This window comes from bacterium, from assembly GCA_040755755.1.
In the GTDB taxonomy this organism is placed as follows: domain Bacteria; phylum SZUA-182; class SZUA-182; order DTGQ01; family DTGQ01; genus DTGQ01.
Window position 1 is genome coordinate 1 of record JBFLZW010000078.1, and the last position, 57671, is coordinate 57671.

A 57671-nucleotide genomic window follows, 5' to 3' on the forward strand; every position below is an offset into this window, starting at 1 on the left:
CTGGAAGCAAGCAAAAAGTAAAAAGGCACAAGGAGGAACTTATTTTACTTTTACTTTTCAATGATATCCTCTGCGTCTCAGCGTCTCTGCGGGAGAATTACTAATTCTTATGTAAGTGCCATTCTCCCTATCCCCCCTCCAGGGGAGAATGCCGGGGTGAGGGGGATAACGTGAGAAATGCCGATACAATAGCCACCCGGCAAAATTCACATCTCAAATCTCGAACATGGGGACAATAATATGAAAAGACACATCTTGGCTGTAGTGATTATCATCGTGATGCTGGCAGGCGTTCTGGCAGGTTCCGGTAACCTGCACGCTGTTTTTTTCCCTTCCGCTTCCCGTATCCTGGGAATAGCCAGGCTGCATTCTGCCGTTACAACTGACCAGTCGGTTTATCCACACGGGCAGCCGGTCGAGATAACCTTCGAGGTGACTAATCCGGGGAACCGGCCGGTTACGCTCGATTTCACCGGCGGCCGGGGATTTGAGGTAGTAATCAGAAATTCTTCGGGTATCAGGGTCTGGAGGCTTTCTTCGGATCCTGATGATCTCAGAGACCTGACCACCATAGAATTGGGTCCGAACGAGACCCAAAAATTCCAGATACCATGGGACCAGAAGGATTATCATGGCCTGCCTGTCCCCCCCGGCATCTACTGGATCAGGGCTGTTTTAATCCCTGCCAACAATGTGGGTTGTGCTTCGTCCACTCAAGTCAGGATTATGCCGGCAGGGGCTTCGGATGCCTCTATCCGGGATTACCAGAACAGCGGCTGTAAAGAAGACTCAGGCCGGGGAGCTGAAGAAGAGAGGGAGGAATTTGCCGCTGATTACCGGGACCGTCTGCTGTATCTCGTGCACCGAAATGCCGTATATAATTGCTGTCTTGAAGAGATTACCGTTACCCTGAATATGGCGGATGGAATCATCTGGATTTTCGAGGAGGAGAAACTGGATGGTGACGGATGCCGCTGCCTGTGCAGGTATGATATTACAGCCACCATTGCCGGTTTATCTCCCGGAGCTTATACCATAAGATTTTATAACCGGAAGACCGGCCGGTTCCTCGGTGAAATCCCGGCGGTGGTAATCCCCTGGATGTCACCCCTCTCCCTGCCTGCCTTCGATCTCATGTCGGAATGACACCAGGTATAAATCTTCGTGTATCAAATTAATTGACTTATTTAATAGAATCCAATAGAATTTATTTCGATTTATTCTATTGGAGAAAAGATGAAGACATTAGTTGAATATGCAAAGGAAAACAGGATTCATTATCGCACCGCCTGGAACCATTTCAAGGAAGGGAAGATTCCTGGCGCATTCAAAAACGAATACGGAAAAATCCTGATTCCAGATGAAAACATTAAACCTGAATATGTTGTCTGTTATGCTCGTGTTTCTTCGTCCGAGAATAAGAAGAATCTTGATTCTCAAGCAGACAGATTAGTGGCTTACTGCAATGCGAAAGGATACAAGGTTAAACGGATCGTAAAAGAACGTGCTTCCGGCTTAAATGATAAACGTCCAAAGTGAGTAAAACTCCTGGAAGATCAGGAAGTAAGTAAAATTATTGTTGAACATCAGGATCGTCTTACCCGTTTTGGGTTTAACTATATCAATTTGTTCATGAAGTCGAAGAATTGCCAGATTGAAGTGATAAATGAAGCAGCTAATGACAAGGAAGACCTGATGCAGGATTTTGTAAGCTTGGTTACCTGCTTTACAGCAAAGTTATATGGCCTGAGGCGAAGCAAACGAAAAACTGAGAAGTTAATCAAGGCGCTGGAAGATGAAAATAACACGGTCAAGTAAGACAAGTTTGAAGTTTTTAACTCAAAAGAAACGGGATATCCTGTATGGCATCATGGATGAATATTCTCGTTTGGTCAATATATTCATCGTGATGTTTTGGGATAAGGATTTCAAAATCAGCGGCCTCACCAAAGAGATCACCAATCTTGCCGCATCCTGGCTGTCTGCCCGAATGCGCCAATGCGCTGCCCGTGAAGCTCTCGGCATGGTCAATGGAGCCAGAAAGAAAGCGATAGCCAGAGGGGAAGATCCAATTAGGCCGGTTCATAGCGGCAGGAAAATGACACTTTCAGCTCAAATTGTGGCCATTGAGAAGGGGCGCAATTCTTTTGATCTATGGTTGGTTCTCTCCTCTGTTGGAAACAGCATCAAACTCCATATCCCACTTAAGCGCCACCGCCATTTTAATTGGTTTCGTGAATGGAAAATATCAAACACCGTGATAATTCATCGGGACTATGTTCAATTCTCTTTTGAAAAGGAAACCGGGCCTAAGAAGACGGAAGGCAAATCCATTGGAGTGGATGTGGGGATTAATCACCTTCTGGCTACTTCAGACAAGGAATTGATTGGTTCCGAGGTCAAGCCACTCATAGACAGTATCAAACGTAAGAAGCAAAATTCCAGGGCCTATATTCGAGCCAAGAAAACCCTTTCTTACTATCTTCACAAGATCGTCAAGGATAGTTTACCCTGGAAAAGTTTGAAGCTGGTAGTGGTAGAAAAATTACAAGACCTCAAAAAAGGCAAACAACCCAAGAGAGGGAAAGCATTCCGAAAGACGCTCAGTAACTGGAATTATCGGGAGTTGCTGAATATATTGCAGATGCGCTGTGAGGAAAACCGTGTTTTCTTCCGGTCGGTCAATCCCTGTAAAACCAGTCGGACATGCCCCGCATGTTCCCATACTGAGCGGGGTAATCGAGTCGGAGAAAATTTCAAGTGTCTGAGGTGTGGGTACTCAGAACAGGCCGACATTGTAGGCTCACTGAATATTTTGACTCGTTTTACCACCGGACGATATGGTGCCGGTTTCCAAACTTGATTGATGGATTTTCTATGAGATTCTATCAATTAGGTAACTATACATCTGCTTTCCACCTGTGATATAGTAATACACAAGGATGAAGGCGGCTGCTGTGCAGGCCGAGCAGTGGAAACAGATAAAGCTGAGGGAGGATACATGAGAATATTAGTTACCGGTGGAGCAGGCTATATCGGCAGTCACACCTGCTGGGAGCTGTTGCAGGCTGGATACGAGATTATTGTAGTGGATAATCTTTCGAACAGCCAGGAGGAATCTTTAAAGAGGGTCCAGCAGCTGAGCGGCAAGGCACTTCAGTTCCATAAGGTCGATCTGCTCGACAGGGAGCCCCTGGCCGCTGTTTTCGACCATTCCCGGATCGATGCGGTCGTTCATTTTGCCGGTCTCAAGGCGGTCGGAGAGTCGGTAGCCATGCCTTTGCGCTACTATCATAACAATGTCACCGGAACGCTGGTGCTGCTTGAGGTTATGACAGAGCACAAGGTTAAAAACCTGGTTTTCAGCTCATCCGCCACGGTCTATGGAGATCCGGCCAGGGTCCCGATTACCGAGGATTTCCCTCTTTCGGCAACCAATCCGTACGGACGGTCAAAGCTGATGATCGAGGACATCCTGAGAGATGTCCATCGTGCGGACAGGAGCTGGAATATTGCCCTCCTGCGCTACTTCAATCCGGTAGGGGCGCATCCGAGCGGGAGGATTGGAGAGTCCCCGAACGGTATCCCCAATAATCTCCTGCCCTATATTTCCCAGGTGGCAGTCGGCAAGCTCTCCGAGTTGTCCGTATTCGGAAACGATTACCCGACCCGTGACGGCACGGGCATCCGGGACTATATCCATGTGGTCGATCTGGCTGCCGGTCACCTCAAGGCACTGGAGAAACTGACTGAAAAGCCCGGTGTGGTCACCTACAATCTTGGCACTGGCCGGGGATACAGCGTTCTTGAAGTGATCGAAGCCTTCGAGCGGGCTTCGGGAAGAAAGATCCCTTACCGGATAGCTGACCGCAGACCGGGGGATATTGCCACCTGCTACGCCGATCCATCAAAAGCCGAACGTGAGCTGGGCTGGTTCGCAGTCCGAGGAATCGATGAAATGTGCGCCGATACCTGGCGATGGCAGTCTTCAAACCCCAATGGGTATGAATGAACGTATCTTAAAATCTTCGTAACTATTCAGGCACAGAGGCACAAGGTTACCTTTGCCCCTTTGTGCCTGAGCAGTTACAAATCTTCTAACCATTGAGTGCCTCTTCGTCCCTCATTCCATTCTTCATAATTAAATCTTCAAAAACTAAATATTATATTAAAATTCCGTAATATAAAGTTTAAGCATATCGTCTGATAATCACAAATATTCTTATATTTTAGTATTGGGCAGCAAACAAGATGGAAATATTCCGGAAATAAAGCAGTCTCATCCCCCGATACTATGGGCTCCTCCCTTTATTGGCCAGGCTGCTCACTATTACGCGTATGCTTGTCTTAAGAGACTACCATGAGTTTCTCACCAGGTTTTCAAGGAAAGGGGGTGAAAACCATGAGCTTATTCTCTCCGTAGGAAAACCATCCAGGGTAAGTCAACACAGCTCCATCCGTAATTAATGATCGGTTTGTTTGTATCTATGAAAAAAGGAGGACGGTTATGAAACTCATGAATAAAAAAGCACCAGGTATAATTTTTATGGTACTTATCGCAATTATCGGTGCATTCCAATGGCGGGCCTATCACAGCCGTAAGCCAGCAACGGAAAATGACCGGTATGAGGCTGTCGGCATTGGGAATGCCCAAAAGCTTCTGGCCACTTACAATCACTGGAAGGTATTGTGGACACGGGCTGGAGGGGAGCAAAATCTGGCCCTGTCACTTGGCTATTCCAAGGGCCGGTCAGTCATGTTTACCAGGGCAAGGGGACAGGCAGTAATCAATCTGATTGACGGCTCGGTCTGCGTCAATATATCCGGCCTGCCTGAAAAGGAAACATTTGATGTCTGGATGATTGGCCGTCGTCCTGACCCGGCATACAGCCAGAAACCCTGCACCGGCCAGGATAGAGCGCAGGATACGATAAACCTTGGCACCTTGAAAGGCGAGGGCGGCAAGGCCCGGCTTCAGGTTCAAGCCGGCTTCAAGGTTCCGGCAGGACTTGAAATAGAGCATATAGTCGTGGCCAGAACCGGCCAGTCCCCAGACCGAAACGGTTTGCTCTTTGGTTCACCCAGCCTTTTCCAAAAGCTCTATTACAGCGAAATCTCCGGTCGGCTGGCTATGCTCGGCAAAGCCGAAGGGTTGCCGGATGCAACCTCGACGGGCAGCGCTCTCTCCTGTGCTGCCTGCCGGTTTTTCGTTCCCTCCCCGGCCTATGCGGATTTTGGAGAAGATGGAGGAACAGCAGTATTGAACTGTCTTAAACCACTCATCGACCGGGGTGAACAACTTTTCTTTACCGAGACATTCGAAGGAAATGGCCGAACCTGCGGAACATGCCATCCGGCCACCAATAATTTTACTCTTGATCCGGCCTATATCGCAACATTGCCGCCGAGAGATCCGCTTTTTATTGCCGAGCATAACCCAAACCTGGCCGAGCTTGAAAAACCGGAATTGCTGCGGAAGTTTGCCCTGATCCTCGAAAATGTGGACGGATTCAGTGATCCAACCAATATATTCGTCATGCGCGGCGTTCCCCATTTACTTGGCCTGTCAAATACCATCCTGTCAAACCCCGCTCAACCTGGAGAATTTCCGGTGCAGAGGACTGGCTGGGGAGGTGACGGCGCCCCGGGGACAGGTTCTTTGAGGGAATTTGCAATCGGTGCAGTACGGCAGCATTTCACGAAAACCCTGGATCGGGTTGAGGGAAGAGATTTCAGACTGCCAACCAATAGTGAGCTGGATGCCCTGGAAGCCTTTCAGCTCTCCCTGGGCCGCCAGGAGGAACTCGACCTGGAAGCGCTCCATTTAAAATCAGAGATAGCAGAGCTTGGTAAAGAGACCTTTCTGGATAGAACCTTTGATGATCCCCGGGCTGGCAAGTGTCAGCGTTGTCATGGGAATGCCGGAGCGAACAGCACCTCAACTTTCTTTAACGATAATCGCAACACCGGCGTTGAGGTTATGGAAGACCAGCCAGCCAGGCTCATCGATCCCACTATCCCCGTGGATGGCGGATTCGGCCAGGAGGATCCCGGTCCTCATGGGGGCTTTGGCGATGGTACCTTCAATATCACCTCGCTGATCGAGGCGGCAGACACTCCGCCCTTTTTCCATAATAATTCGATCAATACGATTGAAGGTGCGGTCGGCTTCTTCAACGATGATGCCTTTAATAACTCGCCCAGTGGAAGCACACACCAGGGGCTGGTCAAGCTGGAATCCACCCAGGTCCAGGCAGTTGCTGCCTTCCTTCGGGTAATCAATGTCCTGGATAATATCCGCTCCTCTGACAGTTACGATACCCGTGCCAAAGGTGCGAATCTTTGCAGAGGGATGAAACTCCTGAAAATCGCGATTTCCGAGACCGAGGATGCCATCGAGGTCCTCAGAGGCGGAGCCTTTTTACACCCGGATGCCGTATTGCTTCTGGAGAAAGCCGGACAGTTTGAGAAACTGGCCTTAGCAGCGGGCAATATCAACTCTAGGAATTCCTTGATCGATAAAGCTATCCATCAGAAGAGTGCTGCACGGGAGCTTATGGTTTGGTAACTCAAAGGGGCAGAGGGGCAAAGGCACAGAGGCACAAAGTTGTCTTGCCTTTGTGCCTCTGTGCCCTTTAAGGATGTTGACTATCGGATATGAGCGAAATGGATGGACAGATTGACAGAAGTTGTGTTAATCTCACCTATATAAATAATAGTGGTTCTCAAGGGAAATCTCAGAATTATCCGAAGGGGTGCAAAAGCACGAATATAGTCCGATCAGAGAGAGAGTGATGTCTGACCAGGATAAACAGCAGCAGGATGGCAAGTTAATCTCCCGCAGGGATTTCCTCTGGAAATCCTCGGCGGCTCTCATGGCTGCCGGCGGGCTCACAGCCGGATGCAACAGCCGTCCGGGCAGCCCCGGCTATCATCAGCCGCACAGCGGCCAGGCACCTTCGGCAGATCCCGGCTCATGGTGGCATAAGGAGGGGTTTATCGTCCATGAGGCGGTAGATACCAGTCGGCTGGCCGAGGGGATCATCCGTGCCCGTGTTGATGGCTCGTGGCGGGAGTTCGCGGTGGTCGAGCTGCCTGAACGGTTTGTGGACTGGAGTCTCAGAGCGCGGCTGGCGCGCCTTTCAAGGATGCTCGACTTTGGCGGGATAGATCCGCGGGATCTGGCCGGATCGCACAACGCCTGCGTGGCCACCTACGGCGGCCCCTGCCGTGATTCGGCCATATCGCTCAATACAGCCTATAAGGGAATGGGATTTTCGGTGCATGCTGCAAAGCTGGCTGAAACGGTCCACAAGATCACCGGGGAGCGATTGAGGATCGAGCAGGATACAGCCGGTGATCCAGCCAGGGAAATTCAGGCCAAGGTGAGATTTCTCGCTGAATTCTACCATAATAATGCTTCGAACTTTGACCGCACCAAACAGGTCTCGCTGGAGATTTTCACCTCACCCGATTTCCAGACCCACACCTTTCTCAATATGATGGTCAATCCGATTGTCTCGGCCTCATTCCTTGCCTTTCCCACCTTTGAAATCCGGGCCGTGCCCCAGCTCCTGCACCCGAAAAATCCAGGACTGTCCGGGCCGGAAAAGGACATGATCGCCTATGTCAATGCCATTCATGACTTCATCCACAGCGGGCCGGGAGAGCGGATAGTCTGCGTGTATCATGTAATCGAGGTGTTTGACGATACACCGAACGATATGAGCCGGGGAAAGCGCATCGCCTGACGAGCGGGAGAAGAATACTGACCCCTTCCTTCACGCCCCTCCACCCTTAATCACTTTTTCTCATAATGGTATCTCAACTGAGGGACAGATCATATTGGTCAGTTCGCGGCATTTATGCTTGAGGTGATACCAATCCAGGATAAACTCCTGGCGTGTCCAACCGCTAGCGATCCGGCTACGGTCAAAAGCCTTCACTATTTCTATCTGCTTCACATTTCCGCTCAGTTAGTAGTTTGGGGTTATAGTCCAGACGGCTCCTTCGAATCGACCCAGGCCCCAATTCAGGCTCTCTTGCATAGAGGTATTATCCGGGCACCCACTTCCGCCTCCGCCGGTGATCATGTAACGAACGGTGGAGCCAAGATCATAGACCTTATAACCGCCTATGCTTACCGTCGCATTTAAGGAATTTCCATAATAATAGGGATCATTAAAGCCTTCACCATGAATGGTGTAGCTTACAGGGGCCGGATCGGTCAATTTATCAAACTCTACATACACACGCCAGCCCCAGCCTTCGCCGGATGGAATACATTCAGCTTCACCTACGGTGCTTCCCGGGTATCCCTCGGTTTTTAAATCCCGTATGGTGACCACGATTGAGTTGGTTGCCAGTTGAATCCAATCAAGACCTCCAGACACGGAGGTAAGGCGGTATACATATATCTCAATGGTTTCCATGTCCCCGTCGTTACTGGTGGGCGATGAACGGTAAATCACCTTCGGCGTGGTAGTTTCGATGATTTTTCCCTCGGTTGTGCCCGATTTCAAAAACCCATATATGCCCTCCGTTTTCCAGTAATATTTAAGATCTTTGGAGTGAGAACCGGTAAAAACCGCATTGAGTAGGATTTCATCATCAATCTGAACAAAGGCCGGGTCAGGTTCAACGTGCACCTGAGGGCTTTTGGCCACGATTTGAAAGTGAGCATATTGATCCGCTGCTTTTTGATCTTTAATGACGGCAGACAAATCTATACCGTAGAAAAGAAGATCAACCGCCTTTAAGGTCACATTGAGTTTGGCCACCATTTTCCCAATATTTTCGGTTGCTTTGACTGATGCGTATTTCTTTAAAAACTTGGCTGTAATATAAGCACCCAGTTTTTTCTGCAACGATTGATTGGTAGCAATACTGGTTATGGTTCCGGTCAGCGCACCGTAATAGTCGCCCCCGCTAATGGCCGTGGTGACGTCAAAGCCGGTTGAAACGATCATACCCATAATATCGAAGGATGCTTCCGCCAACTGCCTGCCGGTCATGTAATTCACCGCATCCACAGGTATGAAAGCAAAAACCGTAGGTATGAGGAAATCCTTAAAAAAGGTCAGAGCGCCCATCATCCCGTTGGCATTTATCCACGATTTTAAATCCGCATGGCCAGCGATTTCCGGTGGAATAATATCCGAGGCCCAACCCGGACCCACAACGACTGCAGAATAATATGTCTCCAAGGCATCGGAGGGATCGGTTATCAGATCAATCGGATCGGAATTAACCGGCGCGTAGGGTATGCTGCCCCAGAGGGTGCTGATGGCCGAGCCCAGTGAACCGGTCAGGCCTGTGGTGGAAGAAAGATATCCATCCGTCACTGTCACCCAATCGCGAATGAAATAGGGGTGCTCTATGCCGCTCTTATCTTTGTAGCCGGTACGATAGATATAAAACCAGACATGGCGACGGAATTCATTGGTGATGACAAGACCGTCACCATCCGGATTCTGCCCCATGCGGATGCCTGACTGGGGATTTGCGCTGATCACGCCGATGGCCGGTGGAATTGCAAAATATCTGATGCTGGAGTACTTATCCGCCAAACCAGTTTCAGTAACCTTCGATCTCTTCGATACATCTCCACTGTTGGTTTGTTTGGACCGCTGGTTGGCCAGGGGGACAAGGGATTCCCGAGCTTCTTTAAGAGCAGCCACGATGACGCTGTCCCCATTCTCCAGGGCATGCGTGTCCAAACTCAATCGCTCATCAATGACCGATGCCAATCCCTGGGCTTCGGAGGTAGCTTCGATTAGATTCAGGATATGTCCCCACTCTTCCTGAGGAAGGGTAAACGCTCCTGTTTCCATGAAAAGGAGAGCCGATGCCGTGGAAAGCGCGTTGAGGTCATTGGATACTTCATCTCCTGCTGTGTTCACATATCCAAAATAGAGGAGTTCATCATCAGGACCAAAGGCCATGGCCATGGTCGGTGTTTCGCCGGGCTGGCGAACGGAGAACCCCCCATCTTCAGAAACAACATGGTCGTCGATGCTCGTGAGGATGCGCACATCCTCCGGGGATAAGGGGAAATTTTCCGGCAGAATGAGCTTTCCTGTCACTTGGGATTCAGCCAAATCCTGATCCTCTGTTTTCGTTGGTTCCTGACCTTTTCCTCCTCTGCTGTCTCCACACGCAGTGAACATCATGCCTAAATAGAGTAAAAGAGTTATTATCATACCTGCTGCCGGTGGTTTTTTAAGTGACATTGCTTTCTCCCTGATTTGTTAGATGGGATGATAAGACATCGCTTTCTCAACTACTTAAAAGTTTAGTGTAAGATCCGGAAAAATACAAATAATTTTTGGGAAAAAGCTCTTCGAGCAGTCATGAATTGATATCCCGGAGGTGTGCCTGCTGTATCAGAGATTCCACCAGGGTTGCACATCAAGGGTACGCTCATGTCTCGCATCGGTGAAAAGATAAGCAGAGCTATTGTTTTGTCATTCCCGCGAAGACGGGAATCCAGAAGTAAAGGCACTGGATTCCCGCCTTCGCGGGAATGACGAGAGATATTAATGCTTGCGAAATTTGTGCGCTCACCGATGCGAGACATGAGCATTATTCATAAAGTGATTTTTTCTTCCACTTTGAGTTGACAAATGAACTCAGGTATTAGTAATATTATTATGAACACTCCGATTAGAGTGTTATGAGAGTGTTAAGAATAAACCTTAACCGTAACCGTCAGGAGGAACATTATGAACAGGAAATCAGGAAATTCAGGGAAATCGGCACAGAAAGTATTCGGCAGCATACTGGCTGCGGCTTGTATTTTTGGCCTTATCATTGCTTTGGCGAGCGGGGCCAGGTCAGGAGAGCCGGTTATTGATCCCAAAGAAGGGGAGTTGAAGGGCACCATCGCTGTCTCAGGGGCCTGGGCGCTGTATCCTATGGCCGTCAAATGGGCTGAGGAATTTCAGAAGATCCATCCCAAGGTGAAGATTGATATCGCCGCTGGCGGTGCGGGTAAGGGGATGGCCGATGCTCTGGCCGGAATCGTGGATATCGGCATGGTTTCACGGGATATTCATCCGGCGGAGATTCAGAAAGGTGCTTTTTGGATCTCGGTGGTCAAGGATGCGGTTGTTCCGACGATCAACGAACGGAATCCGCTCCTGAAAGATATCCTGGCCAAGGGCGTCAGGAAGGAAGCCCTTGCCGGTATCTGGGTAAGCGGAACGATTAAGACCTGGAGCGAGGTTATTGGCGGCAGGATGGCCGGTGATAGCAGCAAGGATGCCATTCATGTCTATACCCGGTCCGATTCCTGCGGAGCAGCGGAAACCTGGGCCCAGTATCTGGGAAAAAATCAGGAAGACCTTCTGGGTATCGGAGTTTACGGCGATCCTGGACTGGTTGAAGCGGTCAGCAACGATGCTCTGGGCATCGGTTATAATAATATCAATTATGCCTATCAGGCCAAGAATAAAGCGCAGGTCAAAGGGATCCGCGTACTGCCGATCGATATCAACGGCAATGGCCGTCTGGATGAGGATGAAAATTTTTACCAGGACCGGGATGCCATAGCCAAAGGCATAGCCACCGGAAAATACCCTTCCCCGCCTGCCAGGAACCTGCATTTCGTTTCTCAGGGCAAACCGAAGACGCACCTGGTCACTGCCTTTATGACCTGGGTCATGACTGACGGGCAAAAATTTGTTCCCGAAGCAGGCTACATCAACCTGTCCCCGGAGAAAATCCGGGAAGAGCTCCAAAAGCTTGAAAGGTAAGGTAAACGATCATGGATACATCCTACACCTTTTCTCAACCGATACCTGATCAGCAGGCAGAGCTGGTGGGCCTGCATGGCAAAAGGCTGATCAAAGATAAGCTGGCCGCCGCCTCGATGCTGCTTCTGACCATCTGTTCGAGTCTGGTGGTGTTTTTCATAGCCCTTCAGCTCTACCAGAGATCACGGCCGATCCTGGCCATGAAGAGGCTGACCGAATTGCTCTTATCGACCTCCTGGCACCCTTTGCGGGGAGAGTTCGGCTTTCTCCCGTTCATCATGGGCACCCTCTGGGTAACGGGGGTGGCCGTGACGATCGCCGTACCCTTGTGCCTTCTGACCTCGATCTACCTGTCCGAGTACGCTCCCAGGGCAGTGCGGGATTGGACCAGGCCGCTCATCGACCTTTTGGCCGGAATTCCATCCGTGGTCTTCGGGCTCTGGGGTATCCTGGTTATCGTGCCGCTGATTAAAAATCACCTTGCTCCGGCATTCGGGACCTTCTCGACCGGCTACAGCGTACTGGCCGCCGGTATGGTTCTGGCCATCATGATCTTTCCGGTGATCATTCACGTTTCAGTCGAGGTATTCAGATCAATACCCCACGAGATGAGAGAAGCTTCCCTGACTCTGGGAGCGACCAGGTGGCAGACCATAAAGCATGTTGTCCTGCGCAAGGCCCTGCCGGGAGTGATCGCAGCCATTGTTCTTGGCCTGTCCAGGGCTTTTGGCGAGACTATGGCCGTTCTGATGGTGGCAGGCAATGTGGCCAGAGTTCCATCATCCTTCCTTGGCCCTGCCTACCCCCTGCCGGCACTGATCGCCAACAGCTATGGCGAAATGATGTCCATCCCCCTCTACGATTCAGCGCTTCTTCTGGCATCGCTCATCCTGCTGCTGATCGTTTTGCTGTTCAATGTCCTCTCACGGATCATTCTGATGAGAGTTGAAAGGAGTATTCAATGAGCATGGACACAGGAAAGGTTATTGACTGCAGAAGGATAGAAGAAAAGATAGTCAAGGCTCTGATGATCGCATCTACCCTGTTCATTCTGGCAATCCTGGTGCTTATCCTGGCTACGGTGATCGTCAAGGGGCTGCCCACCTTAAGCCTGGCCATGATTACCCAGGCCCCCAAAGGCGGCTATTATCTTGGCCAGGGCGGCGGAATACTGAATGCCATCCTCGGATCCCTCTCCATCGGTGGAGGAGCGGTCCTTCTGGCCATTATGATCAGCCTGCCGGTGGTACTGTATCTCAATATCTATGCCCGGGAATCATCCCGCCTGACATCCTTTACCCGCTTTTCCTTTGACGTTTTATGGGGTGTGCCCTCAATCGTCTACGGAGCGTTCGGTTTTGCCATCATGCTGTATTTCGGGCTCAGGGCTTCGCTCCTGGGCGGAATTCTGGCGGTAACTCTCCTGATTCTGCCCATTATGAGCCGGACTATGGATGAGGTGGTCAGAATGGTGCCTGAAGAGCTTCTGGAGGTATCCTACTCCCTGGGGGCAACAAAGCTTGAAGCTGCCCTGAAGGTCGTGGTCAGGCAGACCCTGCCCGGACTTTTGACCGCTGTTCTGATCGCTTTCGGAAGAGGCATCGGGGATGCCGCCTCGGTCATGTTTACCGCAGGCTTCACGGATTATGTTCCCACTTCACTGCTTCGCCCGGCAGCTACTCTCCCCCTGGCCATTTTCTTTCAGGTGGGGACCCCTATCCCTGAAGTCCAGGGCCGGGCCTATGCTTCAGCCTTTATTCTGACCATGATGATTCTGGCTATCAGCATCGTTACCAGAGTGTTGACCAGGAGATTTACCAGACATGTCTTACGTTAGGAGAATATGATAATGGAATCAAGACCCCATGTAAGTGTGCGCAGTCTCAATGTGTTCTACGGCAATGAGCATGCCTTGAAAAATATCACCGTTGATATCCCTGAAAAACAGATAACCGCCATTATCGGCCCCTCCGGCTGCGGCAAGACTACGCTCCTGCGGTCCTTCAACCGTCTGGTGGATTCCGGGGATGGGGTCAAAGTGTTCGGTCAGGTTCTGGTACATGGAGAGGATATCCTCGATCCGAAAATGGAAGTAACCGAGGTCAGGAAAAAGATGGGGCTCCTCTCTCAAAAACCCTATCCCCTGCCGATGTCAATCTACGACAATGTCGCCTTCGGCCCGCGGATACATGGGATAAAAGATAAAAAGAGGCTGGATGCAATTGTCGAGCATTATCTCAGGGAATTAAGCCTCTGGGATGAAGTCAAGGACAGGCTGCATGGACCGGCCTCAAGGCTTTCAGTTGGCCAGCAGCAGAGACTCTGCCTGGCCAGGGGACTGGCTGTCGAGCCGGAAATCATCCTCGGCGACGAACCAACCTCGGCCCTCGACCCCAAATCGAGCCAGCACATCGAGCGCAGATTTCTTGCTCTCAAGGAAAAATACACCATTGTCATCGTCACCCATATTCTGCGCCAGGCCAGAAGACTGGCTGACTATGTACTCTTTCTCTACTTCGGTGAGCTCATAGAGCATGGACCTGCCAGGGATATCTTCGAAAACCCGCGGGAGCCGATGACCAGAGAGTACATCATGGGGACTATCAGTTGAAGACAGGCGTGCTATCCAAATAGCACAGAGATTCCCGCTTTCGCGGGAATGACGTTTTGGAAGTCTCGAGTATTCAGGAGGAAGGATTGGTTTGACTTTATCAGTAAAGAAGGTATAATCTATGAATAATTTTCCATCAGCTTTTCTCATGCCTGAAATTGCAGGCAGGGAAAGGCCCTGGATATTTTCACTCTATGACTAAATTGTAAAAAAATACACGAGTTTATCATTGGCACGTACAACAACAAGGATTGGCGGGGTTTCTTCCCGTTTCGGGGTAGGAATTCTCTATGGTTCGCGAATCTCTTTTGCCACCCGGCTCAACAATGGAGAGATTGCAACCTTCTCGCAGGATACTTCAAGCCGTTCATCTATTTACCGGATACCCTTCCTTCGTTCCCTGATGGTTTTCCGGCAACTTCTGCTTGTCTTTCTGTTAGCACGGAGAAACCTGGTACGGTTGTCAAAAGAGGGGCTGGTTGACCTGCAACGGGGAAAGCGGCTGATTCACGGCCTGTTGTTTCTGGCGTTCTATTTGAGCTTTTCGTATTATGTGCTTCCCCTGCTCGATAATCTCGCTCCCGTGCTCCAGGTGGGGATATTTGTCGTGATCCTGATTCTGCTCATCAGGCTGTTTTTCTTTCTGGTGCTCGGTGATCGGAGCCTGAAATATCATGGGGCGGAACATAAGGTCATCAATACTTTTCTGGCCGGAGATAATCTGATCTTACCCGCTGCCATGCGTCATCCCCGCTTTGCCTTCCGGTGCGGGACAACCCTGGCCACTTTTTTCATTCTGCTGGAGCTGCTGATTCCGGAATCTGCCTATCGGATATTTATCAACCAGTTTGGCTCGACCATGGGCGTTGTTATCTTTTTCTTCCTGCTCCTGGGCCTGGCGTATGAGATACTCTCTGTTCTCTCCAGAAGAGGGTCAGGCAAATGGCTTTCTTTTCTTACCACCCCTGTTTCCAAAATGCAGATACTGACTACCCGTGAGCCTTCCCTGAGAGAGCTGGAAGTAGCGCTTTCAGCCATACGAGAGGCTGTCGGCTGGCGTCCCCCCTTATCAGACCCGGTTTTTTTCGACATTCCTGATAATAGCATCCAGTAATGAGTGATCGCTAATCCTTGTAACTCTCCCGGATCAATTCACTCAGGTAGTTTTCCGGGTCCTGCATTCCGGCTGCGGGAATGGGAAACTCCCGTGTTCCGGTTTTCTTGTTGATGAGTTTCAACCCGTGCTCGTAGTTCTGAAAGGCATGTCTGAGGAAATCTTCCGGATTTACCTTGATTTCATCCTTCCAGACCCTTTCCATAAGGCAGTCGATCGCTTCTTCCGTGAGGGATATTTTCACCTCATTCCGGCTGGAGAAGCCCTGCTCAAAGCTTCGGGCTGCATGACAGACAGCCAGCACCTCATCGATCACGGAATCAAGGTCCCGGCGCTCTTCCACAATCCGCCTGGTGATGAGCCTGATCCTTTGGTCAGAGAAATTGATGCCGTAATGCTCATGGAACTCCACGCACTTTTCCCTGATGGACCCCTCAAGGCTTCGCTCCTCCTCTGCCAGGAGCACTCTGAAACGGGCTTCCCGCTGCTGATCCTCCGGGTTTTGGAGTATCTTCTGAAGCTCGGCTTCCGGATCGTTCACCATAGCCGCGGTGACGACCAGGTGGCGGATGGGGGTAGAGGGAAGGACATGCTCGGATCCCAAAAGGACCCGCTCCACGGCACTCACCAGTCCCCGTGCGCCGGTCCGCTCTTTGAAAGCGTTTTCCGCGATGAGCCGCAGGGCATCATCTTCGAACTGAAGGTCGATGCCATAGGCTTTGAAGTCTTTCTTCTTGCTGGTGATGATCGGGCTCTTCGGATTGCGCAGAATATGGTACAGGTCCTCGACCTCAAGGTTCTCAAAAACCGTCACCACCGGCAGCCTGCCGATGAATTCCGATTCAAACCCGTATTGAATGAGATCTTCGGCCTTGACCAGCCGCAGATATTCGGTTTTTTCGTCTTTTGATTTCACCTCGGCACCAAATCCCATGCCCTGCCGGTTCAATCTTTTCTTGATGATCTCCTCCAGTCCTGCAAAAGCCCCACTCATGATGAACAGGATATGCCGGGTGTTGATCCTTTTTCGCTCCCGCTTTCCGGTTTTCTGAAATTCCATCATGGCTTCCATCTGGGAAACCGGATCCTGAAGGGTCCTGAGCTCCACCTCGGTTTCCTCCATCGGCTTGAGCAAAGCCCGCTGCACACCCGATCGGGAAACATCCGGGCCAATCAGATTGGTCGAGGAGGCAATCTTATCCACTTCATCCAGGTAAATGATCCCATACTGGGCAAGCTCTATATCTCCGTTGGCCTCATGGACAAGGTCCCGCACCAGGTCCTCCACATCTCCTCCGACATACCCGGTCTCGCTGAACTTGGTGGCATCTCCCTTGACAAAGGGGACACCGATCTTTTTGGCAATCAGCTTTATCAGGAAAGTCTTGCCCACGCCCGTAGGCCCGATCATAATGATGTTATTTTTGATTTCACCTACACTCTCATTCTGATTTTTCTGTTGATTCAGCTCAAACATCCTGACGCGATTGTAGTGGGTGCAGATCTTGGTCGCCAAAACCTCCTTTGCTTTATCCTGCTTGACCAGGTATTCATCAAGGTATGCCTTCAGCTCCTTTGGCTTCATATCAAAGTGGATGGGCAGCGGCTCATCCGCCTTCTCCCCGGCATCTCCCTTGTCCTTGTCCTCTGATTCCCGTTCAGGTCGGGGGCCGAACCCGACCAGCCTGATTCCGGGACCGTACTTTTTGGTCAGGTAGTTATTGATATCTTTCTCAATCTCTTTAATATCGATATCCTTAGTCATAATTTCCCCCTTGCCGAGTATTTTGGGCTCCAGGTAACTATTCAGGTTGCTGAGCCTGTAGCCTGATAGGCTGTTAGGCTGATGAGCTGTAGTCTCAAAGTTTTCTTTGAGGTTGGGACGCATTGCCTCTTCCTGACAGCCTAAATGCCTGCCTACAGCTAGCCTCTCTGCCTCAGTAGTTACAACTCCACTGATATCATTATAGCATAACTCTATAAAAACACAAGATATTGTTATATTTCAATTAGTTGTTTGCTGTCATTGCCGCATCGCGGCGGAAGTTGATTCTTAGTACACTGCGCGGGAATTAGGCGGCCAGTTGTCTGGTAGTTTAAGAGCCTGCCTCCAGCAGGCCTCTAAAACTCAATGGATGTGGATTGGATATTACGATTGCCGGTTTAGAGTTGCCAACGGCATGTATAGCCGCTTGCCTTCTCGGTGAAGGCAATTATGGGATGAAAGAAATAGATGTCGATCCTGCCTCAGTGAGGCTCATCAACTTCATTGCCAGAGAGGACTGCAAGGCTGTTTATTTATAATCATAGAGAGGACACAAAGCGCACAGGGAAAAGCCATCCGATAAGCCCTGTGGTTTGCAGCATAAAAACAAAGATCAATATCCATTTCCAGTCATCCATGCAATCACCTATGACTTACTTCCAAAGCGTAAGTATGGTAACAATTACCCCTGTGTAGGCGATCAAAAGACCGGCAAACCATTTGACAAGGCTTGATTTTGCTTTTTCCACTTCCAGCCTGACCGATTCTATTTCTCTACGGGTTAATTCTATCTCTTTGGTCAGTTTAAGCTCTACTTCACGCAGGTCTCCTTTTGTTGTCAGTTCTTTATTTTTAGTATCAACCAGTTCCTCAATATCTTTCACAATGATTTGCGCTTCTTCTTTGCTGTAAGTCTTTGAGAAGATATTGAATAACTCCATTACCTGTGTACTGGTGCTCATCTTGCAGCCGCCTTTAGATTCTCAGTGTTTACTCTTAAATCCTCTTCCAGTTCAGCCTTTTTGAAGCGGTATGCATTACCCACTTTAAAGGCCCTGATTCGTCCTTCATGAATCATTTTAAGTAATGTTCCCTTGGTTATCCTAAAAATCTGGATAACTTCTTGAGTGGTCATATATTCTGTTTCCATTTCTTTCCTTTCTAAAATGTTATATTATTATCTCTTCTAAATCATATCGATTTCAACCGAAATCGTCAAGCAAAAAATCTGGTAGCCCATATATAATCACCCAAGATATAAATGTTGAGGGAAGAGAAGGTGAGGCAACTTTTACTCTATTACTATCATGAGGAAAAATGAACCGTAACCTTGGATGGCGCGACCTCTGATGACCCTGATGATGGCATCACATCCTATGGCAACGGTATCTGGCGGGGCGAAAAGCCCCGCCCTTCTCGCTCTTCGTGACATCTTTCCGACAGGCTCCTCGGCCAGGCAGGTTTATCAAATTCCCGATAGGCGGGGTTTTCTAACCCCGCCTATTAAAGGGTGGCAGGGGCTGGAGACCCTGTGCACCTGCCTCTTGATTTCTCCAGGGTAGGCCAGTTATCATAAGCCTCACCCTGGGCTCAGTCACTCCCCCACCCGGATAAATTCTCCCATGTCTTTGAAGGAAAAATTGACAAAGATACGGCTTCCATCAAAATCAAGGACCCGCATATCTCCATCCGGATTCATGTTTTCCACTACCAGGTTAAAATGATTTCCGTACAATTCCCGGCATTTTTCCACCGAGACTTCAGACAGGATGTACTTTTTCATCCCTTTAGCATGCAGCCTGGCGGTTATATTTTCATCCAGAAGGTTGTTGTAGGTAGTGATAATGAGGATTGGACCTGTACCGGTAAAAATGATAGCTGCCTTCATAGGGGTAATCACTCCTCTCCTTAAGTTAAGCCTGAAAAACAACTTAAACTCAGGGGTACTTATATACCCTTTCCATTTATAATTATAGCATATCCGGGGTAAGAAGGCGGGACCAAGATTTAGGGAAAAATTACCAATGGCTGCGCTATTCCAGGAGGAGGTCGTGCAGCTCCTCATCGGAGATGTTCGAGATGTCAAATCCAATCTCCTGGCGGAACCTGGCTGTATCAAAGGCTGGCTTCCCGGATTTTCCGGCTGGGGTTTTATCAGGCGGATAGAGCGGTGATCTGTCAGGCTGGCTGGTCTGGAGACTGTCGTCAGACGGACATTTCCGGGGGCTGTTGTCTGACTGGCTGGTCCGTAACCATTTTTCCAACTGGTTTCTGAGGGATGGGATTTCGGGGAGGGAAGTATCATCAGGAAGAGCGGCTATTTTTTCCAAAAAGACTTTTATGCTCTCCCCATCCTGGAAACAGGTATACTTCAGGAGGGTAATATGATACTCTTTCAGGTTTAAGAGCACCTTCCGGATGATGTCAGAGTAAGCGGGAGAGATAAAATAAATTGATGGAGGAAGGGCAATATCGATTACACCGGAATACAGTTTTTGGAGTATGGGCCGGTTTTCCCGATACCAGCACAGGCACTTGAACGGGCGAAGGAAATCGGTCTCCAGACTGGAGGTAGTAATGAAAAAGAGTATCCCTCGCTTGTTTCTGTCGGCGGCAATCAGGTCGATGCAGCCATACTCCTCGTTTCCGAGGGATGTATCGACAATAGTTGCTCCGCTTTGAATTTCATCAACCGCTTCGGTGATGATCTCAATGAGTGTCTGCGGATCGGAAATTTGCAGGGACCTGAGTAAACGGCTCATGGTATTCCCAGAAGATTTTCACTCAGCTCGGAGAGGGCCTGACTGGAAACCGAGGATGATCCCAAAAGAACCAGAGGGCTTCTCGATTTTATCGAGCTCCGGGCTTCCTGGTCAAAGGGGATTTCCGGCATGAGGATCTGCGGATCAATGGGGAGATACTTCGAAATTACCCTTTCCAGGTTATCGGCTGTCCGCCGCGACAGACCGGCTTTCTCATCCGGTCGGGAGACAGCGCCGATAAGGCATTTTGTGCGGAAAGAGAGGGATTTTTTGATCCAGGAATAGGTCCTCAGCAGGGAATCAGGCCGGGAATCGAGAAAGAAGATCGCCCGGTGAAAGTCCGTGAAGGGATCGGTCCGGGGCAAATCGTCAGGACCGTTTGGCAGGTTGATCAGGATAATGTCCGATTCTCCTACTCTCTGATCAGCGAAAATCCGCCTGATAATCTGCCGCGGGCCTGCCTGCTCTCCAGGTATGGCCAGAGTAACAATGGTAACTCGTGAAAACCCGAAGAGCTTGACACTTTCAATTGTGAGATCCGGGCGATAAATCTTCTCCTGGCGGGGGAAGTCATTGTTCAGATCAACCAGATTGCCCATGAGATACCGTACATTGGACTGCTCCAGGCAAAAATCGATTACTGACACACTCCGATTGCGCCGGGCGATTTCCAGCGATAGATTGCAGACGAGATATGATCCGGCTTCCGCTGACAGACAGCAGAAAACCGGAAGAAGCCAAAAGGATTTCGAAGGGGAACCTGAACCCTGGTCTGCTTCGGCAGCAGAAAAAAATGAGGGTAAAATATTCTCCATTCCTGCCTCTTTTTCAGCTTATTAAGATCATTATATGGGAAAAGTTCTATGAATAAACGTGAGATATAATAACATAACTATAATTTTTGGTCAAAGGTTATTTATACTGTTTACCGAATAGATACATTTTCCCGTTCAATCTCTTTGTTCTTTTTCGGTAATTGACAAATGAAGTGGGATCATTTACAATAAAAATGTGTCGATATATTAATGCCTTACCCAATATCCTGACTTTTATGTATCAGCCGCAAAGGAGAAGGAATAACAGTAAGTACATTCTGTGCGGAAGGGGAACCCGTAGATGCATCTTTTAGTTCTCGTATTAAATAAAGAGGAGCTTTTGGATGAAGTGCTGGAAGCCTTTGTCGAGGCCGGCATCACCGGTGCCACGATCGTTGACAGCGTGGGCATGGGCCGGACCCTGGCTTACCGGATTCCGCTTTTTGCCGGATTGCGAAAATCGATCAAGACATCCGACTACAATAAAATGATTTTTTCGGTAATTCATAATGACGAGATCCTGAAGGATGCAGTAAACATCCTTGATAAAATTATCGATTTTGACAAGCCCGGAACCGGCCTGTTATTTGTGGTTCCCATCACTTTAGTTAAGGGAATCCGCTTTGAGGAATTATCCTGGTAGAGTCTCGGAAGAGACAAGGCTGATAGAAAAGATGGGTGAATCGCAATTGTCCTTACTTGCTCAGGAGATTATTCGAAATAATCAGCAAAGGGAGGAGAAAACCCTTTCTCCTTATGCCTGTAAAAGCCACTCAGGAAGCCGACAGGAGCCGGAACGGGAAAAAATTGCCGATCACCTGAATATCAGGCCGATATTCTTTCACGACACCGACAAGATCATCCATTCGCTGGCATACTCACGGTACATTGATAAGGCCCAGGTTTTCTTTCTGTTTGAAAATGACCATATCACCCATCGGGTTCTTCACGTGCAGTTTGTTTCCAAAATCGCCCGGGTCATCGGACGATGCCTCAGGCTGAACGAGGATCTGATCGAAGCGATTGCTCTCGGTCATGATATCGGACATGCACCCTATGGCCATGATGGAGAAGCCTACCTCGATCAACTGTGCATCCGGCATGGGATCGGCCACTTTTTTCATAACCTTCAAAGTGTCCGGCTGCTGCGGGAGATCGAAAACCGGGGTCATGGCCTCAATATTTCTCTTCAGGTTCTTGACGGCATCATGTCCCATAACGGAGAGATGGAGAATCAGGTTCTGCTGCCGGATTACCGGAAAACCTGGACATCCTTCCTGGAAGATTATCAGCGGGGATACCATGAGGAGGCTTATGGCAGGAAATTTCGTCCCATGACCCTGGAAGGCATGGCAGTCCGTATTTCCGACATCATCGCCTACATCGGGCGGGATATCGAGGATGCCATTACCGTGAAGCTCATCAGAAGAGAAGACCTCCCGGCCCGGGTCGTCAAGGTTCTGGGCGACCGGAACGATACGATCATCAATGCCCTGGTTCTCGACCTGATTGAAAACAGCTTCGATAAGGATTATCTCTGCCTGAGCCCTCAGATATTTGAAGCCCTCAGGGAATTAAAGGAATTCAACTACCGGGCCATCTATCTCAATCCCCGGATAAAGGCCCAGAATACCAAGATTAAAAGAATGTTCGAGCTGCTGTTCGAGCGGTATCTCAATGACCTGAAGGAAGGGCAGAAAAACTCCCCGATCTACAGGTTTTTTCTCGATAACCTGGATCAGGTTTATTTCTGCAATACTTCTCCTGAGAGAATGGTGGTCGATTTTATCAGCGGTATGACCGATGATTTTTTTAATCGCCAGTTCCGGGAATCTTTCTTGCCCGCCTCCTTTGGCCTGGAAATAGGGTAAAAAAGCAGGAGTCAGGAGCCAGAAGGCAGAAGGCAGAATAAAGCCAGCAGGCAGAAGTCAGGAGAGAAGTTATCACGTATCAGTTTTCTGTTTTTTACTGATCACTGACCACTCTCTCCTGGTCTTCTCAATTTTCATCCTAACTATTACTTACGACCTCCAGAATGCAGTTTTCAGTACCAAACTGATTCGGTTCGAATTTCGTGCATTGAGGGTCATTCCGCCATTCACCATCCACGAGATAGCGATATTGGTATCTGCCCGGTTCCAGATCCAGTCTCGCTTTCCAATTACCATCCTTGTCTTTCTTCATGCTCTGGGTGTAGTCCCAATTATTGAAATCACCCACCAAAGAAACATTGTGGGCTTCCGGTGAGTGAAAGGTAAAATATACCCTCTTTCTTTTTGGACGGTTATCTGCGGTTTTTGTTGTTGATGACGACTTGTTCGTTGCCATTGGTCCTCCCTTGAAAGACAACAGGTTGAGAGTTTTTCAATGAATTCCGAAAAAATGTTTAGCAAATTTAACCAGTAAAGTCAAGAGAGAAAATGATTATCTTTGAATATTGAGCGCCCATCTCCTGACCATCTGTACCCTCCCAGCTTATGCGGGCACTTACGTAATTGACTATCTCATTGAACTTGGCTATTATTAATTATTTTAACCGCGACGATCCAACGCCCAAATTCACAAAATCGAGGGATTATTTCTCTACCAATCATGACCAGGCTGAAAAAAGTCATTGTTATCTCTGCGACCCTTATTCTCTTTATTATTATCGGTAGTCTCCCTCTGGGTATTCGGTTTGGTACAAATTGCCTGGAAAAAAAATTACTGTCTGCAATTAATGCCAGAATTTTAGAAAATCTTTCCGGACAGGTCAAATGGGAAAAGGTCAGGCTCGATCTCCTTCGGAACATGCTTGTTTTTGAAGGGGTATCGTTTTTCCCCAATAAACAGGCACAGCCAGTATCCTTATCGGTAAAAAAAATCCAGGCCCGCTACAGCTTCAAGAATATTTTCAACACCGGCAGGCTCCTGTTCTCACGGGTAAAAATTGAAGGCCTGCAGGGATCATGGATCGCACCGGATGCTTTCGATAAGAAGTATCCTTATGACAAGATTCCCCTGGAAGGTGAGCTTGTGCTGGGCACTCTCATGAAGGCAAATGCTTATGTGAGAAAGGTCCGGATAGTGGACAGCCATTTTCAGATGGATTTTCCGAAAGCAGGCAGGGAGGTAATTTTCCGGCAGATCGAGCTTTCCGCAGAGTTCCCCCCCAAGGGTCCGATCGCACTGCAGGTTCATGTTCCCGGCATAAGAATCACCGGGCAAAAGCGGGATGAATGCTTCACCCTGCCCCGAGCCAGTGTGCATCTTGGGAAAGATGCTCTGAGCCTCGATTCCTTCACCCTGGCTGCGGAGAAAGGAGAGGAAAACATCTCCCTGGAGGGTGAATTGTCGTACTCCGGTGGCCAAACTCCTGGTCTTGCCGTATTTTATCAGGGGCAGATCAACGGCAAGAGGATCCAGTCTTTATGGCCCAGTCTTCCCTTCAGCAGCTCTCCCCTCATTGTCAAGGGAAAGATCGAAGGACCTCTTGAAAGCCCCCTGCTCAAGGGAACGCTCCATGTGGCCAGGCTTACTCCTGAAATCCGGGGGAAGTCATCGGGCAGGACAGCGGGGCAGGCATTTCCTGCGATCGATAACCTGGAATCCCGCTACCTGATCGAGAAGGGGAAAATCACTCTGAGCCGGGTTTCCTTCTCCACTCTGTCAGGCACAGTTTCGGGGCAGGCTGAATTTTTTCTCCCCAAACGCACATTTTCTCTGGCCGCTTCTCTCGATGACCTGAAACTGGATCGCCTGGTGCCGACATCCCGTGGCCGCACATTTCCCCTTGATATCATCCGCCGCAAATTCCCTGATGTCAAAGGGAAGGTTTCCTTCCAGGGAGCACTGCTTCAGAGCTGCCGGTTGTCTGGATCAGGGGAATTCGACCTGCGGTTCAGTGACCGGAGGGCTCAGGGCAGCCCGCTTTTCTGGCAAACGAAATTTTCCCTTGCAGGGGAAAAAAGCCTCCATTTCACCAGCTCCAGCCTGAAGCTGGCTGGAAATGCTCTGGATTTTCATGGGGATTTTAATCTTTCGGCACGCGAAAACTTGAAAAATCTTCGTTTCGATCTTCACCTCAATAATGTCGCTTATCTGTCCACGCTCTGGCCGCTCATGGAAAATACGGGAGGGGAATTATCTTTTTCAGGAGATATGGCCGGTGCTTTTTCAGACCCCCGGATTTGCGGTTCACTGGTCTGGAAGGATGCGGTCTTTAAGAGATACTCCGCCCAGACGGTTGAGGGCATGATCACCTACGATAAAAAATCCGTCATTCTCTCTCACCTTAACCTGCTGCAAAATCAGACCCGTGTTTCCATCGATGGAAAAATTTCCACCCGGAACGGGCAGGGGACCCTGCACGCCGAAGCTGATCCGATCTACTATGACGATCTTGAAAAAATCCTGAGCCTGCATGCCCCGGTCCTGATCAAGGGAAGAATGGCCTGCACCTCGGATTTCCAGATTCTGCCCCACACCCCCAGGCTGTTTTTCGGACAGGGAGAGGTGACAACCGGAGAATGGTCCATTGCCGATAAACGGCATCCATTCCTCAAGCAGCAATTTGATACCGTAACCAGCAGGTTCGATGTGGATGCGCACACCTTTCACCTTGATCAGACGGTTGGCTGGAAGGGCCGGCAAAAGGTCATGGCCGAATTGATCATTCCCGTCCATCATAACGTCCCGGCTTCCTTTTTCCGGTTTACCTCGCAAGACTGGAACCTTTCCTGTCTGACTCCGATCCGGGAGCACAAGATACCCCTGGAAGGACGATCATCTTTCCAGGTCCAGGGGAGCGGAGCGATCGGCTCCGGGGACTGGAACTGGGAGCTCACGGTCCGCCAGCCCCAGTATGAAGGTTTCAGTCTGGACCAGATGATGGCCGCGATCCATATGCAGGGGAACGAGTATCAGGGAGAGGTGAGGGCAGGGGAGAATACCTTTTCGGTCCGGGGAAATCTGAACCAGGGAATTTCCTACCAGCTCGATGGCCGGATCCCTCAGTTGAAGGTCGAGCAGGACCTGGCTAACCTGTATGGCATGATTCAACGGAAAGCACTCTATCAGGACCCCAAAAACAATCATCTCCTGGCCGGGGGGGGGAAAATCTTTGTCGGGCTCTCCGGCAAGGTCAGGGCCTCCGGCTGCCTGCGCGATTTCGAGCAGAGTGAGGGAGAGTTTTTAGCCACGCAGGCAGCCATCCAGACGCCGCTGCATAACTTCACCGCCAGCCAGCCTTTTACTATCGCTTACCGGCAGGGACGGATTTTCATTTCTGACAGCTCCTTTGTCGGAGAAGGCGTTGAAGCCAGGATCCGTGGTGAAGCTGATCAGCATAAACAATTGAATATTTCCTTCTCCGGCGCTGTCCCCATGACCTATCTGGAGCAAAAGTGCAAATTGCTTTCCGGCTCTACCGGAAACCTGCAATTCGATTTTTCCCTGAAAGGCCGGATGGACGCACCCCGGCTTTCGGGCAGGCTGAAGGCCGTTGATTGCTCGTTCGATCTGCCCCTGCTCAACCGGCGGATCGAGGATATCCAGGGAGACCTGCTGATCGGCGAGCAGACGATAACCATTCCCGGTCTTACCGGCACGTGCCATGAAGGCCGGGTTTCTCTGGATGGAAAGCTTGACTGGCAGGGCCTTGCCATTACCTCGGTCGATCTCAATCTCAGGGGAGAGGATATTCTCCTGGCTTCTCCGTCGCGGTACAAATTCCTCCTGAAGGGAGATCTGCACTGGCAGGGCGGCAAAGAGTACTCCGACCTGAGTGGAGTGGTCGAGGTCCAGGAGGGAAGATATCACCGGGATGTCGGATTTTTGCAGGCCCTCCTGACCAAACGGCGAAGGATCGACATCGATGAGAAAAGCCTGAGCAGCTTCCAGACATCAGGCCTTGAATGGCTCAACAATATGTCGTACGATATCAGGGTCAGCATACCCCAGAACGTATGGGTAAAAAGCTCGTTCTTTACTGCGGAAATTGCCAGATCGGACTTCGCCGTCAAAGGAAATAATCCCAATCCCTATCCGGAAGGCCAGATCCGGACCATGAACGGGGCTATCCTCCTGGGAGGGAACAAGTTTCAGATCGTTTCCGGGCTTCTGGAACTGACCGACCCGCAGCAGCACAGTCCCACGCTGGACATTCTGGCCGTGGCAGACATCGATGCCTACCAGATTTCAGCCAACATTTTCGGCCCGATCGACGATCCCCAGATCCGCCTGTCCTCTTCGCCCTACCTTTCCCAGACGGATATCCTGAACATGATTGCCCTGGGCATCAGCTCCGACGGCGGTGGGGGAGGGGAGTCAGGCGAGCAGGTAACCGTGGGGGGGACCCCGGTGCTTTCCGATATCTTCGGAAATCGGGTGACCAGCTTTTCCGGTATTGACCTTTTCCGGGCCAAACTCCTGAACCGCGATCTTTTCCGGCTGGACCTCTTCAAGTTTAAGGTAGGAGAGGAAAGCGGGGAGGTTGAAAAGATTACCGTGGGACGGGATATCACCAAGCGGCTGCAATTGAAATACTCCATCCCGGCCAATGTGGAAGAGCGGGAAATTGCCGAGGCCGGTTATAAACTGTCCGATTATGTCAAGCTGATCGGCTCCCAGGATGATCTGGGCACCTATTCACTTGATCTGAACCTGAGCTTCGAATTTTAGGATGAATAATTTGAACCACGAAACACACGAAAAGCACAAAAAAATACTTTCGTGTATTTCGTGTGTTTCGTGGTTAATATTCTTTTTTCAGCCCAGAAAGAAGCCAGGATTTGAAATGTCAAAAGTCTGGTGTAGCTTTTTAGCCGTCGTTATTCTTACATCTCTCCTGCTGATCCTGCCCTCAGCTTCCTGGTCAGCGGAAGATGAAGCCGTATTTTCCAACCGGGCGGTAACCGACCTTCGAATCGAGGTCAATGATCCGGCTATCAAGCCTCAAATCCAATATCTTCTTGACGTGCAGGTCGGCGACATGTTCAGCCAGAAAAAAATCGATCAGGGTATCAGCCGGATCAGGATGCTGAACATATTTTCTTCTGTCCAGGTAGAAAAAGAAGCGGATACTTCCGGCGTCAGGCTGAAGGTAATCGTTCAGAAACAGCCCATCATCGAAGACATCAATATTTCCGGTAACTATCCCCTGTTCAAGAACGAAGTCAATAAAGTCATCAGCGCCCGGATAGGCGACTGCTTCAATCCTGCAAACCTTCAGCAGAGTGCCCGTGATATTGAACAGCTCTACCGCTCTGAAGGGTATTATCAGGCCAGGGTATCGATCCGGTCGAAGGAATCCAGCTTACGGCAGAAGGTCAAAGTCACCTTCCGGATCGAGAAGGGATGGCGAACCAAAGTCCAGGAAGTGGAATTTGAGGAAAATGGAAAGCCAATCAAAGATGTCTTTGCCTTTCAGAGCATTCTGGGCATGTATGCGGGAAATATCCTGCGGGAGGTCAAACTCAAAAAGAATATCCGGCAGATGGAGAGTATTCTGGTTAACCAGGGATTCCTGAAAGCGAAGGTCAGCTATCGGGTGGTTCCCCGCTCGGCGGAAAATGCACTTTTAAAGATCATCATCGACCGCGGCAGGAAGGTTCAGGTAAGCTTTCAGGGAAATCACGCCATAAAGGATGCACAGCTTCGCAGTAAAATCACGCTCTATGAAAACCGCTCCTTTGCCGAATTCGATCTTCAGGAAAGTATCGAGGATATCAAAGGGCTCTATCTGGAGAAGGGTTTTTTATTTATCGATGCTTCGTATGAAAAAAAGATTGCCGATAATGGGGAAGTCCGGATTACTTTCCATATTCAGGAGGGAGAGAGGGTCTTTCTGGACCGGATTACCTTCAGCGGCAACCAGGGCATTTCCAGCAAGAAACTGCGCGGGCAGATGCTGATCCTCCAGAAGATAACCCCGTTTCAGCGAAACGCTTTTAACCGGCTGGTCTATGAGGAGGACCTGAAAGCCATAAAGGCCCTGTATGCCTTTGAGGGGTATCCCTGGGCTGAGGTCAGTGACGGGGAAACTACCTTGAGCCCTGACCGAAGGCGTATTTCCAAAACGGTTTCCATCCGGGAGGGTCCCCGGGTGGTGGTGGAGCGGGTTTCTTTTCAGGGAAATCGCCTCTTTCAGGATTCGGTGCTGGAAGCAAACCTGACCTTGCGGCCGGGAACCTTTTTTACAGAAAAAAAGTGGCAGGAAGATAGGAAAAGACTGGCTATTTTCTATACCAACAACGGCTATGTTTTTGTCAAAATAACCCCCAGGGTCGATTTCCATAAGGAGAAGGGTTCAGTGGAAATCACCTATACGATCGACGAGGGGTCGGAGGCGTTTTTCGGCAAATCCATTATCCGGGGGAATGTCAGGACACGGTATCCCGTCATTCGGGAATCCCTCGATTTTTCGGAAGGAGAAGCCTTCAGCTATCAGAAGGTTGTCGAAAGCAATAAAAATCTCAGTGATCTTGGCATCTTCCGGGCTGTCAGGGTAAAGCCGATCGGTCTTGAAAAACAGGAGCGGAAAACTGACATTCTGGTGGAAGTGGAAGAGATGAATACCGGCCGGGCCAACCTCGGAGTTGGCTTCAATTCGAGCCAGGGATACCGGGGGTACCTGGAGCTTCGGGAAGACAACGTGGCCGGAACCTCGCTGGGTACCACCCTGAGACTCGAATATTCGGGCATCGGCAAGCAGTACAATCTTTCTGACGGCGTCCAGTATGCCCGGAAAGTTACCCTGGGTCTCCATGATCCCCTGCTGCTGCCCAGGCAGAAAGTGGATGGCAATCTCGACCTGTTCGATAATTACGATGAGAAAACCGGCTATGACCTTCGCCAGAACGGTCTGAAAATCCGTCTGGGAAGATCGCTTAACAAAACCACAAAAATTTCCCTCACCTACCGCCTTGAGAGTGCCAGGCTGCATAACGTGGATGCTGCCCTGGATGATACCGATATCCCTGAGTCTGACCGGGAGCTGACCATCAGCAGCCTCAAGCCGGCACTCTCGTTCGATACCCGTGACAGTTTCTTTGATCCCCGGCGGGGAATCTATGCTCAGGTCGGATTTGAATTTGCCGGAGGATTTCTATCGGGAGAAAGCAATTTCTCGAAGCTGACAATCTCGACTGCCGAATTTTTCTCTCTCTCCCGCAGGCTGGTACTTGCTCTTGAAACAAGCGGCGGTAACGCCTGGGTACCCCTTCACGATAAACTTCCCATTCAAGAGCGGTTTTATGCCGGAGGACTGAACAGTGTCCGGGGATACCTCGAGGATTCCCTTGGTCCGCGGACTGAGGATGAGGATGTTCCTACCGGCGGGCGGGTATCTCTGGTCAATACCCTGGAGCTGAGATATGACCTCTACCGGCAACTGGACAGCCTCATTTTCTGTGATGCCGGTAATGTCTGGGACAGCCCGAAAGAACTGGACCTGGCTACGATGCGGGCCAGTGCAGGCCTTGGGCTTCGGCTGGTTACCCCGGTCGGTCCGATCCGGCTGGACCACGCCTGGATTCTGGATCGGAGGGAGGGAGAGCCAATCGGCAAATTTTATATCAGCGTCGGACATTTGTTTTAGGAGCAGGAGCCAGGAGACAGAAGTGAGGAGTCAGGAGGTAATGGTAACTGTCAAATGGGCAAGGTCTTCTCTTTTGGCTGGACGTTTCGAGATTTCCCACCAGGTTGAGAACGATTTACTTTCCCACCAGAGGCCGGAAATAAAGGGGCTTTTAAGGATAAGAAAACCTGACAGGATAATGATGTGTCATAGTGAAATTTCGTTTGATTACCATAATATTTTTAGGTATACTAAGGATACTGATAGATATTGACGATATTATCTTAAGGAGAAGATATGGAAAATAAAGAATTTATGACCACAAAGCAGGTAGCGGAATTTCTAACCCTGAGCATCCCATACATCAAGAAGCTGCTCAGGTTAAAAGCTATCCCGGCTTACAAAATTGGTAAGCGGTGGGTATTTGAGAAGAACGAAATTTTAAACTGGGTTGAATCTCAAAAACAAAAGGTAGCCACACGATGAGCATCGAGGTAATGGAATTATTCGATATCTTTTCAGGAACCTTCGGCAAGGAAAAGGCTCAGTTAGTAGTGAAGGATATTGAAGCGCTGATAAGTGACCATAAACGGGAATTGGCAGCGAAAGATGATGTCCGGGAAGTTAGAGATGATGTCCGGGAAGTTAGAGATGATGTCCGGGAAGTTAGAAGTGATATCCAGAAAGTTGATACTAGACTATCTGAAACCGAGCTTAAACTGACCAAAGAAATAGAATCGGTCAAACTGGAAATAGAGAAAGTCAGATCGGAGATAGAGCAGGCAAAAACCAGCACAGTTAAATGGGTTGTCGGTTGGGTTGCCGGTCTTTTGATTGCCTATACAGGAGCAATTTTCACCTTGCTTATGTTATTTAAGAAATAGTCGATCCCGGAAGCTGTTAGCGGCAGCATTCCAGAACCTAGCTGTCATTGGTCCGAACCTATGGGACCATACCCTCATCCCCTGTCAGGGTAAAAAAGACCTCTGTACGTATAAGCAGCAACAAAGTTTTATAATCATAACAGCACGCGGTCAATCACCCCGCCGCCCAGGACCTTATCTCCCTGGTAGAAAACCACAGACTGCCCTCTGGCGATTGATTTTTCCGGCTCCTGGAAGCGGACCAATACCGCATCATCGTCCTGATTTTCCAGGGGTACGATGATTACCGGACGGGGCCTGTGCCGGTAGCGGATCTGTGCCCAGGCTGCCAGGGGGTCTCCGGGTGCATCGGTCAGCATCCAGTTCATCCGGGTAGCTATCAGCTCATGGCGGTACGTCTCGGTTTCAGCGCCGACGATAACGGCATTTCGTTCCGGGTCGATGGAAAGGACATATAACGGTGATGGGTTATAGAGGCCAAGCCCCCGGCGCTGGCCGATCGTGTAGGAGTAAATCCCCTTATGGCTGCCGAGCACTTCTCCCTGCCGGTTCAGAATCGGCCCGCTGCCCCTGTCCTGATACTCTTTCCGGCTCCTTAAAAATCCGGTATAATCACCCTGCGGGAGGAAGCAGATTTCCTGGCTTTCCGGCTTATCATGCACCGGCAGATCAAACTCTCTGGCCATGATTCGGATATCTTCCTTAGTATATGAACCCAGGGGAAACAGAATATGCCGAAGCTGTGCCTGCGTCAGGGTATAGAGGAAATAGGACTGGTCCTTGCGCTCATCCCTGGCCCGCTGCAAATAGAATCTTTTTGATTCCGGGTCTTGAGCCAGGGATACATAATGGCCGGTGGCCAGAAAATCAAACCCCATCGCGCGGGCTGTGTCAAGGAGAGCGCCGAATTTTATCCCCCGATTGCAGGGAATGCAGGGGTTTGGCGTCCTGCCAGCCAGATATTCCCGGCAGAAATACTCGACTACCTCCTTCTGGAATTCCTGCCGGACATCGATAGCATAAAAAGGAATGTCCAGCTTCCGGCAGACTCTTTGAGCATCCTCGGCTCCCTGGTGAGTTTCCCGGCTGGTGAGAGCAGGTCGAGATTCACCGCTGCCGGAAGAAGAAAATTTCGGCAGCATGAGGTGAGCTCCTGCTACCTCATGGCCCTGCCTGACCAGCAGGCAGGCGGCTGTCGAGGAATCCACCCCGCCGCTCATGGCTACCAGCACCCGTGAATTTTTCACCGGATTAATTCCGGCTCCTGCGTACATCATACACCTCGCTGCAAAATAATGATTGATTAACTCCGCCTTATATTTACCTTTCCCCAGAATCCTGCCCGGTCATCCTTGATAATGACTGCACCTTCCACTCCCTCGATCATTTGAGCAGCGGCCAGGGCCTGATCGATGTCTTCCGTGGTCTTGACCATGTTGCCGATCGCGGTGGCAGCGGCATCGGCCAGGGCGGCAGATGGGGAAATGATCACTACGGCGTCCGCCTGGCCAAAGCTCAGGGAGTGCCCGACGGTCCCGGAAGAGGTGCATATGCCCAGGGGGGACCATTCAGGCTCGATTTCCAGGGAAATTTTATTACTGAAGGGAGATTTCCCGGCAAATATTCTCACCCGGCGTTGTATGGAGCTGCACAGAAATATATCTCCGCCATTCTCAACAATGACCTGCTGACAATGATTAAGGAGTTCCCGGCCGACATGTTCCGCTACGGCACCGGCTACTGCCGCCATCGGCCCGACTCCGGCCTTCCGGCTGGCCAGGATCATGGAGGAGACAATCCCTGTGGCATTGCTGTCATCGGGCAGAGGCTCCAGGCTGGTCAGAAAGACAGGGTTTTGGCCGATGTACTGCTCCAGCACAGCCCGGCAGCTCAGCGTCGCTTTTCGCGCCTGCTCCTGCAAATTTTTCTCTGCCAGAATAAACAAATCCGTCTCCCTGACGACAACCGGGAAAGAAGTCAGGTCGTCAGACTGGCACCCGTGGCGGTATATTCTTGGTTCATACATATCAATGCATTATACCAGCTATGACCGTAAAAGGGTACACAAAAATTATGATGGGATATGATGGAATGCCTGAAATCCGGCAGTCTCGAAAATGCTTGCTATATTCTTATAACATGGTATTATGAGAGCCTTGAATTATCACCGAGGTTATCAGTGGGATTATCACTGAACAGGTACAGGGACAAAACCCGGGAACATATGACGGGGCAAAATCAGAGGTCAAAAGGTCATAACCCATGAAAAATGAATCGCAATCCTTATCTATTGGCATTTTCGCAGATCTTATCGGTTTACAGGATCTTCCCAGCCGCGGGCAGTTGCTGGGACGCCTGCGGATGCTGATGGACAAGATCAACACCACATTTCGCGACACCATCAAAGTTGATTTCATGATCATCACCGATACGGAATTCAAGGCCGCAGTTGACCGGAGTTTCCCCATGCAGGACTTTCTGGCTCTCTACGAAGAGGAATTCGGAAAAGATGTGGGAACCCACATCGGGATCGGGCTCGGAGCACTGGGGTCTCCCCAGGAAAAGGAGCCCGGCGGATGCTTCTATGCTGCCAGGGGGGCCATGACTCAGGCCAGAAAGACTGGACAGTATATAGTTTTTCAGGGATTCGAAGTGAATGAGGCCATTAATGCCCTGTTCTACTTTATCCATGAGATGAATGAGGCGATGACCGAGCGCCAGCGTAAAATCATTGATGTTTATCGCAAGAGCGGTGATATCGTCTCCGTAGCCAGTGAATTGTACCTTCCCAAACAGGCTGTGTTCGATTCGATCAAAGCCGCCAAGTACGATGTCTATAGCGCTGCCTGGCGCGGATTGCAGGAGCTTTTAAAGCTTGATATCCAGCTTCCCGCACCAGCAGGCGATCGACAGCGGCAGCAACAGCCTTATCAGCAACAGCAGCAATCTGCATACCGTGGCAAGGGTTATCAACGGGAATCAGCCCGCGGTCGCCGTGACCGTGAAGCTGGCCGCGGTCGCCGTGACCATGAAGGCGACCGTGAAGCCGCTGGCCGCACGTATCGGGGCCGTGAAGGCGATCGTACCTCTCGTGACCACGAAGCGGGCCGGGGCCATGAACAGGGCCGCAGCCATAAGTCAGCCTCCGGCTATCGATCGGCCCGTGGTGAAAGTCATCGACCGGGAAGGCCGGGGCCCAAAAGCCCGCGATCGAACAAACCCCGGCCAAACAAACCGGGCGGACAGAAAAAGGCCAGGCATCCACGAAACCCTCAATAATATAAAGCCAGAGGGCATTCAAACTTGTTATGCCTGTTTCTATTTTACTGCTTGATGTACTTCATTCGTATGGACATGAGGGTGTCCATCTTTCCACCTGGTAGCTTCCATGCCATCAAGTGTTCTCCACAAGCGTGAGGATTCAGCTTGCGCCTGCTTTGATCGTCCCCCCTTCAATCCATCCGAGAACCAGGTCTTTATCAGCCGATTTAGTTAATAAAAGGAGCTTTGCACCTACGTCATGATCATGCCCCGGCCCTGGGTTATCGCAGTGAGTTTACTTGTGCTCTTCCTCTCCATCAAATCCGGCACCTGGACAGCAGTATCCAGCTCCATCGACCGGGCAGCGGCATCCGTCCGAATGGCATACAATCCCGGCGACAGCACGCCATCATTCTCCCCTGGCGACCGCATAGCCCCATCCATCCTCGCACCATCCCCCTCAACAACCGCCCCCACCCCCCCCTCCGCCCGCGCACCATCCAGCCGCAGGCGTGAAGTCCCTGTCCATCAGAAAGCTGGCTTTCGCCTCAACGAGAGCCATACGAAAGTCGGCTGTACTGCCTGTCATCCCAAACGGCAGCGCACGGGGGGGAAGGAAAACGCGGGGAAGAAGAAGGAGAATTGCGGATTCTGCCACGGTTTTCAGCATGATCTCCCGGCAGGATTGACCTGCACGATGTGTCACTCCCTGGAGTCTTTTTCCCGGATTAATGATTATCGGCATCTTCTCAATGACTTCTGGCGGGTCGGGGTGCATAGGACGCTCTCCTGCCGTGAGTGTCATCCTGACCTGCGATTCAAGGGGACACCGCGAGAGTGCGTTTATTGCCACGTGGAGAGAAGGCAGGATGCTCCTCCTCCTCACGGGCTGAAGCTGGGCAATGATTGCCAGCAGTGCCATTCTCCGTATGGCTGGCAGCCGGTAAAGTTCCAGCACCCAGGATTTATCCTGGGGCCGGCCCATCGAAGCCTGAACTGTCTGGATTGCCATCCGGGCTATGAGTTTACCAATGTCCAGCCCTATTGCTATAGCTGCCATAAACGGGAGTTTCACGGCCTGGCCGGGTTTGATCATGCCGCAGCCGGGCTGCCCTACGATTGCCGCAAGTGCCATAGTCTGTACGCTTTCACCGCCCCGGTCTCCTACCGCGACCACCAGTCCGGGCTCATCACCCAGGGAAGACACAAGAGCGCAGCCTGTCTGGATTGCCATCGGCAGCGGGTCTTTTACGGGCTCAGCGGAGAGTGCCGGAACTGTCATCAAAAGGACTATAACGCTGCAAAAAACCCGAACCATGCATCCAGCGGCTTTCCCCTTGACTGTACGCTATGTCACGAGTCCACCGATTTTTCCTGGGAAAGCGGCTGGAAAGACCACCTGTGGTGGCCGCTCCAGGGTATGCACGCACTCCAGAGCTGCATCGATTGCCACCGGGACGGTGTTTATGCAGGAAAGAGCCCGCTCTGTGTGAGCTGCCATCAATCCGACTATGCGGGAGCAAAAGAGCCGGACCACCAGGCAATCGGATTGCCGACCAGTTGTGATCAGTGTCACCGGGACAGTCATACCTCCTGGAATCAGGCCACCTTCAATCATCCCTTGCCCCTGACCGCTCAGCATGCCGGTATCGGCTGCACGGAATGTCACAAGGAGCCGGGCAATTTCGCCGCTTTTGTCTGCACGGATTGCCATCTGCGTCAGAACACAAGTCCCCTTCACCGGGGGGTGAGCGGATATAGCTATGACAGTCAATCCTGCTATTATTGCCACCCTCAAGGGCAGAGCTGAAAAAGGGAAGGGGTGATATGGGGAAGAGAATAATTACCCTGTCCGGCTTCCTGATCCTCATAACCCTTGCGGGAGCTTTGCGGACACTGTGCCTGGCTGCTGAAGTTGAAGCGCAAGCGCCAGCCCAAGCCCATTCTCAAGCTCAAACTCACGGAGAGAAGATTAAATTTCGCGGCCAGATGCGGGCGGATTTTTCCCAATATTCGTATGAAGGGGCAGGGGATGGCAGGTGGCAGGCGGGTACGCGGTTCATGCTGAAGTCGGTTCGGCTTCCGGTCGAAGGGCTGGGGATGGAGACAGACTTTCGGTATCGGTATTACAACAGCGAGTGGAAGCGCAGCCTGAAGGCCCTGTATGAAATGGCGGTTTTTCACCGTCCGTCCGCTGAGGGCATCTATTGGAAAGGAGGGCGGTTCAACCTCTATGATCTTTCCGGCATCGGTGAGCTGGATGGTGTGGCCGCAGGGTGGAGCTTTTCCCGGAATTTTCTTGGCGGCCTGTACCGGGGATCGGAGCCGGACCTGACTGAAATCAAGACAGACACTGATTACCGGAAGACCGGCTTATTCCTCAATTACCACCAGCCGGGCGGGTTTCAGGCCATTGGTTCCTGGAATCAGATCACCTATGCCGGGCTGCGTGAGCGGACGTTTCTCTATGACCAGCTCTTTGTGCCGCTCTGGAAAAGGATCTACTGCTACCAGCATGCGGAGTACGAGCTTGGACCGCAGACAGAAGACCAGTTGAGCCGGTTTTTTTTCAACGGCCGCTTTGATCTGAACCGATCCATCTCCATGACCGGCTCGTATTACCAGGGGAAAGGGTATGATTATCACCGGATGCTCCTTGAGAAAACCAAGGCCGGGCTAACACCCGCCACCGAAGATCTTGAGCCGTATTACTGGTATCAGGACCTTGGCTTTCGGCTCAGCGGAAAACCAACGCAGGGACAGCGGATCAGCGGCCATATCTCAGTGGCCCAAAGGGAGAGGGGAGGGGACATTTTACCGCGCTGCGGGGTCAGCTATTTTATCGATGGGCTGCCGGGAGGGCTGCTCGGAGAAAGGGTAGGGGGGGGAGTGAACTTCAGCCGGTGCATTGAGGCTCAAACCATCGGAAGCCGCCGGGGAGCGCAAACCCGCAGGGACATGCTCTCCCTTGAAATGAATAGTGAGCTGAAGGACTGGCTCACCGTAAGCCTTGGCTATACCAATTATACCTTTCAACTGGTGGAGGAAGGGACCGAGATTATTTCTCCTCCTGATTCCAGCGAATATGAGCTTGGCTTTTCTGCCCGGGTCAGCCGGAAATTCCTGATATACGGCTCTACCCGCTATAGGGTGGATAACTATAATTCCTGGCAGAATTACCTGTCACTGATATACCGGCTGTAGCATCCATCACCCCGACCCTCCATAACAACTCGAAGGGGAGGGCGGGTTTTTAGCAAAAACAGGACCCGCCCGCCCCCTGCCCGGCAGATTATTCAGGAAGCACTAAAAACTATAGGTTTTTCAAATAGATAACATAAATCAGCCTGTCTCCGCCTTCTACCTGAGTGGCGGCAATCCGCAAACTGTAGTTGTATGGCCAGAGAGTTGAAAAACGGGAACGCTCCGGCTTTTCCGGCTCCTCCGGCATCCGGAAATAGAGGAGTCCGTGCTTTGTTTCTCCAGGATTAATAACCATACTCTTCAGCTCCACTGCATTCAGGTACTCATCGATATATTTCTCAGGCCATGCCTCCGAGGCCAGGAGGGGATAGATAATCTGGTCAGCCTTGAGTAAGAGCACCTCGCTGCTTTGGATCTGATATGTCTTGCTGCTTCTGTTTGAAATAATTACCTCAAGGACTAAAATGTTCCTTTCCGTAAAGTCTAATCCAAAGGCTTGACAGGATTTATCCTTATCGAAATAATCATCCACCGCGATAATGAGCCCCTTTTTATTTTGTCCCTGGGGGTAGAGGTCAGCTCCACGGGAAGGAAGAGGTGGAATTCTGAACTGCCGGTGTGCACATCCGGCAGCAGTGAAAATCCCAATCAGGAAAAACATTTTCAGGAATAAGTATATTTTTTTCATGACTAATTACCTCAATATATAAAGTTGCGCTTTATACCTCATTTCTATTTTGGCATATTAACTTTGGTAAAACAACATGTTTCCATTTCAGGCCGATTTTTTAAGATTAAAAAACACGGTTTATCCTTCGGATTTATCGGCCTTATAAAGGTTTCATTTCAACTGCTTCTTTAAAGTTTACATAATATCCCTTATCAGACGTTAAAGCAGGAGGAATCCAGGGAGATCATAAGGGAGATCATAACGGGATGAAAAGCTTTTCCGTCTGATTTTATTGGCACGGATCATTAACTACCGGTCACTGAAAAAAGGAGGAGATGTGTATGTCGGGAAAAATAGGAAAAGTATGCTTTGTTTTTTCTTTTGTCGCATTTTTTCTCTGTCTGGTATGTTCTCCCATCACTCATGCAGTTCCGCTAACCGCTACCACTGCCACAGCCTTCACCACCATCAGTCCTGGTGATACCTGGGTGGCTTTGCCACCCTATAATACCCTGTGGCCGTTGTGGTCGCCCCCGCTGTCACCAGTCAGCTCACTTACCGGACTTCCCACACCGATAGTCACCAGCCTTACGCCGGCTACGGTTTTACCGGTTCAGCCCGGATTAACATGGGACCCGGCACTGGGATATCCCTGGTTGCTCTATAATACTCCGTCAGGAATGGCCTATTATGATCCTCTGGCCGGAGTTAATCTCTGGCCCCCGAAAATTTTAGTCAACACTATTACCGGAATTCCCATAACTCTCACCTTACCAATTGGTTATGCTACCTTACCGCCAACTTCCTCGCTCTGGCTCTTTTCCACCGTGCCTGCCGCCAACCAGAGCTATATTGCATCCTATTACCAGTTTGTTCCAGCGGGCACGGTTGCAGCCCCACCTGCTTTGACCTCATTGCTCACTGCACTCCAATTATTACTATGATTTATTTTGACAATACTGAAAAAAATCAGGGTCATTGCCGACCCTGATTTTTTTTATTTCCTAACCGCTGAGAATGTCGTATAGTCATAGCACTTATGTCGCTTTTTTTACCATAATTGCATGATCATATTGCTATTATCGCCAGGATTTGTTATCATATCGAAATAACGGTAATGAAATCCTTTCATATTCACAGGGTTCAATAAGACATCGATGAGAAGTAGTGCTCCCGGCATCATTTACAGCAGGATAAGATTATTCCTTATCTTGCATTTTCTCCTCGCCCTCCCCTGCTCCCTGGTGTCGATCAGCCATCCTGATGCCGGGGAATGGCGTGTTCCCGAATTCAACCTGCAAGGAACAGCCCCCAATACCCCCGCCGTCCAGGTTGGAGAGCTGAAAAAATCCATTGATTCAACTGCCAATCAATTAGTCCGGAACATGACAGCATCCTCTTCCCTGCCTGCTGACCGCTGGATCACTCTTCTTCTGCGCAATTCGTCCTCTTCCGACTTTATTCTGACTGATATTGTCACCAAACTTGGCCGGAAATTGACTCACTATAACTTCTGTCTTGAAGATTCCGGCATTTTTCACCGGAATACCGTTAAAAAGTTTGCCATCTCGGATATCCCGAACGGGAGGAATGAGCTTTTCATCACTTTTTTGCTGCAGGAGCTGTCAGATAGCGGCAGCCAGGATGGAAAGATCACGGCGAAGAGAAAGGGGCCGGGGGGAACAGCTCCCCTGAAAGGCTGCTCTCTGCTTTCCGACTCCCGCTGCCTGCATAAAAAACCGCTCGTCGATACGAGAGTGGTCAAAAAATGCTCCTTCCGTTTTTCCTGGCCAGGAGAGCAGGCCCTCTCGAAAGTCATTATTTTCGATGACAGCAATGCTCCTCAGATTCAGGACATGCCGACGCAAAGCCTGGAGGTAGCCAGAGGGCTTTTTCTCAATCAGGATTACCTCGCCTGCCTGTGGAATCTGAGCAACTTTTTCAAAGAGTCTGCCAGCCTGCCGAAAAATCCTGCGGGCCGGACTTTGGATGATCGTGCAGGTCAAACCTCGACTGTCGATTTTCAAGCCCTCATGGCCGAGGCTTCCTTCCTCAGGGCAGAATGCTTTCTCCACCTTGAAATGTATGCTGAGGCAATTTCCGCCTATCAGGAAGTGCGGAAAAAGTTTCCCCGGAGCGATTATTACCACCTGTCTCTGCTCCACCTTGAAATGGCTCATTATCTGGCAGGCCACTACAGCCAGGCCGTCATTGATTTCGAGCAGTTTGACTCCCTGGCAGGAGACAGGATTCTTGATCCTGCCCGCTATATTGCCGCTAGATCCCTGTATCAGGAAAAAAAGTTTACTCAAGGGGCCAATCTTCTCCGCCGTATTTCTCCCGCTTCACCCTGCTTCCTGCCAGCACGGTATTTACAGGCGCTTTGCCATCTGGCGGTCCGGGAAAACGATGCTGTGGTGGAGGATCTGGAAGCCATCATTCATCTCCCCTCCCCTGCCGCCATTCCCGCATCCGGTATGGAGGAACTGCAGATCATTCTGGGATCTGAAAGTCTGAATGCCGGGCACCTGGTCCAATCAGCGCATCTTCTTCTTGGCAGGCTGTGGTACCAGGAGAAGGAATATGAGAAATCCCTGAAGGAGTTTGATGCAATTTCGGCCAAGAGCCCTCAGTACCTGTCGGCCCTTATCGGAAAAGGACTGATTTTTCTTCAACTGCGACAGGAAGAGAAGGTGAGGAAAATTCTCGATGAATTGACTCCCCAGGGTCTTGAAAGCAGATTCCTCTCGGATGCCCGCTTCAGTCTGGCTGACAACCGGCAAAAGACGGGCAGGTACCGGGAAGCTTATGCCCTGTATCAGGAGTCGATACACCAGTGCCGGGAAGGTCTTGCAGCCATCGGGAACCTTCAAAAGGATCAGCAGTATCTGGACAACCTGCTGCGCTTTGTCCTCGATGCCCGAAAGCCCCGATCATCTTCGCCGACTCCATCCCTGACGGCCATGGTTCCGCCGACTTCCTGGATCTATCAGGAAGTTGCCGACATACTCTCTTCACAAGGCAGCCTGTCCTGCTGGCATGATCTTGAGAGGATGGAGAAAGTCCTTCAATCCATGAGAAGTCTGCTCCTTGCGCCGGAACCCGGTTATCCGGAGAAGATCAAGGGCTTATCCCGGCTCATGGCCCGGCCCGAAGAGATAACCGAAGAGATGAAAGGGGCGCACGGGGAGGATCCCTCATCCCCGGCTGATCCCAATCAGCCGGAGCTTGAAAAAATCAGGCAGGCGGCTTTTCGGGAAATTGTCAATCGGGAAAACCGATTCGGGCTGGTCAGGGAGGCTGTCATCACCCGGTTGAAAAGCGATATTCAGGAAGCCCTGGGCATGATCAGCCATCGGCTCTCTGAAATTCATGACCGGGCATGCCTTGAAATCGAACATGCAGCCCTTCAGGAAAAATTATCAACCCCAGATGAAAAATCCCTGGCTGCCCTGAAAAAAGTCATGACTACCCATGAGTCTTTTATCAACCGGTATCCGCAAAGCCCGTATCTTGAAAAGATCCTTTTTCAACTGGCCGAGTACTCGTATCTCCATGCTTCTCTTGATTACCAGCGGATGCTCAGGGCTGTGGAAGGAAGCAAAAATCCGGCTGATTTTCTTCTGGAAACCAGACCGAACTTCGATCAGGCCATTAAGCTTTACGAGAGGATACTTTCTCAGTTTCCCCACGGTCGCTATACGGAAAAAACCCTGTATGCCCTGGCCTATACCTACCAGGAGCAGGGGGCGATCATTCTGGCCAGGAGTGTTTTCCAGCGCCTGATCCAGGATTTTCCCGATACCTCCCTGGCAACCGAAGTCCAGGTCCGTCTGGGAGAAATCTTCTTTGACGAGAACAAGTTCGCTCAGGCTGCCGAGTATTACGACCGTGCGGTAAAGTCGGGAAGACTCCCCGGACAGTATCGGAACAATGTTCTTTACAAGCTCGCCTGGTCCTTCTACAAACAGAGTCAGGACCACAAGGCCCTGGAATTATTCATCTTGCTGGCAGACGAATATGCACGGAGCAATAATAATCTTCTGCTGAAGGAAATGATCTACCAATTGGCTAAAATGGGCAGTGAGTATGATTCCCTGGAAAAAGTCACAAAGCTTTTATCGCCTGTCGAGGAGAAGAGCTACCACTTTCAGGTTGTGAAGACCATGGCCGACATTTTATTCAATGAGGAAAGATTCAGGGAGGCTATCGAGGCCTACCGCCGGGTAATAGACCGCTACCCCCTTAATGCCGAAGCTCCGGTCTTTCAGGCCAGAATCGAACAGTGCTGCCTCAAGCTGGCCGATCCCAAAGCAGCCAATGCAGCCAGGGAGCACCTGGTGCTCAACTACGGAGAAAACACTCCCTGGTGGGACAATAACCGGGATGAAGCCATCAGGAAACAGGTGTCGTTGCTCATCGATGAGTCCATCCGCAATTCCACCCTGTATCTGATGGAATCGACGGACGAAAAGGATTATCAGGAACTGATCAGATTCTACCGGCAGAATCTGAATCGCTTTCCCAGTGCGGAACAGGTTTATACGATCGGCTTTCTGCTGGCCGAATGCCTCTATAAAACCCGTCAGTATGAGCAGGCCATCGCCGAATACAGCCAGGTTGTTCAGAATAAGGCGTTCAGGAAATTTACCGAGGATGCAGCCTACAAGAAGATCATCTGTCTCGAAAAGCTGATAGAGCACAAAGCCCCTGCCGGGACTCAGCAGCAGGGACCTGCGCCGGAAGGCAAGGCAGCGGGAATAAAACCGGAGGACTGGAGCCCGGAAGAAAAGCAATTCCTGGCTGCCTGCGATCATCTGATGCAATCTTTCCCCAAAAATGTGCATCTGCCGGAAGTGCTCTACAAAAAGGGAGAATTATACCTGACCAAGGGTCAGCCGCAAAAGGCGATCGACACGTTCGACTACCTGATTCAGCATTTTCCTGAGAGCGATATTCGCCCGTCAGCCTTGAAAATGCTGGCCAAGGCCCGCTTCAACCAGGAGAAATTCGAACTGGCTGCCAGGGTATATTCCGAGATCGTGGCTGACTGTGACCAGAAATTGAAGGGCAGGGAAGATGCCGAGGTTGTATCGGCCCGCAGAAATGCCTATAAAATGATGGCCCTGTCGAGCTATAAAGAGGCCGAGCTTTTGACCAGGGAAGGAAAACCCATCGAGGCTGCACAAAAGTTCGAGGCCACGGCGGATGAGTTTCCCCGCGAGCAGATTGCTGACCTGGCCCTGTTCGAGGCAGCCAGGATTTACCAGGCTCAGGGTCAGCCCCAAAAAGCCCATCAGATTTTCGAACGGATCCTGGAACAATACCCCGGCTCGGAATATGCTCCGCAGGCACTCCTTTTGATCGCTCAGGAACAGGAGAAAAACCGGCAGCTTGCCGAAGCCGCCCGGAATTACGAAAGGCTGTACCGAGACTATCCCCGGTTTTCAGGGTCCGGCAAAGCCCTCTACAGGGCGGGAAGATTATTTGAAGAGGTTGAGGATTGGGCTAAAGTCATCACCATATTCAGCCTCTATCAATCCGATCTTCGCCCTGATCCGGCCCTGGCCCTTGAAGTCAACTTCCGCCGGGGATATGCTCTCATGAAAAGCGGCGGCAATACTCAGGCTGAAGCGGCCTTTCAGGTTGTTCTCGATACCTATGAGCGGTATAAGGCGCAGGATGATACGCTCAAACCGTACTACCCCGCCTGGGCCCGGTTCCTCATCGGTGAGATGTCCTTCGAGGCCTATGACAAGGTCAGATTGCAGGACAGCAGCGACCGGGGGATGAAACCAAAACTGGATATGCTGAAAAAAGTGCTCGAAAACTATACCAAAGCCACTGATTTTAAAATCGCCGAATGGGCTATTCAGGCTATTTTCAAAATGGGGCTGGCTATGGATAAATTCGCTGAGGAGCTTGGGGATTTTTCAGCAGGTCAATCATCGGAAGAGCTGCCAAAAGACGAAGCTTCTTACCTGCTCAATATTCAACTCCAGATGAAGATTATCGAATTCCTGGAAAAGGCCGGAATGTTTTACCGGCAAAATATCCAACTGTCAGAACACAATAATATACAAGATGATACCTGGATAGCCAAATCGAAAGAGAATTTTACTCGAGACTATTGGCTGGCAGGGCAGCGGTATGAAAAAATCTATTCGCTCATCAAAGATGCGCCGGTTCCTGACTCCCTCGATGAAGAGCAGGTCAAAAGTTACCGGCAGGCACTTCTGGAAAAGGCTCTGCCCTATCAAAGTCAGGCTGCCGAGATGTATGCTAAAAATACTCAGGCATCTGCCTTCCGGATCGAGTATAATTCCTGGATAGGGCAATCGTACCAGAGACTGGCTATTGTGAGACCTGAAAGATACCGGCGGGACGAAGAACGGCCGCTGGCCGAGAGTCGATCACGATTCAGCCTTCCTGAGCAGCTCCTGTTGAGAGAATGAGGGAGATTCCGTGACAAAGACAAAGGCAAAAACAAAGGCAAAGACAAGGAAACCACAGAGACACAGAGACACAGAGGGGAACAGGGTATTATTGTCTGTGTGCCTGTATGTCTTTGTGGCTGCCTGTATTCTTGTGAGCGGATGCGGGAAGGCTGCGCTGAAAATCCAGAGCCCGCTGGGAAAGGGCATCTACCAGGCCAATCTTCTCTATCAGGATGCCAACTATCAGGAATGCCGCCGGGTATTGGAAAGCCTGCTGCCTGCCTATCCCGACGATCCTCACCTGCATTACAATCTGGGACTGACCTATGCGCGACTGAATCTGTACAGCCAGGCCAGAGATGAATACCTGAAGGCTCTGAGGCAGAAGGGAGGGAACATTTCCCAGATTCATCAGGGGCTTGGAGACCTGTACCGGCAGCAGCGCCTCTACACCAAAGCCATTCTTGAATATCAGCGGGCGCTGACCCTGATGCCTGATTCGATAGAGGCCATGATCCACCTGGCCGGTACCTACGAAGAAACGGGCAAGATAGAACTGGCTGTTAAAGAATATAAAAGCGCTCTCCGGGTTAAAGCACTGCCTGAGATTTACCTGAATTTAGGCAATATTCACTATAAGTTACGGCAATATGAAGAGGCTATATCTGTATATCAGAAGGCCCTGCGCATGGACCCGAACCGGGTGGAGGTGTATAATAATTTAGGGCTGGCCTTGGAGAGGAAGGGAGATTCGCAGGAAGCAGCAGCATGGTATCAGAAAGCCATCAGGCTCGATAGCCGTTTCCTTCCGCCCTATATCAACCTTGGGGCATTTTACCGGTCAGCCGGAAAATACGATATGGCCAGGGAACAATACTTGCACGCTTTGAAACTTAAGCCCGATTGCCTTGATGCTGTGTTAAACCTGGGTATTTTATATGACCTCTACCTCGCTGATCCGCAGGAGGCCATAAAAAACTATCGGCAGTATTGTCAGGGGGGCGGCCCCAGGTCTTCGGAGGTAAAACGATGGATCGAAAATCTTCAGTCCGGGAAATAATTGCTCCGGGTGTGGCAGTGAGTCTTGTTATGATCATGCTCGCTTGCATCCTCCTCTGCCTGCAGGCCGATGCGGCGGCATCAGAAACACCTTCTGCCCCCTCTGCTGCCGAACTGCCTGATATCAGTTCCGAGAGGATCGACATGGAGGAGATGAAAATTCAGGGAACCATTGACAAGCCCAACATCATGTATGTTATTCCCCGTGCCAGGATCGAGATTGAAATGAAATTGAACGATGACTACTTTCTCCTCTCATCCGCCGACCCCAATATGGCGGCGATCAGGCATGATCTGGAATTTCAGCCTGTTGAGAAGAAAACAGCATCTCCTGCCGAGCCGATCCCCCCCTCCCCTCTCCCGGCATCCTTTTTTTTCATCCAAAGGCCAGAGATCAACGCCGGGAGCTGTGTTTCCTGCCACTATCCCGGAATGGACATTCCCAAAGGCAGCTCCACACCGCTCCTGCTTCAGGAGCTGAATCAGAGATGCCTCCAGTGCCATCCTGCCCGCTACTATCATATCTGCTGGAGAGAGGTTGAGAAGACGGCCTTTCAGTCTCCTGACCAGAGTGAAAACAGTTGCCAGAAATGCCACACCCCCTGGACCCAGCCACCGGGAACACGGACACAGGATGGAAAGACAAAGGGGAGCCGGATGAAATGGCAGTGGAGTCAGTGGACGCAGCCAAAGGAAGACTCCTGGCGGGGAACACGGACGTATTGGCAGTGGGCTCAACCCAGGGAATCCTGGCAGCCCAGGAAAAAGCAAGATACTACGAGTGAGGAATTATCGGAGAAAAAAAATGATATCGACACCTTCTGCATTACCTGTCACAAACACGACGAGAGATGATAAGGAGAGGTAAATGAGCATCTTACAACTTATCAAGCTGTTCTTCATCGAGGGCGGTTTTTTCATGTACGCTATCCTGGCAGCTTCGATTTTTGGCCTGGCGATTATCTTTGAACGATTCTACAAGGTTGGGTTCCGGTTTAGAATCAGCTCCGAGAGGTTTATGGCCAGAATATTTGCGCACCTTAAGGCTCAGGAAATCGAGCAGGCCATTCAACTGTGCAGCCAATCACAGGCCCCGCTTCCGATCATCATCAGGGCAGGGCTGGAAAAACATAATCAGAGTGAATCAGAGATACAGAATGCCATTGATGAAGCCACTCTGGAGCAGTTGCCCCGCGTTTCCCGAAGAACCGAATACCTCAACCTGATCGCCAATATTTCTACCCTGATGGGACTTTTGGGAACCATTCAGGGTCTTATTCAGGCCTTCCATGCCGTCAGTCACGTGGATGCGGCTCAAAAAGCCACCATGCTGGCAGGAGGAATCGCCATGGCTCTGAATACTACAGCCTTTGGTCTGATAGTCGCTATTCCCTGTATGGTCAGCTACTCCATCCTCAATTCCCTGTCAGACCGGATACTTGACGATATTGACCAATTCTCCCTGAAATTGATTAATTTCCTGAAGCAGCACTAGGTTACGGTAAACAAGAATAGGATCTGTCATGCCCCGGTTGATTGAAAAAAAGCGAAAAGTAAATAAAACCATAGAGCTTTACCTGACTCCGGTCATGAATATCTTTCTCAATATCATCCCCCTGCTCCTGGTGACGGCTGTTTTTATTCAGACTTCGGTAATCAATCTCTCCCTCCCCTCCCAAACTGCCGGTTCAGCTCCGGCCCAAAGTCAGGTAGCGGATGGGGCCAATGCCAGGAAACCGAAACAGCTCCTCATTTTGTCGATTGCTGCCAGGGGATTTTATCTTATTCTTGGTGACAAGCTCCTGAAGATTATCCCTAAAGGAGATAACTACGACTTCGATAAACTCGAAGCTATCCTTCGGAAAGTCAAGGAGGCGTTTCCTGAGCAGGAAAGCATTGTCATCGAATCGGAAGATGATATCATCTATGACCATCTTATTCATACTATGGACAGATGCCGGGCCTGCGGCCTGGTGGACATTGTCCTTTCGGCGAGTAAAAACTGAGTGAACAGTGGTCAGTGAACAGTGGTCAGTAATAAGGAGAAAACAGCTTACATGGCTAACGAGAAGAGCACAAGCAGAGCGATTGTCCGACGACGCCTGGCCAGGGCCAGACGAAAGCGGGATGCCTTTGTTCGCCTGACTTCCCTGATCGATGTCTTTACCATCCTGTTATGTTTCCTGATCAAGAGTTTTTCAGCCAGTCCGGAAGTTACTCTGATAGCTGAAAATCTCCAATTGCCGGTTTCAACCGCAACTCAATCTCCGGAAGTCGCAACTACTGTTTCCGCCACCCGCGAGGCTGTGCTCCTGAACGGTGAATTTGTCGATACCATCGAGAATTTCAGATCGCAAAAAGAAATGCTGAATTCCAGATTATACGAAAAATTAATTCAGGATAAAGAAAGGTTTCTCCTGATTGCCCGGGAAAATCCTGGTCAGCTCAAGTTTCGGGGGAAAATCATTATTCAGGCAGATAAAAAAATTCCGTATCAGGTTATCAAGAAGTTGATTTATACCAGTGGACAGGCAGAGTTTGGGAAAATTTCTCTTCATGTTCTTCAGAAAGAGACATAAATAATCATGGCGTTCCAATCGAAAAGGGTGACTGGTGCCCAGCAGCCCGATACGGCCCAGAAAGAAAAAAAGCTGGTTCTGCAGATTCATCTGCTCAGAGAGCCGGGTGATGGCGAAAAAGTGCTTCTCAATAAATCATCGGTCACTGCCGGTTCTCAACCAGCCAATGATCTGGTCATTCCCTGCCCGCTGAAGAGATTCACTTTTCTGAAAAAAAGGCGAAGTGGTGGCTATGAGCTTTTTATTCCCGGAGAAATGACCGGCATCATCGGTCATCCTGACCAGACAGATACGGTCTCTATCGACAGTCTCCGGAACCTCAATCTGCTGCCCCGGAAAAATCAGGGTCATACCCTTTTTCTGCCTGTGGGGAACAGGGCCGAGCTTTCCTATGGAGGCGTGCGCCTCGATCTGGGATACGTACCGGAGCCGCCCCCTCCACCCCGCAGCAGGGAGGAACAGGCGTCGGAGGACGTTCTGGAACATGGTTTTCTCGAAGGCGACCAGAAGGGTTTCTGGACCATGTTTCTTCTTTCCCTCTGCCTTCATGTATTATTCATCCTGTACGTGTACATGGCTCCTCTGCCTCCTCCCTCTCAGGAGCAAACTACGGCAGCGGAAATTCCGGAGCGGCTCGTCAGGCTGATACTCAAGGAGGAAGAGAAGCAGAAGGATATTCAGGCCAGCAGGCTCCTGAAAGAGGAAAAAAAGGCCGCTCCGCTCACCCAGCCCCCGGTGCAAAAGACCAGTCCGCCGGTCAAAGAAGCCAAACCCGCTCAGCAGCCAGCCCAAAAGGCTCAAATCAAGCCCAGGCAGGCTGAATCCTCTTCCGGCAAAGACAAGCCTCGACAAAAAACAGCCCAATCTGTATCCTCCTCCGGAGCCTCCGGAGAACCAAAACCCTCTCTGGTTGCCTCAACAGATGGAACCACAGCAGCCAAAGATGGAGGATCAGATGTGCTCAGGCAGGGCGAAGGGCAAACTTCCGTCTCTTCACCGGAAAAGAAAGTTGACCTCAACTCGATCGGCATTCTGGGCATGATTTCATCCCGTCAATCATCCCGCTCTCCATCCTCCCCAGGCATTGATTCCCAGCTTAACCTTCTGGCTAAAAATGCGATCAATAGTGGAAAAACCCTGGTCAGGCAAATCGAAAAATCCTCTCCGCCATTGCAGGCCTTTACCGGCGAGGGATTGAATGATGAGCTGCCCCTCGGAGACGGGGAAGGCGGTGAGGAACCTGGAAATGCCCATGATGCCGGAAAGGGAACCGAAGGGAAAAAGGCCAAAGAGGCAGAAAAATCCAGATCAAAAACTTCATCATCAGCATCATCAGCCAAAAAGGTAGATGATCTGGTGGCCATGCACCAGCAGACCGACACCGTAGAGCTTCCGGTCAAGGGTGATCTTGCCCTCCAGAAGATCGTCGATGTTAAAACTTCAGGACCGAAAAGCCAGTTTCGTACCCCGCAGGCCATTCTCGAAGTGGTGTCATCTTATAAATCCAGCATTATCCATTGTTACAACAAGGCACTCAAGGTATATCCCAGGCTGGAAGGCAGGCTGGTGGTCGAATTTACGATCACTGCACAGGGGGAGGTTGTTGACGTAAAAGTTGTCTCCTCTACCCTGCCCAGGTTCGACTCCGGCCTGGATGCATGCGTGACCAATATGATCCAAAGCTGGCGTTTTGCTTCGATTCCAGTGGGTATAACTACCGTGGTCTATCCCTTCGTGTTTTTCCCTGCCATGTAAAGGCAGTGCTGATACTTCATCCAGCCGATATTATACTGATAATATACTGAACCGGAAATTTGCCCCGGCTATCTGCCGCAGACAAAATTAACGAAAGATACTCCCGAAGATGAAAAACGCTGGATCCCAAGATACAGAAAAGCCATCGGGAATGGCCCATCTCATTACCCTGTTCTTCTGTGGTGATGTCATGACCGGCAGAGGCATTGATCAGGTGATGCCCTGCCCCAGTGACCCTATCCTCTATGAGCCATACATGACAGATGCCAGAGGATATGTGGAAATTGCCGAGGAGGCAAACGGCCCGATCCCCAAGCCTGTCAGCTTCTCCTATATCTGGGGGGATGCTCTCACTGAATGGGAACGGATGAAGCCGGACCTCAAGATAATCAATCTTGAGACCAGTATAACCGAAAGCGGCGATTACTGGGAGAGCAAGGATATTCACTATCGGATGAATCCGGCAAACATTCCCTGTCTGACAGCAGCCGGGATAGACTGCTGTGCTCTGGCCAATAATCACATTCTCGACTGGGGATATGCAGGTCTGGCTGAGACAGTGAGGACACTGAAAAGGGCCAGGGTGCACGGCACCGGAGCTGGCCGGAACCTGAAAGAGGCACAGAATCCGGCAGTGATGAAGGTCAGGGGCAAGGGAAGAGTAACGGTGTTCTCCTTCGGATCGCCAACCAGCGGAATACCGCTTGCCTGGGCTGCTTCTGAAGACAAGGCTGGTGTGAACCTGCTGAAAGACTTCTCCGGGGACACAGTCAGAGATATTCAGGAACAAATCCGGGAACTGAAGCAGCCGGGAGATATCGTTGTCGCCTCGATTCATTGGGGAGGAAACTGGGGTTATGAAGTTTCTCGTGAAGAGAGGGAATTTGCCCGCAAACTGGTCGATGAAGCGGGCGTTGACATGATTCACGGCCATTCCTCCCACCATGTGAAGGGAATAGAGGTCTATCGGGATAAACTGATAACCTACGGCTGCGGCAATTTTCTGGACGATTATGAAGGCATCGGCGGCCATGAGGCTTTTCGTGATGATCTTGGCCTGATGTTTTTCGCAAAGCTTGATCCTCTGACCGGAAAACTTGCTTCCCTGCACATGACTCCGACGCAGATTAAAAATTTCAGAGTGAACCGGGCATCCGGAGCCGATGCACGCTGGTTAAGCGAGGTCCTGAACCGAGAAGGGAAAAAATTCGGGACAGCGGTGGAATTGAGCAGGGACAAGACTCTGATCCTCAGATGGCAGAAGACTGGAGTATAATATATCCCCTCCCCCTCCCCTGCCGAATACTTGAAAATGTGAGAAGTTTGAGCTATTATCCTCCCTGATGCATACACCATCAAATCTTGCCGAAGATACGGGAGCATTACCAGATTGTTACGGCGGGGGAGTAAAAACGGTCGTTGGGGTCAGCCCTTGAAATTTGACAAATAAAGGATGTCAAATTTCAAGGGCTGACCCCCAGAACGACACTTACAGAAGCCAAGTGTGGATTGTCGAGCCCTTTGCTTTTACGAAAATCTCAACTCTCGGAGTCGAAGAGCAGCGAGTGCTGGTTATTGCGGATATCACCTCCCCCCGCCAGAGATGGGAGCGATTGGGTGATGGCTATCGGCTCGAGGCGCACTTCGTTCTCTGGGAACAGGATAATGTCCTGCAAATTCCTGCCGGTGCCGCGTTTCGGTACGGAGAAAACTGGGCAGTATTCGTGGTGAAAGATGCCAGGGCCTGCCGCCGATTGGTTGTCATCGGCCATCGCAGTGGATTAACTGCCGAGGCACTCTCAGGACTTACTGAGGGGGAAGTTGTCATTACTCACCCAAATGAATCGATTGAGGATGGCAGCCGCATTTACCCACGATGATTCAAGGTTTCATGGAGAAAGCGGTCCTTTTGGTTTTTTCCCGAAAAGCTCGCTGTACTCATCGGGAAGACCGGATAAAATATCCTCCAGCTCACCCGGCGAGACTGCTTCCTGAAGTACCTTCATCACTGCCTGTGCCTGTTCGATTGCCCGGTGAAGCCGCACATCTGCCCGTGCGCTGACCCGGCTGTAGAAATCTTCCAGCAGGAATCGCTCGGTGTTCCTCCCTTTAATGAAATACTCCTTCAATTCCTTCGGAAGCTGCGCAGCCAGCTCGTCTCGTTCCGTTCTGGAAAGCCGCTCACTCAAGGTATCAAGGGTGGCTTCGGTGGCCAGTATCGCTTCATCAAGGGATTCAAAGCCGGCGAGCTTCCTGACCCGCTCAACAAATTCATGATAGCGCATCGCTTTATCCTCTTTTGGTTACTCTCATTCTGTTGGCATGCTTATACTGTGGGGCCTGGATTCGAACCAGGATAGGCAGAGCCAAAGTCTGCTGGCCTACCATTAGCCGACCCCACATTGTGCTGAAAACCGTCCTCATGCCTGGAGGCTTCAGATTCAGGTTCTTATCGGTAATATCCTGATTTTGATTTTAATGAGAAAATCCATTTGCAGGGTTCCTCCAGAATCATCCCGAAACAGATTATTAGACATCTGAAATTTTATATAGTATAATATGATACATATAAGTGAGTATCTACTGATTTGACGATGCCAGGATTCGGAGGTCACCTATACTCCCTCGCCCGTGAGGGCGTCTCTTCTCCCTCACCCCTTTGGGGTTCAGGGGCTTTTATGGTTAGTAGCATGAAATTGGAGGTAAAATTATGAAACAGCACTTCAGGCTGAGAAAATTTTGGGGTTTCGTATCAAGTTGGGTATGCTTTGTTCTCATCACCGGGACCGCAGGCTTCCAGGCGCAGGCCCTGGCTCAGGGAATCATCATTGATCATACCTGTACGGACATAAGCCGGATTCCGGAACACTGGATCCAGAAGGCCAAGGCCAGCCTGCGGATCAGCTACGGGCATACTTCTCACGGCAGCCAGATCGTAAGCGGAATGGGAGTTATCAAAGGCGAACCTGGCTCGTTATACTGGTTTGACCGCAGCGGGACTCAAGGCGGTCTCTCTCTTCATGACTGCGAGCCAAGTGGTGATCTCGGGAACCCTGACCGTACGAGCTGGGCCAAAAGAACCCGCGATCTTCTCGACAAACCAGGCAATGACCGGAATCTCATCATCTGGTCCTGGTGCGGCCAGGTGTCCACTGCCTCGGAGCAGGACATTACAACCTATCTCGATCTGATGAGCCAGCTTGAGCAGGATTATCCCGATGTAACCTTCGTCTATATGACCGGACATCTGGACGGCGGAGGCAGGAACGGAAACCTGAACAAGCGCAATGAACAGATTCGGGAGTTTTGCCGGGCAAAAAATAAGATCCTGTTCGATTTCGCCGATATTGAAAGCTATGACCCCGACGGCAATTACTTCCTGGATAAAGCGGCTCATGACAATTGCGACTACCAGGATGGATCGGTGAGGAAGAATTGGGCCAGGGAGTGGTGTGCTGCCAATCCGGGTAAATGTTCCTCATGCACCTGCGCTCATTCGCAATCCCTGAACTGCGACCTCAAAGGACGGGCTTTCTGGTGGATGCTGGCCAGGCTTGCCGGATGGAATCCTGAGGCCGTCGAATGTAACGGTGACCTTAATCAGGATGGAGGGATTACACCGCAGGATGCCCTGATCGTTTTTCGGTGTTATTTTAATCTTGGCCCATGCTCTGTGTGCACCGATGTGAACCAGGACAGCGTAATTACCCCGGCTGATGCACTTTGCCTGTTCAAGAGGTTTTTAGGGCTGCCTTCCTGCTTCGACGGGGTGAGTTGGCAAAAAGCAGTCTACCCCCCTGGGTTTTGGGGGGACCTTTCCGGAGGGATTTGCCGGGGATAAAAGGCCAGCAGGGAGGAGATGGCCCTTACTCCCCAAACAACTCCCTTTCGGAAAGGGATTGCAGATAAGCTACACCTGCTCGCTTGAATTCTTCAAGAGGAAGAGACTGATTGAGCTCATTGATCCGGCAGCGAACCGCAGGAGATATCGTGATCCGACACCGCTGCTGCCGCACCGGGCAGTTGGCGGTCAGGGCGCACTGGCCGGTACTTTCAACCCGCACGGGAATATCTTCTCCCAGTACGGTACGGACTCCATCACGGATGCACTGCGATTTTCCTTCCAGAATGATTTCGTAAGCCGGAGAGCTGATATCCTGCATCCGCTCTTTCATGCGCAGGGCCAGCGAGACACCGTAAAATAAACTCGGACATATGTGGCCATGCACTTTCCCGGCCTGCTCAAGCTGCACCTGCAGATGAGCATTCTCCCTCATAATCATTCTTTTCTCCAGTCTCTTCCAAAGATTAACCAGAGTTTTTTCTCTGTGCACCTCTGTGTCTCTGGGCTTCTCTGGGGTGTCCTTTGTATTTGCCTTTGTCTTTTCAGTCGTTCCAGCGGGAGGAGCTTGGCTGTCTCACTTCCTTGATCTCGAACTGATCGCCGTAGTCGTAATGAAGCTGATAATTCCGGCCCTTTAAAACCGTCTCCATCACTACCGGACGGCTCCAGAGCCGGTACAGGTAGCGCATGGTATGCTGGGCATATCCCAGATCAAGCTCACGGCCATCATATTGGTGGCGCAGGAGAAGCTTCTGCTGGTGCTCGTAATTGGCATCGATGATATGGATGACCGGTACCCGGTTCATGCCCACATTCAGGATCAGGGTATCCCGGACTTTTTTCCAGTTCTCCTCATCGGAGACTTTGGTAATGACCCGGTCATTGCCCTGCTGCTCGTGCTGGAAAAGGTCAAGCTCCTGCATCAGCTCTCTGGTCAGATACTGGCGCAGGAAGGACTGATCCCGGTCCGATTCCCTGATCTGGAAGAGTTTTTTCAGCCCTTCGCCTCCGGGAAGACCCAATTCCTCCCTGTCTTCGCGTTCCGGGTTTTCCCATCGCTGGAAGATATTTTCAAACATCTTGAAACCAAGGTGATAGGGATTCAGGCCGCCCACATGGGGACAGATCACCTGGTTGTGCCGCTTCATGAATTCAAAATGCAGTCCCTGGGGAAGGTCTAGGCGGTTCAGGATCTGGTAGTGCCAGTAGCTGGCCCAGCCTTCATTCATGATTTTGGTTTCAATCTGCGGCAGAAAGTACTGGTTTTCTTCGGCTACAATGGTCAGCAGGTCTTTTTGCCAGTCTTCGAGCAGAGAATTGTAGTCCCGGATAAAGGATATCAGATCCTCCTCGGGCTCGAAGGGGATTTTATGAATATCAGGAGCCACATAGGCGGGCCTTCCTTTCAGGTAGTCAAAATCCTCATACTGCTTTTGAGCCCGTTCGAGGGCCTGATTGCGCTGCTCCTTCAATGAGAGTCTCCGGACCCGCAGGTTGCGCCGGCTCTGATATCTCAGGGCATGGGCCGCATCGATAATTTCCTCCACCGCCCGCTCACCGATGCTGGGATCTTCGATGTACTCGCGGATGCGGTCCGCATGGGACTTGAACATCTCGATCACATAGCCTGAGGGGGTATTGGCGAAGGTGATGTTGTTCTTAAAGAAGTCATTATGTCCGTAAACATGGGCAATGGTCAAAATCTGAAGCAGCAGGGTGTTGTCTTTCATCAGATACGCCAGGCAGGGATTGGAATTAATGACCATTTCATACGGCAGGCCGCTGACTCCCAGTTTGTACATTGTTTTCTGGCGCTCGAAGGCCTTGCCGAAAGACCAGTGCGGGTAATGAGAAGGCATGCCGGTATAGGCCATGTAGCCGAGCATATCGTTATGGTCGCAGATTTCAAATTCCTGCGGATAGCAGTCCAGCCCGACCTCATGCACTATTTTGAGGATTTTTTCATCCCATTCTTTTAAATCCTTGATTTGATAATTCATCCTTCATTCCTCACCTTGGCCCGGTCCCTGCTCAGGAATTTTTTCAGGGCAGGCCAGACATCTTCTTTGCTGCGGATACCAAGAATGACAAAATTTTCAGTTGCCAGGGGCTCGAAGATTTTCATCATCGATCCCCAGGAGAAGGTGTCAAAGGGTTTGATTTCGCCATAGCCAAACAGGTTGCAGATCTGCTTGAGCTCCTGGGCATATCTGAGCGCTTCCTGATTGTCCTCGGTAAAGTTATCCCCGTCCGAGCAATGAAAAGCGTAGATATTCCACAGCGACGGATGATATCGCTCCTTGATGATCTCGAGGGCCTTTTTATAGCCTGACGAGATCATGGTTCCACCCGATTCGCCCCGGTGGAAGAACTCATTTTCAGTCACTTCCTTGGCCTCGGTATGGTGAGCGATGAATACAACTTCGACGTTCTGGTACCTGCGGCGTACAAACTGGTACAGGAGGAAATAGAAACTCCTGGCCAGATATTTTTTGGTGATATCCATGGATCCCGAGGTATCCATGACACAGAAGACCACGGCATTCGAATGCTCCTTGATATCGACCACGATCCGGTTATAGCGCAGGTCATTCTCGTGGAAGGGAAAACGGTCCTCCTCCTCCACATGACTGGCGATCTTGCGGCGGATGTGCTCCTTCATGGTCCATCGGCGGTTCAGCCGGGGCCGGATGCCAAGGTGCTTGACCCCTTTGGGCTTCATGAGCCGCTCGGACTCAATGATATGGAAGCGCTTTCGCTCCATGTCCGGCAACTCGAGATCTTCGAACAGATAATTGATGGCCTCCTCCAGGGTGATTTCGGTTTCGTAGATGTCATCACCCGGCCGGTTTCCCGGTCCGGCCGGTCCGGTCCCCTCATTCTGGGGATTCCCTTTCTGCACCACGTCTCCCGGCTTGGCCTGGCCGTTTCCGGTGCCTACGTCAGGATTGTTATGGCCGAAAATAAACTGGTACTCCTTGATCCCCCGGATAGGGATCTTGATCCGCTTGTCGCCGCTCTGGCCGATAATCGACTCCTCGGAAATGATATTCTGGATATTCTGCTTGATCGCCTCTTTCACCTTTTCCTTGTGGCGTTTGCGATCTCTGGCGCTGCGGTCACTTCCGCGGGCGGCACCGCGCTGAAAGGTTCGAAATATGGTCATGGGAAAATCACTCCCTTAATCTTTCCAAAGGTTATTGGCAGCATAGCGCAAAACCACCTCACAGCAGTGGGGGCAGTAATTATTGAATTCAATCATGGTCTTGACCATAATCTCGTATTTTTCGTTCTGCTCCCTGTCCCGGGTTTTGGCTTTGGTGACAATGCGCGAAAGATCCCGGACCGAGGTCATCAGTTTTTTCTCGATGGCATCGCGAAGCGGTGCATAAGACTTGTAATTCACTTTTTCACCACGCCTGAGCAGGGCGAACATATAACTGGTGACATCCTGCCGGAAGCCTTCAGCCGCAGAGACGGTAATGCCGATCTGCTCCTCGATGGAGCGAAGAAGCTTCTGATCAGGCTCAAGCTCTTCCTTGGTATTGGGGTCCTTGACTTTGGTCCGGTTCACGTAGGCTTCGGCATGGTCCAGGTAA

At 50.6% G+C, this 57671-nt stretch carries 49 protein-coding genes, 1 tRNA gene and 1 pseudogene (1 of these 51 running past the window's edge); 34 read left to right on the forward strand and 17 right to left on the reverse strand.

What is annotated here, in order from left to right:
• Positions 1-240 precede the first annotated feature (240 nt).
• The 6 genes and pseudogenes from AB1611_20530 to AB1611_20555 all read left to right on the forward strand — a co-directional run bounded on the left by AB1611_20530 (position 241) and on the right by AB1611_20555 (position 7751).
• The gene (locus AB1611_20530; GenBank protein MEW6381970.1) at positions 241-1146 is read left to right on the forward strand and encodes a BsuPI-related putative proteinase inhibitor; all 906 of its coding nucleotides are present in this window, start codon (positions 241-243) and stop codon (positions 1144-1146) included.
• 90 nt (positions 1147-1236) lie between these two features.
• A pseudogene (locus AB1611_20535) lies at positions 1237-1818 on the forward strand (IS607 family transposase).
• Positions 1819-1825: 7 nt separating this feature from the next.
• Positions 1826-2863: a transposase gene (locus AB1611_20540; GenBank protein MEW6381971.1), complete on the forward strand. Its 1038-nt coding sequence runs from the start codon at positions 1826-1828 to the stop codon at positions 2861-2863.
• Positions 2864-3001: 138 nt separating this feature from the next.
• Complete coding sequence (galE, locus tag AB1611_20545) at positions 3002-4012, forward strand: UDP-glucose 4-epimerase GalE (protein ID MEW6381972.1); 1011 nt, start codon at positions 3002-3004, stop codon at positions 4010-4012.
• A gap of 534 nt (positions 4013-4546) precedes the next feature.
• A complete protein-coding gene (locus AB1611_20550; protein ID MEW6381973.1) occupies positions 4547-6568 on the forward strand; it encodes a hypothetical protein in 2022 nt (673 codons plus the stop codon).
• Between the two features lie 187 nt (positions 6569-6755).
• The gene (locus AB1611_20555) at positions 6756-7751 is read left to right on the forward strand and encodes a twin-arginine translocation signal domain-containing protein (protein MEW6381974.1); all 996 of its coding nucleotides are present in this window, start codon (positions 6756-6758) and stop codon (positions 7749-7751) included.
• Positions 7752-7976: 225 nt separating this feature from the next.
• Here the strand turns inward: AB1611_20555 and AB1611_20560 are convergent, their stop codons facing one another.
• Entirely contained in the window at positions 7977-10232 is a 2256-nt protein-coding gene (locus AB1611_20560) for a hypothetical protein (protein ID MEW6381975.1), read from the reverse strand.
• A 492-nt stretch (positions 10233-10724) separates the two neighbouring features.
• Between AB1611_20560 and AB1611_20565 the strand changes: the two genes are divergently transcribed.
• From AB1611_20565 to AB1611_20585, 5 genes are all read left to right on the forward strand, one after another.
• A complete protein-coding gene (locus AB1611_20565) occupies positions 10725-11756 on the forward strand; it encodes a PstS family phosphate ABC transporter substrate-binding protein (GenBank protein ID MEW6381976.1) in 1032 nt (343 codons plus the stop codon).
• Between the two features lie 11 nt (positions 11757-11767).
• Positions 11768-12721: a phosphate ABC transporter permease subunit PstC gene (pstC, locus tag AB1611_20570; protein ID MEW6381977.1), complete on the forward strand. Its 954-nt coding sequence runs from the start codon at positions 11768-11770 to the stop codon at positions 12719-12721.
• The gene (locus AB1611_20575) at positions 12718-13593 is read left to right on the forward strand and encodes an ABC transporter permease subunit (protein ID MEW6381978.1); all 876 of its coding nucleotides are present in this window, start codon (positions 12718-12720) and stop codon (positions 13591-13593) included. The genes pstC and AB1611_20575 overlap by 4 nt, the downstream gene beginning before the upstream one ends.
• 12 nt (positions 13594-13605) lie before the next feature.
• The gene (locus AB1611_20580) at positions 13606-14367 is read left to right on the forward strand and encodes a phosphate ABC transporter ATP-binding protein (protein ID MEW6381979.1); all 762 of its coding nucleotides are present in this window, start codon (positions 13606-13608) and stop codon (positions 14365-14367) included.
• Positions 14368-14596: 229 nt separating this feature from the next.
• Entirely contained in the window at positions 14597-15481 is an 885-nt protein-coding gene (locus AB1611_20585) for a DUF1385 domain-containing protein (protein MEW6381980.1), read from the forward strand.
• Positions 15482-15491: 10 nt separating this feature from the next.
• Here AB1611_20585 and AB1611_20590 read toward each other — a convergent pair whose 3' ends face one another.
• Entirely contained in the window at positions 15492-17369 is a 1878-nt protein-coding gene (locus AB1611_20590; GenBank protein ID MEW6381981.1) for an AAA family ATPase, read from the reverse strand.
• Positions 17370-17623: 254 nt separating this feature from the next.
• Here AB1611_20590 and AB1611_20595 point away from each other — a divergent pair, with 254 nt between their 5' ends.
• Entirely contained in the window at positions 17624-17785 is a 162-nt protein-coding gene (locus AB1611_20595; protein ID MEW6381982.1) for a hypothetical protein, read from the forward strand.
• Between the two features lie 114 nt (positions 17786-17899).
• Here AB1611_20595 and AB1611_20600 read toward each other — a convergent pair whose 3' ends face one another.
• The gene (locus AB1611_20600; protein ID MEW6381983.1) at positions 17900-18208 is read right to left on the reverse strand and encodes a hypothetical protein; all 309 of its coding nucleotides are present in this window, start codon (positions 18206-18208) and stop codon (positions 17900-17902) included.
• Positions 18205-18381, reverse strand: coding sequence for a helix-turn-helix domain-containing protein (locus AB1611_20605; protein ID MEW6381984.1), 177 nt, complete (start codon positions 18379-18381; stop codon positions 18205-18207). Before AB1611_20605 ends, AB1611_20600 begins: the two co-directional genes overlap by 4 nt.
• Positions 18382-18580: 199 nt before the next feature.
• Between AB1611_20605 and AB1611_20610 the strand changes: the two genes are divergently transcribed.
• The gene (locus AB1611_20610; GenBank protein ID MEW6381985.1) at positions 18581-18808 is read left to right on the forward strand and encodes a hypothetical protein; all 228 of its coding nucleotides are present in this window, start codon (positions 18581-18583) and stop codon (positions 18806-18808) included.
• Between the two features lie 32 nt (positions 18809-18840).
• On the opposite strand, the gene AB1611_20615 is transcribed toward AB1611_20610, so the two are convergent.
• From AB1611_20615 to AB1611_20625, 3 genes are all read right to left on the reverse strand, one after another.
• Positions 18841-19134, reverse strand: coding sequence for a hypothetical protein (locus AB1611_20615; GenBank protein MEW6381986.1), 294 nt, complete (start codon positions 19132-19134; stop codon positions 18841-18843).
• A 145-nt stretch (positions 19135-19279) separates the two neighbouring features.
• A complete protein-coding gene (locus tag AB1611_20620; protein MEW6381987.1) occupies positions 19280-20008 on the reverse strand; it encodes a hypothetical protein in 729 nt (242 codons plus the stop codon).
• A complete protein-coding gene (locus tag AB1611_20625) occupies positions 20005-20823 on the reverse strand; it encodes a hypothetical protein (protein MEW6381988.1) in 819 nt (272 codons plus the stop codon). Before AB1611_20625 ends, AB1611_20620 begins: the two co-directional genes overlap by 4 nt.
• Positions 20824-21124: 301 nt before the next feature.
• Here AB1611_20625 and AB1611_20630 point away from each other — a divergent pair, with 301 nt between their 5' ends.
• Positions 21125-21466 carry a P-II family nitrogen regulator gene (locus AB1611_20630; protein MEW6381989.1) on the forward strand — a complete coding sequence of 114 codons (342 nt, stop codon included), beginning with the start codon at positions 21125-21127 and terminating at the stop codon, positions 21464-21466.
• A gap of 46 nt (positions 21467-21512) precedes the next feature.
• Complete coding sequence (locus tag AB1611_20635; GenBank protein MEW6381990.1) at positions 21513-22694, forward strand: HD domain-containing protein; 1182 nt, start codon at positions 21513-21515, stop codon at positions 22692-22694.
• A 139-nt stretch (positions 22695-22833) separates the two neighbouring features.
• On the opposite strand, the gene AB1611_20640 is transcribed toward AB1611_20635, so the two are convergent.
• Positions 22834-23151, reverse strand: a complete 318-nt coding sequence (locus AB1611_20640) for an isoamylase early set domain-containing protein (GenBank protein MEW6381991.1) — start codon at positions 23149-23151, stop codon at positions 22834-22836.
• A gap of 264 nt (positions 23152-23415) precedes the next feature.
• Here AB1611_20640 and AB1611_20645 point away from each other — a divergent pair, with 264 nt between their 5' ends.
• From AB1611_20645 to AB1611_20665, 5 genes are all read left to right on the forward strand, one after another.
• Positions 23416-27483: a translocation/assembly module TamB domain-containing protein gene (locus AB1611_20645; GenBank protein MEW6381992.1), complete on the forward strand. Its 4068-nt coding sequence runs from the start codon at positions 23416-23418 to the stop codon at positions 27481-27483.
• A 115-nt stretch (positions 27484-27598) separates the two neighbouring features.
• Positions 27599-30400 carry an outer membrane protein assembly factor BamA gene (bamA, locus tag AB1611_20650; GenBank protein MEW6381993.1) on the forward strand — a complete coding sequence of 934 codons (2802 nt, stop codon included), beginning with the start codon at positions 27599-27601 and terminating at the stop codon, positions 30398-30400.
• Between the two features lie 22 nt (positions 30401-30422).
• Complete coding sequence (locus AB1611_20655) at positions 30423-30653, forward strand: hypothetical protein (GenBank protein MEW6381994.1); 231 nt, start codon at positions 30423-30425, stop codon at positions 30651-30653.
• 23 nt (positions 30654-30676) lie between these two features.
• Complete coding sequence (locus tag AB1611_20660) at positions 30677-30865, forward strand: helix-turn-helix domain-containing protein (GenBank protein MEW6381995.1); 189 nt, start codon at positions 30677-30679, stop codon at positions 30863-30865.
• Complete coding sequence (locus AB1611_20665) at positions 30862-31263, forward strand: hypothetical protein (GenBank protein MEW6381996.1); 402 nt, start codon at positions 30862-30864, stop codon at positions 31261-31263. The genes AB1611_20660 and AB1611_20665 overlap by 4 nt, the downstream gene beginning before the upstream one ends.
• A gap of 134 nt (positions 31264-31397) precedes the next feature.
• On the opposite strand, the gene mnmA is transcribed toward AB1611_20665, so the two are convergent.
• Positions 31398-32540 (reverse strand): tRNA 2-thiouridine(34) synthase MnmA, encoded by a 1143-nt coding sequence (mnmA, locus tag AB1611_20670; GenBank protein MEW6381997.1) that lies wholly within the window; start codon positions 32538-32540, stop codon positions 31398-31400.
• Between the two features lie 26 nt (positions 32541-32566).
• Positions 32567-33289 carry a UPF0280 family protein gene (locus AB1611_20675; GenBank protein ID MEW6381998.1) on the reverse strand — a complete coding sequence of 241 codons (723 nt, stop codon included), beginning with the start codon at positions 33287-33289 and terminating at the stop codon, positions 32567-32569.
• A gap of 236 nt (positions 33290-33525) precedes the next feature.
• Between AB1611_20675 and AB1611_20680 the strand changes: the two genes are divergently transcribed.
• The 3 genes from AB1611_20680 to AB1611_20690 all read left to right on the forward strand — a co-directional run bounded on the left by AB1611_20680 (position 33526) and on the right by AB1611_20690 (position 37728).
• The gene (locus tag AB1611_20680; GenBank protein MEW6381999.1) at positions 33526-34542 is read left to right on the forward strand and encodes a hypothetical protein; all 1017 of its coding nucleotides are present in this window, start codon (positions 33526-33528) and stop codon (positions 34540-34542) included.
• A gap of 241 nt (positions 34543-34783) precedes the next feature.
• Positions 34784-36334, forward strand: coding sequence for a cytochrome c3 family protein (locus AB1611_20685; protein ID MEW6382000.1), 1551 nt, complete (start codon positions 34784-34786; stop codon positions 36332-36334).
• Between the two features lie 17 nt (positions 36335-36351).
• Positions 36352-37728: a hypothetical protein gene (locus AB1611_20690; GenBank protein MEW6382001.1), complete on the forward strand. Its 1377-nt coding sequence runs from the start codon at positions 36352-36354 to the stop codon at positions 37726-37728.
• A gap of 109 nt (positions 37729-37837) precedes the next feature.
• Here AB1611_20690 and AB1611_20695 read toward each other — a convergent pair whose 3' ends face one another.
• Positions 37838-38389, reverse strand: coding sequence for a hypothetical protein (locus tag AB1611_20695; GenBank protein ID MEW6382002.1), 552 nt, complete (start codon positions 38387-38389; stop codon positions 37838-37840).
• A 350-nt stretch (positions 38390-38739) separates the two neighbouring features.
• Between AB1611_20695 and AB1611_20700 the strand changes: the two genes are divergently transcribed.
• From AB1611_20700 to AB1611_20745, 10 genes are all read left to right on the forward strand, one after another.
• Positions 38740-39342 (forward strand): hypothetical protein, encoded by a 603-nt coding sequence (locus AB1611_20700; GenBank protein MEW6382003.1) that lies wholly within the window; start codon positions 38740-38742, stop codon positions 39340-39342.
• A gap of 213 nt (positions 39343-39555) precedes the next feature.
• Entirely contained in the window at positions 39556-44853 is a 5298-nt protein-coding gene (locus AB1611_20705) for a tetratricopeptide repeat protein (GenBank protein ID MEW6382004.1), read from the forward strand.
• A 97-nt stretch (positions 44854-44950) separates the two neighbouring features.
• Positions 44951-45895 carry a tetratricopeptide repeat protein gene (locus AB1611_20710; GenBank protein MEW6382005.1) on the forward strand — a complete coding sequence of 315 codons (945 nt, stop codon included), beginning with the start codon at positions 44951-44953 and terminating at the stop codon, positions 45893-45895.
• Positions 45865-46749, forward strand: a complete 885-nt coding sequence (locus AB1611_20715; protein MEW6382006.1) for a hypothetical protein — start codon at positions 45865-45867, stop codon at positions 46747-46749. The genes AB1611_20710 and AB1611_20715 overlap by 31 nt, the downstream gene beginning before the upstream one ends.
• Before the next feature lie 13 nt (positions 46750-46762).
• Positions 46763-47389: a MotA/TolQ/ExbB proton channel family protein gene (locus AB1611_20720; protein MEW6382007.1), complete on the forward strand. Its 627-nt coding sequence runs from the start codon at positions 46763-46765 to the stop codon at positions 47387-47389.
• Positions 47390-47417: 28 nt separating this feature from the next.
• Positions 47418-47900, forward strand: a complete 483-nt coding sequence (locus AB1611_20725) for a biopolymer transporter ExbD (GenBank protein ID MEW6382008.1) — start codon at positions 47418-47420, stop codon at positions 47898-47900.
• A 51-nt stretch (positions 47901-47951) separates the two neighbouring features.
• Positions 47952-48473, forward strand: a complete 522-nt coding sequence (locus AB1611_20730; protein ID MEW6382009.1) for a biopolymer transporter ExbD — start codon at positions 47952-47954, stop codon at positions 48471-48473.
• A gap of 6 nt (positions 48474-48479) precedes the next feature.
• Positions 48480-50228 carry a TonB family protein gene (locus AB1611_20735; protein ID MEW6382010.1) on the forward strand — a complete coding sequence of 583 codons (1749 nt, stop codon included), beginning with the start codon at positions 48480-48482 and terminating at the stop codon, positions 50226-50228.
• Positions 50229-50337: 109 nt separating this feature from the next.
• Positions 50338-51504, forward strand: coding sequence for a CapA family protein (locus AB1611_20740; protein ID MEW6382011.1), 1167 nt, complete (start codon positions 50338-50340; stop codon positions 51502-51504).
• 226 nt (positions 51505-51730) lie between these two features.
• A complete protein-coding gene (locus AB1611_20745; protein ID MEW6382012.1) occupies positions 51731-52108 on the forward strand; it encodes a hypothetical protein in 378 nt (125 codons plus the stop codon).
• A gap of 9 nt (positions 52109-52117) precedes the next feature.
• On the opposite strand, the gene AB1611_20750 is transcribed toward AB1611_20745, so the two are convergent.
• Together AB1611_20750 and AB1611_20755 are read right to left on the reverse strand one after the other, a co-directional pair.
• Positions 52118-52513: a DUF2267 domain-containing protein gene (locus tag AB1611_20750; GenBank protein ID MEW6382013.1), complete on the reverse strand. Its 396-nt coding sequence runs from the start codon at positions 52511-52513 to the stop codon at positions 52118-52120.
• Positions 52514-52559: 46 nt separating this feature from the next.
• Positions 52560-52630, reverse strand: a tRNA-Gln gene (locus tag AB1611_20755).
• A 308-nt stretch (positions 52631-52938) separates the two neighbouring features.
• On the opposite strand from AB1611_20755, the gene AB1611_20760 reads away from it, so the two are divergent.
• The gene (locus AB1611_20760; GenBank protein MEW6382014.1) at positions 52939-54069 is read left to right on the forward strand and encodes a hypothetical protein; all 1131 of its coding nucleotides are present in this window, start codon (positions 52939-52941) and stop codon (positions 54067-54069) included.
• Positions 54070-54094: 25 nt separating this feature from the next.
• Here the strand turns inward: AB1611_20760 and AB1611_20765 are convergent, their stop codons facing one another.
• The 4 genes from AB1611_20765 to AB1611_20780 all read right to left on the reverse strand — a co-directional run.
• Entirely contained in the window at positions 54095-54511 is a 417-nt protein-coding gene (locus AB1611_20765) for an FmdE family protein (GenBank protein ID MEW6382015.1), read from the reverse strand.
• Positions 54512-54614: 103 nt separating this feature from the next.
• On the reverse strand, positions 54615-56072 hold the full coding sequence (locus tag AB1611_20770) for a SpoVR family protein (protein MEW6382016.1): 1458 nt from the start codon (positions 56070-56072) through the stop codon (positions 54615-54617).
• Positions 56069-57238 (reverse strand): DUF444 family protein, encoded by a 1170-nt coding sequence (locus AB1611_20775; GenBank protein ID MEW6382017.1) that lies wholly within the window; start codon positions 57236-57238, stop codon positions 56069-56071. The genes AB1611_20770 and AB1611_20775 overlap by 4 nt, the downstream gene beginning before the upstream one ends.
• A 15-nt stretch (positions 57239-57253) precedes the next feature.
• Positions 57254-57671, reverse strand: partial view of a serine protein kinase gene (locus AB1611_20780; protein MEW6382018.1) — the 3' portion only. The gene runs 1523 nt beyond the window's last position; the window shows 418 of its 1941 coding nt (coding positions 1524-1941); the start codon falls outside the window, past its right edge — the gene reads right to left on this strand; the stop codon is at positions 57254-57256.

What these genes read in the sequence shown, in the direction of transcription:
- AB1611_20590 (MEW6381981.1), bottom strand. Translation starts at nt 17,369, where the DNA reads ATGCGTCCCAACCTCAAAGAAAACTTTGAGACTACAGCTCATCAGCCT.
- AB1611_20700 (MEW6382003.1), top strand. Translation starts at nt 38,740, where the DNA reads ATGTCGGGAAAAATAGGAAAAGTATGCTTTGTTTTTTCTTTTGTCGCA.
- AB1611_20720 (MEW6382007.1), top strand. Translation starts at nt 46,763, where the DNA reads ATGAGCATCTTACAACTTATCAAGCTGTTCTTCATCGAGGGCGGTTTT.
- AB1611_20750 (MEW6382013.1), bottom strand. Translation starts at nt 52,513, where the DNA reads ATGCGCTATCATGAATTTGTTGAGCGGGTCAGGAAGCTCGCCGGCTTT.
- AB1611_20620 (MEW6381987.1), bottom strand. Translation starts at nt 20,008, where the DNA reads ATGAGCCGTTTACTCAGGTCCCTGCAAATTTCCGATCCGCAGACACTC.
- AB1611_20705 (MEW6382004.1), top strand. Translation starts at nt 39,556, where the DNA reads ATGAGAAGTAGTGCTCCCGGCATCATTTACAGCAGGATAAGATTATTC.
- AB1611_20725 (MEW6382008.1), top strand. Translation starts at nt 47,418, where the DNA reads ATGCCCCGGTTGATTGAAAAAAAGCGAAAAGTAAATAAAACCATAGAG.
- AB1611_20600 (MEW6381983.1), bottom strand. Translation starts at nt 18,208, where the DNA reads ATGAGCACCAGTACACAGGTAATGGAGTTATTCAATATCTTCTCAAAG.
- mnmA (MEW6381997.1), bottom strand. Translation starts at nt 32,540, where the DNA reads ATGATGTACGCAGGAGCCGGAATTAATCCGGTGAAAAATTCACGGGTG.
- AB1611_20735 (MEW6382010.1), top strand. Translation starts at nt 48,480, where the DNA reads ATGGCGTTCCAATCGAAAAGGGTGACTGGTGCCCAGCAGCCCGATACG.
- AB1611_20675 (MEW6381998.1), bottom strand. Translation starts at nt 33,289, where the DNA reads ATGTATGAACCAAGAATATACCGCCACGGGTGCCAGTCTGACGACCTG.
- AB1611_20775 (MEW6382017.1), bottom strand. Translation starts at nt 57,238, where the DNA reads ATGACCATATTTCGAACCTTTCAGCGCGGTGCCGCCCGCGGAAGTGAC.
- AB1611_20730 (MEW6382009.1), top strand. Translation starts at nt 47,952, where the DNA reads ATGGCTAACGAGAAGAGCACAAGCAGAGCGATTGTCCGACGACGCCTG.
- AB1611_20625 (MEW6381988.1), bottom strand. Translation starts at nt 20,823, where the DNA reads ATGGAGAATATTTTACCCTCATTTTTTTCTGCTGCCGAAGCAGACCAG.
- galE (MEW6381972.1), top strand. Translation starts at nt 3,002, where the DNA reads ATGAGAATATTAGTTACCGGTGGAGCAGGCTATATCGGCAGTCACACC.
- AB1611_20740 (MEW6382011.1), top strand. Translation starts at nt 50,338, where the DNA reads ATGAAAAACGCTGGATCCCAAGATACAGAAAAGCCATCGGGAATGGCC.
- AB1611_20765 (MEW6382015.1), bottom strand. Translation starts at nt 54,511, where the DNA reads ATGATTATGAGGGAGAATGCTCATCTGCAGGTGCAGCTTGAGCAGGCC.
- AB1611_20580 (MEW6381979.1), top strand. Translation starts at nt 13,606, where the DNA reads ATGGAATCAAGACCCCATGTAAGTGTGCGCAGTCTCAATGTGTTCTAC.
- AB1611_20575 (MEW6381978.1), top strand. Translation starts at nt 12,718, where the DNA reads ATGAGCATGGACACAGGAAAGGTTATTGACTGCAGAAGGATAGAAGAA.
- AB1611_20760 (MEW6382014.1), top strand. Translation starts at nt 52,939, where the DNA reads ATGAAACAGCACTTCAGGCTGAGAAAATTTTGGGGTTTCGTATCAAGT.
- AB1611_20530 (MEW6381970.1), top strand. Translation starts at nt 241, where the DNA reads ATGAAAAGACACATCTTGGCTGTAGTGATTATCATCGTGATGCTGGCA.
- AB1611_20660 (MEW6381995.1), top strand. Translation starts at nt 30,677, where the DNA reads ATGGAAAATAAAGAATTTATGACCACAAAGCAGGTAGCGGAATTTCTA.
- pstC (MEW6381977.1), top strand. Translation starts at nt 11,768, where the DNA reads ATGGATACATCCTACACCTTTTCTCAACCGATACCTGATCAGCAGGCA.
- AB1611_20610 (MEW6381985.1), top strand. Translation starts at nt 18,581, where the DNA reads ATGGCGCGACCTCTGATGACCCTGATGATGGCATCACATCCTATGGCA.
- AB1611_20615 (MEW6381986.1), bottom strand. Translation starts at nt 19,134, where the DNA reads ATGAAGGCAGCTATCATTTTTACCGGTACAGGTCCAATCCTCATTATC.
- bamA (MEW6381993.1), top strand. Translation starts at nt 27,599, where the DNA reads ATGTCAAAAGTCTGGTGTAGCTTTTTAGCCGTCGTTATTCTTACATCT.
- AB1611_20640 (MEW6381991.1), bottom strand. Translation starts at nt 23,151, where the DNA reads ATGGCAACGAACAAGTCGTCATCAACAACAAAAACCGCAGATAACCGT.
- AB1611_20715 (MEW6382006.1), top strand. Translation starts at nt 45,865, where the DNA reads ATGGATCGAAAATCTTCAGTCCGGGAAATAATTGCTCCGGGTGTGGCA.
- AB1611_20685 (MEW6382000.1), top strand. Translation starts at nt 34,784, where the DNA reads ATGATCATGCCCCGGCCCTGGGTTATCGCAGTGAGTTTACTTGTGCTC.
- AB1611_20665 (MEW6381996.1), top strand. Translation starts at nt 30,862, where the DNA reads ATGAGCATCGAGGTAATGGAATTATTCGATATCTTTTCAGGAACCTTC.
- AB1611_20645 (MEW6381992.1), top strand. Translation starts at nt 23,416, where the DNA reads ATGACCAGGCTGAAAAAAGTCATTGTTATCTCTGCGACCCTTATTCTC.
- AB1611_20695 (MEW6382002.1), bottom strand. Translation starts at nt 38,389, where the DNA reads ATGTTTTTCCTGATTGGGATTTTCACTGCTGCCGGATGTGCACACCGG.
- AB1611_20565 (MEW6381976.1), top strand. Translation starts at nt 10,725, where the DNA reads ATGAACAGGAAATCAGGAAATTCAGGGAAATCGGCACAGAAAGTATTC.
- AB1611_20680 (MEW6381999.1), top strand. Translation starts at nt 33,526, where the DNA reads ATGAAAAATGAATCGCAATCCTTATCTATTGGCATTTTCGCAGATCTT.
- AB1611_20770 (MEW6382016.1), bottom strand. Translation starts at nt 56,072, where the DNA reads ATGAATTATCAAATCAAGGATTTAAAAGAATGGGATGAAAAAATCCTC.
- AB1611_20560 (MEW6381975.1), bottom strand. Translation starts at nt 10,232, where the DNA reads ATGTCACTTAAAAAACCACCGGCAGCAGGTATGATAATAACTCTTTTA.
- AB1611_20630 (MEW6381989.1), top strand. Translation starts at nt 21,125, where the DNA reads ATGCATCTTTTAGTTCTCGTATTAAATAAAGAGGAGCTTTTGGATGAA.
- AB1611_20550 (MEW6381973.1), top strand. Translation starts at nt 4,547, where the DNA reads ATGGTACTTATCGCAATTATCGGTGCATTCCAATGGCGGGCCTATCAC.
- AB1611_20605 (MEW6381984.1), bottom strand. Translation starts at nt 18,381, where the DNA reads ATGACCACTCAAGAAGTTATCCAGATTTTTAGGATAACCAAGGGAACA.
- AB1611_20690 (MEW6382001.1), top strand. Translation starts at nt 36,352, where the DNA reads ATGGGGAAGAGAATAATTACCCTGTCCGGCTTCCTGATCCTCATAACC.